Consider the following 57,671-nt stretch of genomic DNA (forward strand, 5'->3'; position numbering starts at 1 on the left):
GTGACTGTAGACCTATTATATATATAAAATTTACATAATTCAACAGTTTATTTCCAATATTTGAATAATTCACTAAATTCTTTATATTTACTTAATATAAATCCCAGTTTCCTTGTAAATAACGAACGATTGTTGTCGAAAAACTGTAGAATGTTTCCATGTTCAATGATATAATTTTCAAATATACCTATAATTTTCTCCACAAGTAAACAAATTTTGCAGAGGAGTCGGTCGGATTGGAACAAATTTCATCCCTGTCGTTTAGAAAGAAACTACAAATTGGTTGTTTTGCACTAATTGGCTTAAATTTGCTTTTCTTAATGATTGTAACTTTCGCCTCGGACTGGAACCGCTTACTTGGAATTATTTTCCTAATTATCGTTCTAGCTGGAAGCTTGCCATTCATCAATTGGTTTGAAGCACAACTTACGGAGCCTATTGCGGATATCTCCCGTATTGCCCTCAACATCTCCAAAGGTGACTTCTCTCAAAAGGTTGCGATTACAACGGATGATTCACTTGGTCAATTGGGACAATCCTTTAACAAAATGATTGACAAGCTCCGCGATATTTTACGGGATACAGGTTCTATTTCGAAGCAAGTTTTCCAGACAAGCCGTGATATCTATGTTAAAAACGAAAGCTTCCGTACAGTCCTAGAACAAGTGAGTATTTCGGCCCATGAGCTAGCAGCTGGTGCAGGACAAATCTCCGAGGAGATTTCAGGCGTTTCCATCACCTCCAAAGATATTGAAGTGAAAATCGTGAATTATGCCGGATCTGCCAATGAAATGAAAAACCGTTCGGATCAAATGATGACGCTCGTTGAAAAAGGACGCACCTCGGTTGAAAGCCAAGGCGTAGGTATGAAACGAAATGTTGAAGTAACTAGACAAGTATCGGATACGATTGACATGCTGGCTCGTCAAGCCGCTGGTATATCGACCGTTACTCGCTCCATTTCCGAGATTGCTGAGCAAACAAACCTGTTGTCCCTCAACGCATCCATTGAAGCAGCTAGAGCTGGTGAGCATGGACGGGGCTTTGCGATCGTAGCGCAAGAAGTACGTAAGCTTGCTGAAGAATCCACATCCCTTACACGTGAAGTATTCGGCTTCGTCAAAAGCATTGAGCAAGGCATTCAGGATGCGATTCGCAGCATTCAAGTCAATGAGGACGTCGTTAAAAAACAAACGGTCTTAATCGATCAAACGGAGATTGTATTTGCTGAGATTGTCGGCAGCGTTGGTTTCATTTCCGAGGAGATTACACGCTTCGCAAAAGAAAGCGAAAGCATGCTTCAAAGCTCAAATCAAATAGCTGCGGCCATGGAAAATATTTCAGCGATTACAGAAGAGTCCGCGGCTGGTACGCAAGAAGTGTCCGCTTCCATGAATGAGCAAATTGCAACTGTACAAGGCATCGTTACGCAAGCAGAAGAAATGACGCGTGTTGTAACACAGTTGCAGCAGACGATTCAAATATTTAAGCTTTAAATGAAATAGAAACAGCCCCTCTTCACTTACCTCAGGGGGGCTGTTTGTTTGTGCGATGAGCGCGAGCGTGGCGTGGCCTGGAAGGCGGCGTTGGTCCGCCCTTCCACCCATCCTACACGCGAACTTTAGCTTCCGTTAACTCCATGAACTGTTTCACGTCTTGCGCTGCCATGTCAACGGCACTTTGCCAGAAATCCGGCTCCGTGAGATCCACACCCAGATGTTTCTGTGCGAGTTCTTCTACGTTCATGCTGCCCGTATCTCTAAGCAGAGAGATGTACTTGTCTTCGAAGGTAGCACCCTCTTGTACCGCTCTTGCATAAATGCCTGCACTAAACATGTAGCCGAAGGTATACGGGAAATTGTAGAAAGGAACGTCAGTCGCATAGAAATGCAGCTTTGCGGCCCAGAAATGCGGATGATAGCTGCTTAAGGCATCCTTGTAAGCAAGCTTTTGCGCATCGACCATGAGCTCATTTAGACGCTCCACACTGACTAAGCCTTGACTGCGTTCTGCGTAGAAGTTCGTCTCAAAAATAAATCGCGCATGAATGTTCATGAAGAAAGCGATTGCCCGCTGAATTTTATCCTCGAGCAAAACAATGCGCTCCTCATCTGTCGACGCACTCTTCACAACGGCATCCGCTACGATCATCTCAGCAAAGGTAGATGCTGTTTCAGCCACATTCATCGCATACTCCTGCGCGAGAGCCGGCATATCCGTCATTACATGCTGGTGATAACCATGCCCTAGCTCATGAGCAAGCGTAGAGACGTTATTCAGCGTCCCGCCGTACGTCATGAAGATACGTGTCTCACCCGCTAGCGGGAATGAGGTACAGAAGCCTCCAGGGCGCTTACCGGGGCGATCCTCTGCTTCGATCCAGCGTTTCTCGAAGGCTTCCTCGGAGAAGGCAGCAAGCTTCGGACTAAATCGCTTGAATTGATCAATGATCAGACTCGCGCCCTCGTCGTAGGAGATCTTCTTGGATGAATCGCCGAGCGGCGCATCCACGTCAACCCATGCCAGCTTCTCAACGCCAAGCAGCTTTGCTTTTCGATTCAGATATTCCACGAAAAGACCTTTATTACGATCAATGACATCCCACATCACGTTCAATGTCTTTTCTTCCATCCGATTGATCGCAAGTGGTTCTTTATGTATGCTTTTCCAGCCTCGAGCCTTATAAACCTGAAGCCGGAAGCCAGCCAAGTGATTTAATGCTTCTGCACAGTATTCTTCTTTATCTGTCCATGCTTTTTCCCATTTATCAAATAGATCTAGCCGTTCTTCACGATTCTCTGTATGCAGCTTATTAAAAGCTTGACCTGCGGATAATTCAACCTGCTTACCATCGACCTCAACAGCCATGCTGAATTGACCTACGGTCGAATTGTACAAATCGCTCCACCCATGATAGCCATCTACGGCCAAATCATTAATTAATGCCTCTTGCTCTGGCGGCAGCTTTTCCTTAGCAAACGAGCGACGTTCATCCAACGAAAAGGCGATAGCCTGATAAGGTTCTTGCTGCAGAATCGCTGCCCAAACCTGATCTGGAATCCCTGTCAGAATTTGATCAAAATGTGTGAGAGAAGATAAATGCTCGGCATATAAGCTTTTGACTTGACCACTTAGCACAGGCGCTTTTTTATCCTTCTGATTGTCCGCTTGCAAACAACCCACGAATGAATCGGCCTCGTGAATATGCATCACATTATGCTGAAGCAATTCAATCAAATGTGCCAGCGCTGAGGTATCCTCTACACTTTGCGGGGAAGCCGTACTGCGTACTTGCTCTTGAAAAGATGCAATGGATTCCTGAAGCTTCTTCAGGTGTGCAGCGAATGCAGGAGAATCACTTCCTCCAGGGAAAAATGTTTCAAGATTCCATGTTTGATTAAGAGGTAATGTTAACAATGCGATCACCTTTCCTTTCCACTTTTAATTAAATCATATCCTGCAGCCAATCGCCAACTATCCGCATCTTCCTCATTGCTTCTATGTAAAAAGTGTGATTCAATTATGTATAGTTTCCTTCGGACTAAATCGGAACAGGATGGGTGATTTCTTAATAATGAAACCGTTGCAAATATCTCCTGAAACAGCTGTTAAGTTAGCTGAGCAGCTTAAAGTACCTTTAGAACATCTCATGCATATGCCACAACATATTCTCCTGCAAAAATTAGCAGAGCTCGCGAAAAATTCCACTTCGGAAACCAGCGAACCAGAATCGAAGTAGACCTTGATACCTTTTGCTAACACTTGGCCTTATGACATCATCATGAAGGACATTTACGTGGCCCAATGTCCATTCTGTCTAAGCCCTAATGTCTTGCTGCCGCTCAAAATTCATGAACTTACTTCCATACATGAAGGTAAAAAGAAGCTGCTCGTCTTCCCATGTTGTCATAGCAAGCTGACACTTGTTGATACGGATCGGGACTATTTACTAGCGGACACCGCGGTACGAAACAAAGACAATTCGTAGTTCATTGCAAGGAGCAAACTAACCTTTATGAAGGAGTACCTCATTCCTTTGACAAGCGCATGTACCTTAGTAACCTTAAATTATTTAGCTTTGAAAGTTCACAGCAAGATGTTGATCGATTCGCACGAACATCTATTTGCATCGTTGCTGACAGGTCTAGCCAGCATCATCATGATGCTGGTTCCACTGCCGGAGACATTTGGTTTAATTGATCTTCGCTCGTTACCCATCTTCATGGCCGGATTGCGATATGGATTGCCTGTTGCTCTCTTCTCAACCCTATTGCCTGCTAGCTTAGGTCTCATCTCACATGAAAGTTCAGCCTGGTTCATCATCGCACAAGACCTCATTGCCCCAGCCTTCATTAGCTCCTTTTTCCATAATAAAGAATTTCGTAATGGCTTCTTGGACATTCCTATTCGACTTGCCCTTCAAATATGTGCTTTCGTATTCATGCTGCGTCTAGTCACGCATAGCTTCCTCACAAGCAGCTTTTCTTGGTCGTATACGCTTGATCAATTGTTTATGTTTGCGCTAACATCTGCCACCCTCTTCATGATCATCCTTATGGTGAATGACGAGAACAACAATTGGCGATTGCAACGAAAGCTTGAGCTGCAAGCTAATCAAGATGGTTTAACCAAGCTGCCTAATTTACGAAGCTTTATGCCAATCGCCCTCAGTGCACTACATAAGCGGACAGTAACCATCATGATGATTGATCTCGACAATTTTAAGCTATACAACGATCGATTCGGACATTTAGAAGGCGATCAACTTCTCCAAGAAATAAGCTCTGTTCTGCGTCAACTAATACATGAGCAAGATTATCTAGCCAGGTACGGGGGTGAAGAGTTTATTCTGCTCTGTACAGAGACTGACCCTACCCGAGTCCTTAGCTACGGCCAAACCTTATGTACCTCGATTGCGGAATTATTTCTTCATAAAAAGAACGGTCTGGAAGCAGCACCTATCTCCATTTCGATCGGGATCTCTACGGCCGAATCCTCGCACACGGATCTTAGAACACTTATTTCGGAAGCCGATCACGCACTCTATCAGTCCAAGCATACTGGCAAAAACCGCCCCACTCTGTATAGGCAACCGCAAGTAAATGAACAAAAAATGAACGCTTGACCCTTCGGTTATATGCCGAATCATGGTTAGCGTTCATTTTATTTGGTTGCTTATCCTGTTATTTATGTAGCTTGTTTCATCTCATCTGGCAATTCTAAGCGCATAGCCAGCATATCCTCACGCGTTGTAGTCCATTGCTCACGACTAGCTCTAATCATCCCTGCATCCATAATCTTACGATCATTGATGATTCGTGAAAACCATTTAATAGCATCAGGGAAACGTTTTAATCTCCGGTTCAGCTCGCCCATTAGATACATAAGCTTCGCGTTATTCAAATCCATGCCTTCCGTTTCAAATACGCTCACATACGCATCCAACGCGAATGAAAGAAAGCGTTCTTCCTGCTCCCTATCCTCTTTGATTCGGTAAAGCCAAGCCAAGTGATGCAATAGACCGGCAACCACACGCGACTTCTCATTTTTGATCTGTGCACTCAGAAGTGCCAGTTTAAAGCTCTGAAGTGAATCTTCCCACGTTCTTTCCCGGCAATAATCGCGCATCGACCAGTTCTGTGCAACTTTATCCTGGAAAACTGCTCGCTCCGCCGAGGTCCATTTATCCGAAAAGTTCTCCGTATGTGCATATCCGCAAAATGGACAAATCCGTACCACGTAGAAATCGGGATTAATATCCTTGTAGTGAATGCAAAAATCCGTATCTGATTTACTTGCTTTTTTGAAGCTTGGTCGAACTTTCTTTGATTTGAACTCATTGGTACAGAAGGTGCATGTCACTGTTATATCATATAAGGGTTCGACCACTTGAAATCCCGCCTTTTTCCCTAGTTAATGTGGGAGGAAGAATGAACTATTCTTCTTCAGGTGTGTTTATGAAATGATAGGCAGAACCTTTAAGCCGTTCTATTAGGAAAGCCTTTAAATCGTCGGGCAAGCCCACATCCGCCATCGCTTCTGTCATACAAGCTAACCAAGCATCGGCATGTTCTTTTGTGATCGGAAATGGCATATGCCTAGCTCGCATCATGGGATGACCATGGCGATCTGAGTACAAGGTTGGCCCGCCAAAAAATTGGGTCAAAAACAGCGTTTGTTTCTCAATAACCGGTCCTATATTAGCGGGAAAGAGCGGCGCAAGTAACGGATGCTGCTGTACTTTCGGATAAAAAGCCTCTACCAAACGACTTACCGTCTCCGCCCCCCCCATTAACTCAAATAATGTTCTGTTCCTGCTCTCTGACATACAATTAAACCTCGCAATTCGTTTTCAATAGTTCTCTAAATCCTCATCCCCTGCGTGCATGAGCGTTTCTCGAATGACAAACACAAACATACAGACAACCAATCCGGCAATGACACCTGTCATTTGAATCACTCCCGATGTATAGGATTTAAGTTTTACTAGTTCTATTTTACCATAAAAACAAGGACTGAACAGTACCATGGACCAAAATAAACGGATACACAGGCCTACTCGGACGTGGACGGCATGTATGTCCAAGCTTATTCATATAGTTGAATATGAGGAGGTATCCATCGTCAATGGCCAAACCAAACTTCACCCCTGCATTTCTCATGTCGTTCGTGATTATTGCCATTATTGTATGCTTAGTTCTGTTCCCGCATGTCGGGTTTCAATCCGCTATCCGCGGTGTTTCCATTTGGTGGGATGTCCTCTTTCCAGCCTTATTTCCATTCTTCGTCATCTCCGAAATTTTGCTCGGCTTCGGCATTGTTCATTTCTTCGGTACGCTGCTTGATCCCATGATGCGCCCCGTCTTTCGTATTCCCGGTATCGGCGGATTCGTCATGGCTATGGGCTTTGCAGCCGGCTATCCAGTAGCGGCCAAGCTAACTGCGCAGCTCTGGGAACAGAAGCTGGTGAATCGTGAGGAAGGCGAACGACTTGTCGCCTTTACAACAAGCTCGGATCCGATATTTCTGATCGGAGCTGTTTCCATCGGCTTTTTCCACGATGCCTCATTAGCGTTTATTTTAGCCATTGCCCATTATGGAGGCTCGTTCATAATTGGCCTCATCATGCGATTTCACGGCAGGAAGGCCTTACCTACCCCTCAGCCACTAAAGGAAAGGGGACCTATATGGAAACAGGCCTTTGAGACTATGCATAACGCGAGAATACAGGATGGAAGACCTTTAGGAACTTTGTTAAGTCAATCGATTCTCCACTCTATCCGGTTAATTTTCGTTGTAGGTGGACTTGTTGTCTTCTTCTCCGTCGTTCTGGAGGTGCTCACTTCTGCCCAGGTCATGAATGTGTTCTATATGCTGATCACTTCGCTGTTAACCATCACAGGATTACCGCATGAGCTCTCACAAGCCGTCATGAATGGGATATTCGAGGTCACACTCGGCGCTAAAGCAGCAGGGGGTGCCCCCGCCGATCTGGCCCTCTCCAGTAAAGTCGCCATTGGCGCCTTCATCCTTTCTTGGGCAGGCATGTCCGTCCATGCTCAAATTGTCAGCTTATTAAGCCATACGAATATGCGGTATCTCCCTTTTCTTTTTGCCCGCCTTCTTCATGGATTTCTCTCTGCTGCTATTGTTCTCCTGATTTGGGAGCCTATGCAGCGATTTCGAAGTCCACAGGCCGTATTTTCGCCACTCTATGATGCAACATCACCCATTACGAGCTATTTAAAGCTCATTTTCCCGATAAGTGCGATGGTCTTTATTGGTGCTTTTGCTGTCATCATAGGTCTCTTCCTCGCATATTCCTTACTTAAACTGGTGTATGAAAAGGTTGGTGGAACAAGATAATATGGGTAACTACGATCATGTTTATAAAGGGAGAGAATATTCAGATATGATAGCAGCCGTCCCCCAAGAGGCGAAAGGTTTACCTCCAACGATTGAACGTCTAAACGAGTTAGCCTTTAATTTATGGTTCAGTTGGAACCATGATGCTTTGCAGCTTTTTGAAAGTATGGACCCCGATCGTTGGAAAACGCTTGGTCATAATCCTGTTCGACTGATTCATGAGCTAGATGCAGATCAACTGGGAGCTCTAGGTCAGAACCATGATTTTGTAGAGCGCTATCAACGTGTCTTGGCTAGATTCGATACGTATATGAATGAGCCTGCATGGTACCAAAATAATTATGCCGATGAAGACTATGTGCAAATTGCTTATTTCTCCGCTGAGTTTGGTTTTCATGAATCGCTCCCGATTTATTCAGGCGGGCTTGGTATACTAGCTGGTGATCATATCAAATCATCCAGTGACCTTGGCATACCGCTTGCAGGCGTTGGCCTCCTCTATAAAAAAGGCTATTTCACTCAAAAAATTGATGCTAGCGGCAGTCAGCAAAGTGAACTGTTCACCTATGATTTTAAGCAATTACCGATTCGTCCTGTTTTGCAAAATGACCAACAGCTCACCGTCTCACTAGATATCTCCGGTCGAAGCATCATGCTTTTAGTTTGGGCTGCACGTGTAGGACGAAACTTGGTCTTTTTACTGGATACGGATCATGAAGCCAATAATGACTCCGATAAAGCGCTGACCGCACAGCTATACGGGGGCAATCAAGATATGCGGATTGCCCAGGAAATGGTTCTAGGGATCGGCGGTGTCAAGGCACTCCGAGCACTCGGCATTTACCCGAATGTGTATCATATCAATGAAGGTCACGCTGCATTCCTTACCTTGGAGCGATTGAAGGAACTGCTTCACTTAGGCCTTCCTTTTCACGTTGCGGTAGAGACCGTCCGCTCTGCCACTGTATTTACGACCCATACGCCTGTTCCAGCGGGGCATGATACCTTCTCTGTCGGGATGGTGGAACACTATCTCGGCCACTTGTTTAGCGAGCTTCCTAAGCATAAACAAAGCATCATCTCGTTAGGACTTGATCATAAGTCCGGTCAATTCAATATGACACATTTGGCGATGAATACGGCTGGACTTCGCAATGGTGTCAGCAAATTGCATGGTCAGGTTTCACGCGAAATGTTCAAAGAATTTCATGGACATATCAATGCGAGCGAGGTGCCTATCGGCTCCATCACGAACGGGGTTCACTTGGATACATGGACAGCGCCTGCGTGGAAAGAGCTTTTCGACCGCTTCCTTCCTGGCACATGGCGTGCAGAGCAATCCAACGAGCATCAATGGGCGCAAATCGAGGTCATTCCCGATGAATCCATTTGGAAGGTACATCAACAATTGAAGGAAGATTTAGTGCGTTATGCTCGCAAAAGTCTCATGGACCAGCGAAAACGAAATGAGGAATCCGAGGAACGGATCGAAGAGGTTCGTCACTATTTAAATCCTAAAGCCCTTACAATTGGCTTCGCGAGACGCTTCGCCACCTACAAACGGGCGAATCTTATTTTCAATGATTTGTATAGGCTCAAGAAATTAATTAATGATCCCGAAAGACCGGTGCAATTTATTTTTGCAGGTAAGGCCCACCCTGCTGATTACCCTGGTCAAGATCTCATTCGTGAAATTTACCGCATCTCTCAGTTGAAAGAATTTCTCGGTAAAATCGTTATTCTCGAGAATTATGATATCAACATGGCTCGCTATCTTGTTCAAGGCGTCGACGTATGGTTAAATAATCCGCGCAGACCCCTTGAGGCTAGCGGAACCAGCGGCCAGAAAGCAGCCATGAATGGCGTCCTTAATTTCAGCGTGCTCGACGGCTGGTGGGAAGAAGGCTACAACGGCATGAATGGTTGGGCTATCGGATCCACAGGAGCCGCGGACTGGGCCGCACAGGAAAAAGAAAATACGAAAGCGATTTATCACCTTTTGGAGAATGAGATTATCCCCCTCTACTACAATCAAGGTGAGGTCCCTCATCAATGGATTAAACGCATGAAGCGGTCGGTTCAATCGCTCAGCCCGGTCTATAATACACACCGAATGGTGCAGGACTATACGAATCTTTCGTATGTACCAACCGCTAAGCGTGCTCGTCTTTTCGTAGCTGATCAGTACGATGTGGCTACCAAAGTTGCCGATTACAAGCAATTCATCCGCAGTAATTGGCATCAGGTCCGAATCATGAATATTGATGACCACGCTAATAAAACCACTTCTGACGTCCCATTAGATGAGATTTTACCCGGGGCGAAAGTGATTACGGCGCAAATTCAGTTCGGGCCCATTTGGCCGCAGGATACGGCAGTAGAAGTCATTTATTATGCAGAAAATGGCGAAACATGGGAGCAGAGAATCATCCTCATGGCTCCGATCGGGGAACTCATTGACCAATCTCAGAGCTTCCAAGCTACGATTCCATCACATCTTGTTCATGGGCCTCACTTCTCAATTCGTGTGCGCCCTATATCAACCAATTTCGCTCACTCATTTGAACTCTCTCTTGTTACGAGCACCTTGTCTTAACAATAATATCAGTTAACCTTCGATAAAGCCCCGTTTGGGGCTTTTCTTATTGACCTATATAAATTATGATGAGAAGAGAATTACAGGATGTTACAGTCAGATGTGAATGTAAATCTAACGACTTGGTGATGCTATGGATTGGAATAAGGTACTAGAATTGGCTTCCTTTTCGCCAAATCAGGATTGTCATATTATCATTGTTGGTGAATGTAAAGATGGACAGCCTTTCTGTTTTGAAGATAACTTTGCCATCGACAAAATAAGTGAAGATTCGATAACGGTGTGTCTAGAGCAATTGGGCTTATACCCCTTCGACAAGCTCGAACATGTTTCATTCGTTGAATTCTCTTTCAAAGATGGCGCCATTTTATATTACGCATATGTCGATTTGATTCAGCTTGAACTCAAAAAGACAATCTGTTACCTGACCTTATCGATTCCAGAGGAAGTTCTACAGCATCAAAACAGACGGTATCCTCGCGCAAAGCTTTCATTACGAACACCGATCACACTACGTGTCGCTGGCATACGAAGCTTATCTGCACAGAAGGGTGTCGCTTTTACCGGACAACTCCTCGATATCAGTGCAGGCGGATTATCATTTGTCACGTCTAACCGACTATTCTTTCCTTTGATTTTAGAATTCAGCTTCATCCTCCCTAATTTCTCGCAACCTATTACGGTCTATGGTGAAATTGTAAGGGTTACGCATTTCAGTAACGATAGCTATCGGATTGCTGCAGAATTCCGGCATACGCCTGAATCCATTCTTCAAGAAATCGATTCATATTGCTCTAATTATTAGGAGGAACCCGATTGAAATATAACGTCATTGAACGAGGCGATGACATCTCCAAGGGGCTGACCGAACGGTTCCACGCTCTCGCCGCTAAGCAAGGTATGCCAAGGGATGAAGAACATCCCGATATCGTCCTGTCGATTGGCGGAGATGGCACGATGCTCCAAGCTTTTCATAAATATGTCGACAAGTTAGATCACATTGCGTTCGTGGGGATCCATACGGGTCATCTCGGTTTTTTTGCGGATTGGAAACCTGACGAGTTAGATCATCTAGCATCACTCATGTTCAATGTAGCAACACCAGAGGAGCTGCAAGTGGTGCGATACCCCGTTGTCGAGATCGAAATTACGACGGACAAGGGTGTTGAAACGCATCTGGCACTTAATGAGTTTACGATTCGAGGCATCGAAGTTTCACTAGTTGCAAGACTTCACGTTAACGATGAAATGTTCGAAATGTTCCGCGGTGACGGCATTTGCATCTCTTCTCCCGCAGGCAGTACCGCTTACAATAAGAGCTTGGGTGGTGCCATGGTGCATCCATCGCTAGAGGCTATTCAAATTGCGGAGATCGCGTCGATTAACAATCGTGTATACCGTACACTTGGCTCATCCATGATTTTGCCGAAGCATCACCACTGTGACATTTATCCGAAAGCACAGCAGAATATGCTGCTGTCGTTGGATCACTTATATATGCAACGTGCAGATGTCGTCTCCATTCGCTGCCGTGTAGCTTCCAACGTGAAAGTGAAATTTGCCCGGTTCCGTCCTTTCCCTTTCTGGAATCGTGTTCGTGAGGCATTCGTTGGCCTTGAAGTTAAATAACAACGAATGTTGCAACCTGCATGACAAAACGCCATCTGCTCTCCACGATTGTTGGAGTTCAGATGGCGTTTTTATTGGCTAATGCTGATTATACGGAAGTTGAACTAATAACTTCGGTTGGTATTTGCTGTTTAGGTGCGTTTACCTTTTCGATAATAAAATACGCACAGCCGAAGTTGCAATACTCATTCAAGTAATCTTGAAGCGCAGCGATGGAGGATTCTTTGGTCGCCTTCGGGTGGATTTCTTTAAAAAACCCTCTTAGTCGTAATTGACTATATCCCCAATCGCCCACAATATAATCGTACCGTTCTAACACTTCGCTGAAGCGTTCCTTGAACACTTCGAAATTCCAACCATTTTTATGATCGGTAACAAGCTCGTATGTTTTATTTGCAATATGAATCATGGTGGTAGGAAGCTCTCCTTTCTATGATCCGTTCAATGAATGTTAGACGCTGGATGCCGCTTTCACCTGTTCGTGCGCATGATAGGAGCTGCGCACCAAGGGGCCCGACTCCACGTGCTTAAAGCCGCGTTTCATGCCTTCTTCCTTCAGCATAGCAAACTGTTCAGGTGTGTAATACTTCGATACCGCTAAATGCGTCGTAGACGGCTGCAGATATTGACCAATCGTCATAATGTCACAATCCACTTCACGCAGGTCTTCCATCGTTTGGAGCAACTCGTCCCATTCTTCCCCTACGCCAATCATGACACTGGATTTCGTTGGAATGTTCGGTGCTATCCGTTTGGAACGCTGCAACAGCTCGAGTGACCGACGATATTTCGCCTTGGAACGGACACGATCTGACATCCGCTCAACCGTTTCCATATTGTGATTGAGAATATCAGGCTTTGCCTCAAGAACGGTAGCTAGTGACTCTTCTCGACCTAGGAAGTCAGGAATAAGTACCTCAACTGTGCACATCGGCAGCTTGCGCCGAATCGCTTTGATCGTCTCAGCAAAAATCATGGCACCGCCATCCGTCAGATCATCACGTGCTACGGAAGTAACAACACAATGACGAAGACCCATCTGCAGCGCTGCATCTGCAACGCGTTCCGGCTCTTCCAGATCAAGCTCCGTAGGGAGACCTGTTTTGACTGCACAAAAACGACATGCACGCGTACAAATATCGCCTAATATCATAAAAGTCGCTGTCCGATTCGCCCAGCATTCATGAATGTTCGGACATTTGGCTTCTTCACAAACCGTATGCAAGGTTTTGGAGCGCATCATAGATTTTATTTCTTTAAAATTCTCATCGGTTTTAAGATTGATCTTTAACCAATCTGGTTTTCTCTCTAAAACTTTTCTAGGCACTGTATTTCCCGCCTTTTTATTTGGTTTCTCAATGATGTTATTATAACATGAATGACTGACAAAACAATCCACTTTGGGGGTCAGTTGTGATACACTTGTTTAGATGGACCAAAACAGCTCAGCTTACGACATAAAGGCTGTATGGGAGGATAGAAACATGAGCATACAAGAAGTAACGCGCGAGAAAGATCGCAAGCTTGGTGAAATTTTAAGAAACATGGGCCGTGTCATCGTCGCCTTCTCCGGAGGGGTTGATAGTACATTCGTCCTCAAACGTGCACAGCAAGAGCTTGGTGACCAAGTGCTTGCCGTAACCGCAGCATCTGAAACATTTCCCACGAGGGAGTTCGATGCCGCAGCACAACTTGCCGAACAATTTGGCGTTCGCTTGCACAAGACAGAGGTGAAGGAATTGGAGAACGCGAATTTCGTAGCCAATAATCCTGACCGTTGTTACCACTGCAAGACGGGGCTTTATTCCCATTTACAAGATATCGCGAAAGAACTCGGGTATCCGTTTCTATTGGATGGTTCGAATGTCGACGATCTAGGCGACTATAGACCAGGTCTCCAAGCTAAGAATGAGCAAGGCGTCCGCAGTACACTGCAAGAAGCCGGTTTAACCAAAGACGAGATCCGAGCGCTTTCCAAAGAGCTAGGTCTGAGTACATGGAACAAGCCTTCCTTTGCGTGTTTGTCCTCTCGTATCCCTTATGGGACACAAATTGAGAAGTGGAAGATTGACCAATTGGACGAAGGTGAATACTTCCTGTCCCAGCTTGGTCTATATCAGGTACGTGTGCGTCACCACGAGAAGATTGCTCGTATTGAAGTGATGCCGGATGAAATTCATAAGGTCGTAGAACATCGTGATGCGATTTATGAGAAATTCAGCAAGCTTGGCTTTACATATGTCACGTTAGACTTGCAAGGCTACCGCACGGGCAGTATGAATGAAGTACTGTCTCAGGAAACGAAAGATAAGGTGAAAGAAGCATCCTTATGATGGACTTAGAGAAGATCTTAAAACTCGTCCAGGCAGGCGATCTGGACATCGACGAAGCCAAAAAGCAAATCATCAAGGAAGGCGGCGCAGGTCCCGCCAACCTTGATCTTGGATTTGCGCAGCTCGACATCGATCGCGAGAAGCGTACAGGCTTCCCCGAGGTCATTTTCGGGGAAGGCAAGACGCCCGAGCAGATCGAGGTCATTTTCCGGCGGCTGATGGAGCACACCGACCGCGTGCTTGCCACGCGCGTCGACGCGGCCAAAGCCGCTCATGTTGTTGCCAACGTGGCAGGTGTCACCTACCACGAAACCGCACGGGCGCTTACTTGGTTTAAGCGCCCGCTGCTTAAAGTCCACGACGGCTACATTGCCGTCGTGTGTGCAGGCACCTCCGACCTCCCCGTGGCGGAGGAGGCAGCCCTTACAGTAGAATGCCTAGGCAGCCACGTTGAACGCGTGTACGACGTGGGTGTCGCTGGCATTCATCGGCTCTTCCGCCGGCTCGAGCTCATTCGCGGTGCTAACGCGATTGTGGTAGTGGCCGGCATGGAGGGCGCGCTCGCCAGCGTCATGGGCGGGCTTGTGTCTAAACCCATCGTCGCTGTGCCGACGAGTATTGGGTATGGTGCGAACCTTGCTGGCATCGCACCGCTGTTGTCCATGCTGAATAGCTGCTCCCCAGGCATTTCCGTTGTCAACATTGACAATGGCTTTGGCGCAGGCTACTATGCTGGACTCATTAACAAAAATATGTCGAAACGAGCGTGAAATACGACCATGCGCATTTTATATTTGGACTGCTTTTCTGGCATTAGCGGCGATATGACATTAGGCGCTCTGGTAGATGCGGGAGCAGATCGAGCTTATATTGAGGATGAGCTTTCCAAAATCAAACTAGAGCCTTACTCCTTAGAGTGGAAGCGCGTTGTGAAACGCGGGATATCCGCTCTAAAGCTGGATGTCATACTCGACCCCGAGCATCCTCCTAAGGATCACAGGCATTACTCAGAAATCGTCAAAGTCATTCAAAAAGCAGAATTCAATGAGCGAGTTACGGCACTTAGCTTAGCTATTTTCGAAAAAATTGCGATTGCTGAGGCTAAGATTCACGGGACTCCTATTGAAAAAGTACATTTCCATGAAGTCGGTGCCATTGATTCAATTGTTGACATCGTTGGCGTCGCGTTAGCTATCGACTCCTTGCAAATCGAGCGTATTTTTGCTTCTCCAGTACCATTAGGATCTGGAACGATACATATCGATCATGGCATTTATCCAGTACCCGCTCCTGCTACACTCGAAATGATGCGAGGTCTACCTATTGCTTCAACTCATTATAGCCTGGAGATGACAACTCCAACTGGTGCCGGTATTATTTCGGGGATTGTCGATGAATTCTCCAAAAGCTTCCCACCGATGGTTGTTGACAGTATTGGTTATGGAGCAGGAACTAGAGACTTGCCTAAGCAGCCCAATGTACTGCGCGTTGTCGTCGGAAAAATTGACCCTTTTATCGGAAAATGGCAAGTAAGTCATGAGCATCTTGCGCATGAGCATAGTCATGAACATACACACACTCACGATGATCATCACCACCATCATGACCATACACACAGTCACGATCACGATCATCACCATGGTCACTCTCATTCTCACACGCATCATGGGGTTGCCACACCTGGCACTCCTCAATAAGGATAAACATAATAAACGCCCTTCCATTATTCTGGAAGAGCGTTTATTTGTCTTTTCTGTTGCATAAATAACAACCTAACTTCCTCATAGACCATCTTTAGAGGAACTTCATGCATCCTTGCCACTTGTTCGCATTCCTTAAATTCAGGTGCATATTGCACTAATTTTCCAGCATGATAACCAACCTTTACCGTTAAAGGCCCCCAACGTGTCTCCACGTGCTCAAATTCTCTTGCCAATCGATGACAAGAAGCATGCAGATAACGAATCCCAAGTGTCGTTGATTCAGTAAAAATAATCTCCTCAATGGAGGAGAGTTGTTCCTCGTCCACAAGCACATTCAACATGATACCAGGACGTCCTCGCTTCATAATAATGGGGACTACATACACATCGTTCGCTCCTGCGTCAAAAAGTTTATCCATGATATAAGTCATCCATTCCGGATTCATATCATCCAAATTAGCCTGGACTAACAGCATGCGATCGTCAACGTGTTCTTCCCTATGGTTAAAAGTCACAATTTCCACCTCTTATTGGCATCATAGCAAATATCCCTCCACAACGAAAGATCGAAGGATAAACAAGATAACATCCGTACATCCTAAGAACTAACATTTCAGGAAGGATGATAGAGATGCAAAGCAGAGCATTTTGGTCAAAGGTTCTCGCCCTTAGCCTCCTCCTATCAACAGTCACACCTACATCTTTTTTCAATCGAGATGTATCACATGCTATGGCAAATGACCAAATTACTCCAACAGTAGGTCCCCAAGCCACAAAACATACACAAGCGGAACGAAAGGAGCTTTTCGATAAGATAGGCTTACTCTCGGGCATCCCTTGGACGTACCTGGCTGCTGTAGATCAATATGAGAAAACCATGAACACCGTCAAAAAAAGAACTGTTCAACAAGGCATTACGAATATTTATTTCTCGGAGTTAGTTTGGGGGGGTATGCTCAACCCAGATCCACAAGACACGAATCTAAAAAGTGTCGCCTTTTTTCATGGACTCGGCAGAGATGGATCGGGGGATGGGATTGCTGACCGCACCAATGATTTGGATGTACTAGCAGCAATGGCTGCCATCTTAGGCAAGAACGGAACTAAAGTTGATAATTTACAAATTAACCTTTGGAATTATTACCACAATGCACGAAGTGTAGATCGCATTCGACAATTCGCAGCTATTTATGAGTCATTGGGTACATTAGAAGCCAATGACCATGCATTTCCACTCCCTGCTACGGCCGATTACTCCTATCGCAGCACCTGGGGAGATAGTCGCGGCTGGGGTGGGCACAGAACCCATGAAGGTACCGATCTTTTCGCTCACTATGGCGTTCCTGTAAGAAGTACTTGCTATGGTATTGTTGAAATTAAAGGTTGGAATCCCTACGGTGGCTGGAGAATTGGCATTCGTGATCTAAACAACATTTATCACTATTACGCCCACCTATCAGGCTTTCAAAAAACGCTCAAAATAAACGACATTGTCAAACCCGGGCAAACCATTGGTTGGGTTGGCAGCTCTGGCTATGGGAAGCCAGGTACATCTGGCAAATTTCCACCTCATCTTCACTTTGGGCTTTATCGAGATAATGGCTCAACAGAGTGGAGCTACGATCCCTATCCATCCTTACGTAGATGGGAGCGAGAAGATCGGAATAAGAAGAAATAAACCCACCTTTCCTGGTGGGTTTTACCTTATCATAGCTTATGGTTTCGTAACACTATTCTGATGAGTAGAATTCGTAGCCCCTGTATTCGGTATCGTTGGTAAAGTTATACTTGGCGGACTGCCATCCTTCGAACTCCCCACGGGATTGCCCTTATTATCATAGTAGTAAGTTGGAACATCACCCACAACAAGTGAGTAGGAAATTGGAATTTCCGTTTCAACAATTTCCGTTTCAGAATCGAATGGGATAATAACAGAGACTTCTGCAATAATGTGTACATAAACTTCAAACATAACCATATTAATACCAACATTTTGCGTACGTGTATTCAAATCCACCTTTACACTTCCAACTGGCAGCAATCTGATCGGGATATCTGGACCAAAAGAAGCGAGAATAGCACTATTCATAGCTTGACCGATGGGAATATGATCCGAAATACTTTCTAAACTATTTAACTCACCCTGGACGGTTTTAATGGCTTCCGAAGTAATCCTCATGTGTTCGTTATAATTCAACATGAAGCCTGTGATTTTATTGTTTTTATCCATTTTCCAATCAATTAGTTGCTCCGCATTCGTTCCTCCTGCAACATGATCGGCAATTGCACTATTAATCGCTTGTGTTGCAATCTGTTTAACTCTAACCTTGGCCAAATTCATCAATGGCGGCCTAAGATTTCGTTCTACAAAAATAAAAAATTGGATGCAAAACAAGACAAAGATGAGCAGACCAATCCACAGTACCTTTTTACGGCTTGTTTTCACAGTTGGTCTGCTTCTCCATCGTCGCCTCTGCAGCATTCTGTTCCCCCTTTCACCGTGCCTAAATCCAGCTCTTGCGCCACAATTCACTAGTACTACCTTATGCGGACATGATATGAAAAAGACGATCGATTCCTTTGCCGACTATCCTACCTATCCCCCTCTTTCCCTATCCACACTCCTTACACCCCTTACACGCCTATTGCCCCTCACTCCCCCTACCTCCCCCCCCCTCCTTACCAACCTACACTCATCCTATCTTACCTAACCTCTTCTTTCCCTAGCCGCCTCCTTTCACCCTTACGACCACTGTCATTTCCACATACCCACCCCCCTATAACTACCCGACTTACTTCCACTTCCGCAACCCTATCACCACTATCCCCTTCGCTCAGGTAAAAAAGACAATTTCTACACCCAATTAATTGAAAACAGATCATATGTTTGGTATAATAAAATAAGAACAAATGTTTCTATCTCATTCATTTTCTGGGGGATCACTACATGGATATTTCAATCATGTCATACGAGCAATTTCATACGTATTTTTCCTCTGAAGATATTTGCATCGACTTTCTTTTTCAAACGAAATGGCCACAAGGCTTTCACTGCCCACGTTGTGAGCATCGTCATGCCTATATAACTACAACTCGACGTTTACCCTTATATGAATGCTCGCACTGTCGTCACCAAGTGTCATTACTTTCAGGGACGATTATGGAAGGCTCCAGAACTGAGCTTCGTAAGTGGTTGTTGGCGATTTTTCTGATTTCACGTACTCATATTGGTACAACTGCAATGGAGCTTTCACGGCTTATTAAAGTTACATACAAAACAGCCTGGCTAATTTTACATAAAATTCGCGCATCCATTCTTCAGGCAGATAGCCATAGTCCGCTGACAGGTTCAGTTCAAATTAACTCTGCTATCTATGGAAAACCCTTCAATCCAACTGTCCACAAGCATCCTCAAGAACATCTCCTACTCGTTGGCTCCTCACATGATGATTCCGGTGTACACACGTATATCAAAATTAAGCACGTTGTACCCTCACACCCTAGAAACAAACATATAACGAAAGTCGACACCTCCACCTTCCAGCAGCAACATATCGAGCCTACAGTGAGTGAAATTCGCATGGTTACAGGCTTTTATACGCCAAAACGTCAACGCCCCTTACTCGAAATTGTTAAACAAGCGAGCACGTGGATTAATTCAACCTTCCACGGTATCGGAGCCCGTCATCTTCAAAGCTATTTAGACGAATTCTGCTATCGGATTAATCTAACCGCATCGAATATATCTATCTTTGATCATTTGATAAAAAGATGTATATCTAATTCTAATTTGGCCACCTCTCATTTCTAAGCTAAGTACTCTTCTTTCAACTTTCTACTCCTTTAAATCAATCACTTAAGTTCGCTTTCCTATTCCACTTGGATAGTGGTCATTGGTGGAAGCTCTCACCCTCTGAACTAAGGAGATAGCGGTCATTAGTGGATACTCTCACCTTCCTGAGCTAAGGGGATAGTAGTCATAGGTGGTTGTGAAAGTTAGAGTACTCTGTTGGTCATACCCTATCCGTTAGAATTAGTAGTGATTAGCGTCTATTCGAGAGGGCCACTAATGATGTGACTTAGTGAGGGGGACTCTAGTGATGGGAACTGTGCGAACGGAGTTGAGGCTATTGGAAACTTTGTTTACTGTTCGAAATTGTCTATTTTGATTGGATACTTTTTCGATTTGACATGGGCATATATGCAAAAACTTTCGTCCCCATCACGTGGATGGTTCTGAAAGTTTTTGTATTTGAATCTATGTAATTATTAGTGTGTGGATGGAACAAGAGAGCTGTGCCACCAAGTCCGCTTGGGGTGCTGCTGCCTGAATCAAACTCTAGTCGTCCCTTGATGATGAGAGCGAATTTTCCTTTTGTTAACCCTTCAAAAGCTCACCAAGCTCATCCCAAGACGTGATCCGCGGCAAATCCAGATGTCGATTATAGGATCTGTCTTTCACACAAATACGAACTGGTAAGTGCGACAAGGTATCCAGAACCTTCGGTTTATCATCAAAATAATAATCCAGCTCTAGCGCCTCTATGATATGTACTTTCTCAGAATCACTCATCCCACAGAAGAAGTGCCCCTCTGCCACTGGGAACCCATTGTCCAGAAGCCATTGTCGCGTACGCTCAGTATGCTCCTTAGCCCTAGCGGTGATGTAGTATACCTCATGACCCTGCTCCACCAACTGGTTCAAAACTTCACGCGCATGAGGGAAGGTCGCACAGTCCGAATAATAAATCTCATCGCGAAGGCTGTGCCACAGCTTTCCACCCTCCTCTTTAGATAATCCAAAAGCACTGTGGATTTCCATCGTAGGCAGAGCTTGAAATACCTCTAGGCCAATATTCTGCTGCAGCTTCTGATTGTAAATGTGAAACGCATGCTCTCTCAGATTAATGAGGGTATCATCAATATCAAATCCAAGCTTCACCGTCTACCCCTCCATTCACCTAGCCTCTATTCTTTTAATTTTATCCCAAAAAGACTTACAAATACCGAGGCCTGTCCTCTAGAAATAATACATCCGCGCAAATCCTCAATGCTTACACCTAAACTGGTAAACTCACACGAGCTTAAGTCGATCCCCTCCAGCTTGGCACCTGTAAATTGCGCTTGGTCCAGCTGGCAGCCTTCAAGTTGTAGCTTCTGCAACGTGGCTTCATAAAAGTCAGAACTGGTCAAGGAACAAGATTGAAATGAGATCTGTTTAAGATTAGCCATCCGGAATGTCGCGAAGTCACCCAAGCAATCTTGAAAGAGGATGTTTCGCAATGTTGCCCCCGAAAGATCCATACCGATGATTTTACAATTCCGAAATTCAGTTCTGTGAATCGTCGCTTCCGTAAAGTCGACATTAGACAAATCACATCGGTCAAAAATAACATCTGTCAGCTCAATTTCTTTCATCGAGATACGTGTAAAGGTCACATTGCGAAAAATAATTTTATCAAACGCGACCTTATAGGCCGATTGATTATCGATCACGCAGTCACTAATAATGCCAGTATGGAAGCTATCCTCAGGCTCAAATTTCCCCTCTTGCAGGGAAATAACAGGCAATTCTTTAGGCATTTTGGGTGCATCTAATTTAGGATTACTCATAAAAAGCTCCTTTATAATTGAGTTACAGGCAAAAAAATAAGCCTTATCGGCTTACCGCTAAAAAATGATAACAGAAGATGTTACACTATGCAGCATGAAGAATAAGGATCCCCATTTTCTTTTGATATAATTCCGGCCACGGAAAAGCCTAGTTTTAATCGTAGAAACAGGTAAATTCACTTCTCGGCTGATGTCTTCTAAGGACATATCCAAATAATATTTATACACAATAAGGTCTTTATATTTATCGGGTAGATCTTGAATCATTTGTTCGACCTGGCTGTACGTTTCCTGCTCAATGAGTTGAAGCTCAGGTGTCTTCTCATGACTTACCAATTTCTCAATCAAAGGGCGTTCATCTTGGGATGGAAACGCACTCGTATCCATAGAGAGCTCTTTTTTCTTCTTCCGCATCAAATCAATGGTGACATTTTTGCCAATGCTAAAGATCCAGCTGGAGAAGTTTTTGGTAGCGTCAAATCGATGAGAATTCAAATGTGCCCGCAAAAAAGTCTCCTGAACAACGTCTTCGGAATCCGATTTATTACGAAGCATGCGAAAAGCTAAACGATAAATTCTGTCCTTATACAGCTCCAGAAGTCGATTAAACGCTTTCGCATCTCCTTGACTCCACATTGTTGCAAGTTGACTATCACTTAATTGCAGCATGTTAAATCTCCTTCACTTGTGAAACTACCTATCTCCTATTCTACCAAATCAAAGCAAAAAAAAGAAACCTTTTCAGGCTTCAAAGATGACTATTTATCGATAAAATTGGACACATATTCCGCTTTCTCTGCACTGGCTATCACAATTAACGTTACAATAATTCCGAATAGGATAATCCCGCCTACGATCATAATGCGCACCCACTTTGACTGATTGATACGAATGATCATCTATTATCAAAGATATGATGCGCGGCACTGATTATTCACTAAGATTCATAATAACATATTGCTCCAGATGACTCGCCAATATCCCGAAGGTAGGCTTCTGGACGTCAACCTTTTCACCAAGAACCGCTTTCACCCCTAAATATGGAAAATTAACACCTGACAGGCAGCTAACTTGTAGACCGCCCGACATTCTAGGATTAATCTCCAGCAGCTTCGGGACACCCTGACTATATTTGATTTGAATATTATAGTTAAAAGGAATACGGTACGTGGCAGCTACTTGATTAGCAAGCTCGATCAGCTCTGGAACCTCCTCTAATAGCCGCAAGCGTCCATCCGCTTTACGACGTGGAACAGCGGCAAGCAGCTCGCCGGATGCGGAAGCCAAACAATCGATGCTGTATTCGTAGCCATTAAGTAATTCCATAACCATGACATCGTCAAAACGTTCCACAGTCGATAAGTTCTGGTACACTTGCTCTTTGGTGAGATACGGCATTACCGGTCCAAACATATCATTGAGGGCATTCCGCTTATTGCTGACAATCCGAAATCCATTGCCGCCTTCGCCATTAGTTGGCTTCATACAGATCCCGTGACCGGCCGCTGTAAGCGCCTCATGAGCTTGTAGAAACTGCTCCGCCGTATTTACCACATGATAATCGGGAATCGCGACGATACCCTTAGGTCGTATGTTTTCGTAAAACTTTTGTTTTTCCATGATGCTTTCTAGGAGCTCTAGATCGCGGCAAACCGTCACTTTTGTACCTATTTTTTCAAACTCATCAATATGCTTGGCGATGGCGTACATTTGCAACCTAGGGATAAATACATCGATACCATGCTGCTTGCAAAAGCTCAGCGCGAACTCTACATAGTCATCGGCGGCGAGAACTGGCTCGGTATCCGCAAAATCTGCCGATCTCAGCGCCATGTGGGAACGATCTGTATGCGTAGCATACATTTTGAACTGAACCCCATCCTCATTGTTACGAATGCTGTTCATGTAATGATAAGCGACAGAAAACCAACGGTTAAACCATACTTTTTTCATGAGGGCTCCTTTACGAGCAACTTTTTGTGCTCTATCTGTGTGGAATGTACAAATGAAGTGATATCATCCGCTGCGAAAATACCGGATTCTTCGGTGAATCTATAGTTCCCGGACTGTCCCATTTGCTCTTGGCGGAATAACTCTCCATGACCTGGAGCAATGGCATAATCTGCGATGTCTAACAAGCTCTGATCCAGAAGTGAATCTCCGGAAGCGATGACTTTCCGTCCGCCAAGAACCTGGCTCAGGTGGGCGACCGCTGCACCTTTGCTCACAGCCTCAGGGACGATGTACACCTTTCTTCCTTGCACAGAGGTACGCCAGCCCTTCCCTTTCAGTTGTGTGCTGAGATCGGCTATTTCCTGCAGCGGCATACGGTCGCGATCGACGATGTGGGAGTAGAATAACTCATCGCAAAAGCTCGAGCTAATCACCCAATCCTGACCGAGCACGCCATGCATAACAGGCAGCATATCCTCGACAGCGGCACTTGTCTCGCTAACGCGTGTCCTTACATGATCTCGCCATTCCGTATTCACCTTTCCATTAATCAGCATATTTCCCCCATTACTAGTCACCGCATATTGGGGTTTCAGGATTTGACTGATGAGATGGATTCGCTCATATTGTGCAATGGTTCTGGTTGTCACAGGTATGAAAATAAGTTCATTCATCAGCTCTTGCAGGCGTTGATACGTATTCGAAGACATATAGGATCTTACCTTGCCATCAATAAGCTCGGCGATCATGATTCGATCCCCCAAATGCTCTGCACGATCTGTCGGCTGGGAATAGATTAAGGTCTGATCTAAATCACTTGCATAAATCATTCGGCATCCCCTTTCACGGATTGTATGAGGCCGCAACATGAATAGGTGAGACCGGGATACACTTCAACGGGTACCCCACGTGCCTCAGCTAAAAGCAGGATATGCCGAATATGCGGATTATCCATGCGGTCTACCAAGATCCGCCACGGCACTCTCCTGAGCAGTACGCGAGTTGTTTCTCCTACTCCTGGCTTAATCAGATTGATATCTGCCATCTGATAGGTCGTCTGAATCGCTTGAATATCTCGCAAGCCATACCAGGAAATCTCAGGTGGATGGGTCTTAATTTGTTGAGCAATCGCCTGAGCTCCCTTGGTCACCTCACTGAAATAAGGCACAATCGTATTGATGAAATGCGTTGACTGATCTTGATCTAGCCATTCGCTGTAATATTTCGAGCCATGAAAATCATGGGGTCCAATCAGATCGTCGCGCAGCACCGTACGGCTCATTAAACCAGAGACCGTCGAGTTCAAGCATGCGCTTGGAATGAGAAAGTCCTCGCGGGTTCCGAACATATCCGTGCAATGGCCCGGATCGGCGAGCACCGCTAGATCATCGTCCAGGATGATCCCGTATTCTCTTGCCATTTTGTCACAAGCTTGGGTAAGCACCTTACGTATGGCGCCCTTGCCTGTCCATCCATCAATGAATTGCAGCCTTGCATCAGGATGCTTCTGCAGCATATACAAGAGCGCGTTCTCATCAATCCCCTTGCCACGAATAATCGAGATGCTATAATGCGGTAAATTCAGCTGATGGATATCTTCCAGGTATCGCTTAATCAAAATACCGACAGGCGTACCCGCTCTAGCTAAGGAAACGAGAACGGTATTCGGCCCTTTCTTATCTCGGATAATCTCGGCTACGGCCCCCACAGATACGGCTACTTTCTCTGCAGACTGCTCTAGGGTTTCTTGATAAAGAGTCAAATAATCCGAGGATGGCAGATGCTCTTGCGGAAGCATTTCCGAATAGTGGGTGCCGGATTGGATGGCCCTTTCTCTGGCATCTAATGCGACTTCCAACTGTACATCGCTGATATCCTTCAGTAGAAATGTCACATCAGCTGGCGAATAGCTGCCCATCGGTTGGGGCGCAGCTATTGGTCTGGCTCGCCAAGCTTCCATACCTTAGCCTCCTTCCAAGCGACTGTCTGAGGTGAAAAGAAGACGATATGCAAGGTGTGCAGCCCCCTTGTTTGGAGGATGCGCAAGATTGGCTCCATCGATGAGGGGGAGGCTTCTCTTTCCATAAAAAGAAAAAGCTCCTGGTACATGCCGTACGGGATATTGTAGAAAAAGTGCACGACATGTTCATCCTCTGGTGAAGGAAAAGCATGTCCATCTTTCACCGCGTAGTCACCGTGTTCAATGATATGAATAGGACTGCGTGTTGTGGATTGATAAGACACTCCTGCACCCATCTCAGCAGCAATACGCATGGGGATATACATAAACTCCCCAGTACCCACACAGAGTGTCTTGATCCCCGTACGCATACGTTTGAGTCGCTCTGCCGTTTGCGTGATGGAACGATCCAATTGTCTGTTATTGGGTGGTGTAAGACCGAATCTTCCACTATGCTGCAAATAGGGACGGTTGCCTGCAAATGGGGCGTGTGAGAATAGCTGATTCACATAGGCGATTTGCAGGAGTCCAGTTCGCTCCTCTTGCAAGGGGCTAGGTGCTTGGAGGGATAAGCTCTCGCTTGAGCCAAATACCGTCGTCTTCCCTCGAATCAGTGAAATGACATGAATCGTGATGTTTAACTCCTGCTCTAATTGAGCAAATTGCAAGATGTCTTCCTCTTTACGCCAATCGAGCAACGCTAGCACGTAGTAGACTTTCTTTGGGTATTTTCCCTGCAGGTCACGAATAATATTGAGTGAGGTTTTGCCTGTCGTAATCTCGTCATCAACGAGAACGAGAATTTCGGGCTGTGCAAGCATGGCAGGGTCGTCCGAATAGCCATAGTGTGCCATGGCATGCGAATGCTCCTCTTCGAACTGAAGGATGGTCGGTGATTCTTCAATCACTTCACGTGTCGTATGTAAATAATGACTTCCCTGCCCAAAAGCCTCATATACCGCATGACCAATGGCCGTCGCTGTTTCAGCAAATCCAATGAAAGCGATGGGCTGCTGCAAATCTATACGCTCAGACATGATCGCCTTATAGGCCGATTCTGCTTTCTCCGGATATACGAGCCCCGCAATAGCTAGCTGTACCTTCTCTTCGTACTTCGTTCCCTGTAAAGCCTGCTCCAGTAACAACGCAAGTGTTGTTCCACTTAACAGTGAAGTGTATGGATTCACTGGGATATGTTTGCCGAGCACCTTGCTCACGAACAAAAAGGATCGTTTCTTATTAATTCTCGCCGCCATTGCGAATAACGCATCCAGCGGGATGCCATGGGGATTGGAGGTCACGGTGACGTGAAGCTCCAGATCGCCAGCGATTTTATACGTACGCTCGGTTAGGCCCAATGAATAGTCCATCAAAGGATTGTTGTTCATGCAGCACCCCATATATTTGTGATCGTAAAAGAATACGTTTCGCCCAATTGAAATGGGGTTTGAATTCATTCATCTTATTGCCGTAGGCGCTCTTCATCACCCCGAGGTCGCCATGATGGTTCATCAGAATACTCGTGGCATCGGTATATTCTTCATGCGTGACCGCATAGAGCGATTGAACCGGCTTAATGTGCGTGGGATGAATAATGGTTTTGCCGATCATGCCATTTTCCTTATCCAGCATCACTTCGTGAATGAGCCCTTTCGTAGGGAAATATTCCCACACAGGTCCAGAGATCACGTTGCAAGCCTCCATACGACCAAAAATATTAATAATATCCGCGACACAATCCCGAATGGGTGCGATGTCGTAAATGGTTCGGTCCGGACTTCTGCGGAGCCCAAATAAGCTTGAGAAATCTGTAGCGCCAATCCGTACGTTTAATACCAAGTCCTTAAAATTCGTTATAATTTCGTTAATCGCCAGTAAAGTAGAAGTGCGGCTTTCTTTATAAATAATCGAGGCAGATTCCAGAATCGGTAATCCGTACAAGGTTGGTGCCGTTTCCGATTTCTCATCATTGTAATTTTCTAGTACTTGAAAATAATCCTCGCCATTGTCTACAGTAAATTTCGGGAATACGATACCCGTTAGAAGGGCGGCATTCTCCTCCAACCTCTCCAGCACATAGTTCAACTGATTCACGCTTCTCACGCGAACGAATATCAATGGCAGATTGTCTGAGCTTAAAATACCAACATCCATCCAATGGGCAATCTGGTTCATTTGCCCAATAAGTGATTCCTCCGCAGCATGTACTTCGTTATCACCAACTGCATCTTCTAGATCAAGGACAACGGACACTAGGCCTTCGATTTTACCAAAGGCTATATCTTCTGCGAACGTACGACGTGTCGCTGGCATGTACAAGGCAGCGCCAACGGAATGAGCTAAAATGTCTTTGTGCGAATGATTATGGAAGGAATTCGGCGGTAAGTAAAACAAAGCTTTCTCTTCATCCGCTGTTAAATAATTGAAATATCGCATGCCGATTCCTCCCTCTTATTAAACAATCCCTCCATAAAGGAGGGATTGTCCATTCGTTATTCTTATGATTCTTTTACAGATCCTGACTTGTCCTTTTTGCGGAGCATACTAAGAATAATGGTTCCTCCGAACAAAGCAATAATGACGGAGAAGAAGATCACATGTGAAACGTGGAAACCGAATGCGCCAGCAATCATTTTGAGACCGATAACAATAATCAAAATAAACGCTGTTTTTTCCAATTCCGGAATCTTGTCAATGAGTTTCAAGAAGACTTGCGCCACGCCTCTCATCATCAGAACGCCCAAGATACCACCCAAGAACAATACCCATACCTTATCACTTACACCGAATGCAGCAAGAACGCTATCGACACTAAATGCAATATCCATGATTTCTACGGCAAGCACCGTACGCCAGAAGGAAAGACCTTTATTCTTGACTTCCCCGCTTCCATCGTCATGTTTCTTCATAAAGAGATTACTATAAGCAATCCAGAGCAGATACGCCCCACCGGCTACTTTAATCCAGGTAATCTTGACTAAGAACGTACCTATGCCAATCGCGATAAACCTAAATACGTAAGCACCTAGCAAACCGTAGAATAAGGCTCTCTTCTGCTGTTCCTTCGGTAAGTGTTTCACCATCACAGCAAGTACGAGCGCATTATCTGCAGATAATAATCCCTCTAGAAGCACGAGTGTACCAATAATACCCCAGTTTACGGGATCTGTGAGTGTTGCTGAGAGTACGTCCCAACTAAAAAAGTTCATGAAATTATCAACAAAGCTTTGGAAAAATTCTGACATTAAGGTGGACCCCCTGTGTTATTAGCTATTCGTAATTATGTAATCTAGCCCCATCTATATCATTCTCCGATATCACGTTTTCGTTTCCTCGGATCATTGATTTCCAATCCATAACGCAACAAAGCTGGTCAAGTGAACACCGTTTCTCGAGTCGAATTGATTCAGAAGAGTAGGGAAGGTGGTGCTCAGAAAGCACMACCTTATTTATTTAGATTTCAATCTTAAGAAGTTTGCAAACCATAATCGCGTGCTAACCCTGCTAGACCGTCTTTATATCCACTGCCGATTGCACTAAATTTCCACTCGCCGCTATGACGATAAAGTTCGCCAATCACAACACCTGTTTCAACGGAGAAATCCTCGCCAAGGTCGAAACGAATTAATTCGGCACCAGATCCTTCGTTAAGTACACGTACGTAAGCGTTGGAAACTTGTCCAAAATTTTGCGATCTTGCTTCTGCATCATGAATCGTAATACAGAAAGCAATTTTCTCAGTTTCAGCCGGCACTGTACTAAGATCAACGCTGATGACTTCATCGTCGCCATCGCCTGCGCCCGTACGATTGTCACCTTTGTGCTCGATAGAACCGTTCGAGTTTTTACGATTGTTGTAGAAAATAAAATCAGATTCGTTGGCAACTTTACCAGCAGCGTTCGCTGCAAAAATGGAAGCATCCAAATCGAAATCCTTGCCGCCATCATATTTGTTCGTATCCCAACCTAAGCCAACGATAACTTTCGTCAAGCCTGGGTTTGTTTTCGTCAAATCGACTTTCTGACCTTTAGATAATGAAATTGACATATGAAAAATCCTCTCTTTATATAAGATTTGGCTGTGCCATTACTGATATCTTTTGACCAATTGTCCAATGGTTGTATCTGTGCTGCCTTCACCGATTGCGCTAAATTTCCATTCGCCGCTGTGGCGGTAAATTTCACCAACAATGAGGGAGGACATGCCTGAATAGTTGTCGGTTAGATTGAACTTCACCAACTCTTGTTGATTCGCACCATTCAACACACGAATATAAGCGGATTGAATGAGCCCGAAATCTTGCTTTCTATTCACACAGTCATAAATATTAACAACGAAAACAATTTTGCTCACATCAGCAGGAACTTGTCCTAAATTAACGGAAACTGTCTCATCGTCGCCATCGCCATCGCCCGTACGGTTATCACCAGAGTGAACGACCGAGCCATCAGGACTTTGTAGATTGGCAAAATAAACCACATGCTTCTGGTTCGTTATTCTTCCCTTTTCATCCAATAAAATAACGGATGCGTCGCAATCAATTTCGACTGCCGATTTCTTCGAACCGAAGAATCCCTTCTTCTCTACAACAGCAGGATCCCAACCTAACCCAACCACAACTTTAGAAAGACCTGCGTTACCTTTTGTTAAATCGATCTTTTGACCTTTGACTAAACTAATTGTCAACGAGGTCACCTCCCTTCGATTACCTGTTTTAGTGAACTCCCTTATCTGATACGCATGAAATTCAATCACGTTTCACTTTCCTGGGTAAATTATTTGTGAATTCGACTTCTACAGTCAAAATCCCCCAGATTTCAAAAGAAAAGCAGCCACAGAGTGATCCTAGGCTGCACCTTCATCTATTATAACATTTTACAACTTGTGGTATTCAAATAATTTCCAATAGGAATTTTCAGTCAAGGCCTTCTGGCGCTCAACCTATGATCAGCTTTTCTTCCGGATACCGGATGAGAGGTTTCTTTTTCCCATTGGTAAATAAGGAATAGAACAGAAACAGACCGATGCGTCCGATGAACATGAGCACGATGAGTGAGATTTTACTAACGCTGCTAAGATCAGCGGTGATACCCGTAGATAAACCGCACGTTCCGAATGCCGAAGCGACCTCGAACAGGATAGCGGACACTCCCCAGCGGTTCGGCTCTGCCAGCAGCAGCATGAACACCCCTGCAAGAAGCAGTGCAATACCAGTGAGAAAAAACACAAAGCTTTTGAGCGAGTCCTCTTGGCTAATCATCCGACCATAGACCTTCGGCTCCTTCTCACCGCGAGCATAAGCAACAAGAGCCAGGACAATAACGGCTACGGTCGTTGTTCGAACGCCGCCTCCCATACTAGATGGGCTTGCCCCAATAAACATCAGTATGGATACAAGCAGTAAGCTTGCCTCTGTAATTGTGGACATATCAATGGTTGTCAGCCCTGCGCTGCGAGATGTGACGGATGTGAAGAGTGCGCTAAGTATTTTCCCATGCCAGCTCATCCCTGCCAAAGCATGTGTCCGCTCCGTTAACCAAAAGCCGATCGCGCCGAACAGCAATAACGCAGATGTCGTAACGAGTGTCAGCTTGGTAAACAGGGAGAATCGGAAATTCGTATGTCCGCCCCACAAGTACTCTCGCAGTTCTGCCAATACTGGAAATCCGATACCGCCTAAAACAATCAATACGATTGTAAACACCTGTACGAAATAATCCTCCGAATAATCAAGTAAAGAGTTGCCGAACAGATCAAAACCAGCATTCGTAAACGCCGAAATGGTATGAAACATACCATAGTACAAGGCGCTCCAAATCGACCCGTATTCGCCAGCGAAATAAAAATACAAGCCAAACACCACTGTGCTAATCGCCTCTAGGATCAGTGTAAAGCCCAGTACCATCTGCATTAACTGAACCAACCCAGATAGATTGTGGCGATTCTGGTCAATCATAATCATCTTACGCTGCAGCAATCCAATCTCTTGTCCGAACAACAGCCAATAAAAGCTGCCTAGTGTCATTACGCCGATGCCGCCGAATTGAAAAGCAATGATCAGTACGCCAATTCCGAAGCCGCTTAGCGTATCTTTGATGCCCACAGTCGTCAGACCCGTCACACTGACAGCACTAGCTGATGTAAAAAGGGCGTCCACAAAAGAAATTGTGGCGCCTTCTTTTAAGCTAATAGGTAATTTAAGAAGAACGGCAATGAGAACTATACCGATCAAATATGCGATAACAATATGTCTTGAGGCAGGCATTTTCTGTAATTTTCTTAGCATGTTGTTTTACCTTCAACAGAGAGTAATAGGATTAGACATGTTTATATTGTCCTTTGAAATGTTTTCCCATCCAAAGGCAAACATCCCATAAATCTGCAACTGGTTGGTTCGTAAACGGCAAGGTGTGCAAATAGCCCGGAGGACCAAATTCTGGGGTAAAAGTAATTGCCGCTCGGCCTTGCTGCTGGTGCGCTTGGACAATACTATCCCACCAGCTCAAATGCCGCTGCAATTCGTGTGCGTACTCCGGTGCTCGTGGATCTGGTACCTGCGGACCCTGTGCGTAACCTACGCGGCCGTGAATATGCTGTACACGTGAGAACGATTTACGCAGATTCTCCTCTTGTTGCTCCAAGGTAGTCTCCGTTACACAGCACCAATGGCTGTAATCAGCTGTTAGTTTGATCTCAGGCACGGCATCCAGCAGTCTTCCGGTTTCCCATGGATTGTACAACGATCTGCCGCGATGAGTCTCATGGCCAATCGCAATCCCATATCTCTTCTCAATTACAGCCGCTTCACGAAAGAATTCGACTTGCTCTTCAAAAGGCATCGAATCCTTAGCACTATGTGACGTAATGCTAATGGGACGAAATGAAACCGCACGCGCCACTTGCTCACCAAAGGAAGCGACATGGTCAGGTCCCGCGGTAAATACCATGGCAATATAGTCTAATTGATGCGCTTCCAACAGCTTACGGAACTGATCTTCCTCCGCAAGCGTAGGCATTGGCGCTTCAATTCCGACATAGCCCGCTGCAGCAATTCGCTCAAACTGGGACTCTAGAGAACCTTCCATGCCCCATAACGCTTTAAATAATTTGATTTCCATCTGTAGTAGCCTCCTCATCTTAATCCATCAATGAGTCAAGCTTAAAGCATCTGGTATTATTTGACTAGTGTAAATTTTTAACCTTTTTCGGTTATAGACCCGTCATTCGGTCACAGCCGCTGCAGCGTAGCGGAAGGTAATGGTTTTGGTGCCTGCCGTATTCTGATTCACATAGAAATCGATAGTCCTCTTACTGTATTTGACCCAACCGCACGAGTCGCATGTCGACATGGACATCATACGATGCCGTTTTGTACATCTCATGCCATGAATCGCTCGTTAGATTGGAGTGATACACCCGACTTCGGAAGACTTCTCCAAATCCGATTGGATCCGAATCTAGTGCAGTTAATTTCTTTAACAAAGCTTGTATATGTTCTTCAGACTTATCATTCATTTGCTTTTGCAGGGCTTGAATGACACTGGCTTGGCCGAGATCAAGCTGCGCAGAACTTTCCGTAAGCATGCCCTTCAATTTGATATTCACCTGAAATTTAAGCGGGTCTCGGCTGATCAACTTTTTGGTGCTATCACTAGCTATATTCTCCACCACAACTCGTACGGTCTTATCTTTGACATTCTTCACGATATCTCCCAACTGATTCGTATCTAAGAACAGTTCTACGCTACCCGCTTTATATCGGTCCCGTATCGTCTTGAGGAAGAAAGCTTCCCTTGGGTCTACTGTACCTACCATTTTATCACCACTGAATACGGCCACATCTTTTAGCTCTACCGTATCGCCTTTTCGTTGTAGAAGCGGTACCATGGGATCTGCCGTAGAATATAAGGCTGAGAGGAATTCATGAAGTGTGCCTGAAACCATCTGTTCATCCATAATATTCTGGTGGATGTTGTCTACAATAAAGGTTCCAACATCCGGGAACTGCGTATATTTATGCATTAATAGATCTTCTGCATTGTCTTTACTGACAGCCATATAAACCGTACTGGCAATGGAAGCATCTCGAAATAAGGTGTCTACCAATGGTAGAAGTCCAGCCTGGGCAAGTTTATAATCATAAATAGCGACCCGAAGTTGACCTGAAACGACTTTCTTACTCGATTTACGGTTAGCGGCAACACGAGCTCCTTTACTGGCTAGTCCCTCAGAAGTGATCGTCATGACAGAGGATTTGGCATTCGGATCGATCTGATGGATCACGTAGGTAGCCTTAATTTTATCGCCTTCCCCTTGGTCATACCCGGCTGCAATCGTCATTCCTAATTTCTCCAACACATTTGTCTCCAAATGTAAGCTGCTTACCAAAATGAATACAAGCATTACGAGGAAAATGATATTGAATCTTTTCACGCGATCACCTCTGACTGACTCCTTTTCTTTTGCCTCCAGAAATGAAATTGAACAATTCCGAAGAGCACCACCGGATACACGTAAACGATATAGACCGCCCACTTTGCAAAAAGATTATTCATATAATCAATCTGAGTCCGTGAGTCAACAAAAGAACAAGCGATCCAGGCAACTCCCATGAATAGATACAACCAATATTTTTGTTTCCATGCAAAAGTGCGTTTGAGTCCCTTCGTCGCCGCCCAGCTATACATGAGCAGATTTGGCACGATCACTAACAACCATAAGCTAACGCCTATATATTCAAACCGTTCCAAAAACGGAAATTTGATAATTTTCAGCATCGTAAACGTAGCCCAATCCGTCTTCAAAAGCTCGCCTCCACTGAAGAAAACAATAGAAACAAACATCACTGCTGTGTACACCAAGGTTACACTCATTAAACCAATTTGGGTAAACCGTTGGACTTTGGACTTATCTTTGGCATACGCGTAAATAAAATAAAGAATTTCGAACCCTGTCATTGTGAATGACATCGAAAGAACACCTTTACTCAGATGCTTCAGATCTGCTTCCAATAGGGGTAGTACCCCCGTCCAATCCGCATATATCAAAGGAAAGTAAAGTAAGAAAATAAGCCAAACCGTAAGAGTCACAAACATGAAACAAGCGCCTACAATCGTTCGCAAGCCCCCATTAACACCATAAAAAACAACACTTGTAATCAATAACGCAAGCACCCATTGTGGGGCATTTGGAAATAACCAGACCTGAATCATTTCGATATAATTGCGCATCACAATGATGGTTGCGATTAAGAAATAAACCATGTAGACCAGATTCGCGACATTGCCGATCATTTTTCCATAGACCAGTAAATGAATGTCATAGAGGTCCTTACTTTCGAATTTCGCCAATGTTTTAATCATCAACCAGACCACGAGCTGTGTAAGTAAGCCAGCAATCAGGACAACAATCCACGCATCATGGCCTGCAATACCAAACACAATTCTTTGGTAACCGGGAAGACCTACCCCCACCTGAGTGTCATGGATAATAAACATGAGTAGAAAGCTGCTATACATATACGTTTGTTGTGTTTTACTCATCGATATCCTTGTTTCCCTTCAGGTTGTTCTCCCCCATGTTAGCGAATACCGATCGTTTCGGGACCGCTTTGTAAGGGAGCCTGATAAGGCCGTCTCGTTTGTTTTTATCTTCAATTGTATAAGGAGGGTAGAAATAAGGTTGCCCCAGACTGGATTGCCTTAGTAAATGCAAAATTAAAAAAGCGATGCTTACAGTGATACCTAAACCGCCAATTATACCTGCTGATAGAATAATTGGAAATCGAATAATCCGGATCGTATTCGCCATGGCAAACACCGGGGTTGTGAACGAGGATAAGGCGCTTAGAGCAACGATGATGATTAAAATATTGCTGGTGAAGCCTGCTTGTACTGCTGCCTGCCCTATGACAATACCGCCAACAATCCCCATGGTTTGACCTACTTTGGATGGTAGTCTTGCACCTGCTTCACTTAATAACTGAATGATCATTTCCAGCATCAGCGCTTCTACAAGTGGAGGAAAAGGTACTCTGGCACGGGATTGGGCAAGTGGGACCAGAAATGCCTGTGGAATGATTTCGTAATGGTACGTAAGAGCAGCAACATAGATGGCCGTAGCGAAAAGGGAAATAGCAATACCCACAATTCGCAGTCCTCGCAAAAACAACCCTGTAACCCATCTATAATAATAATCTTCAATAGACTTAAAAAAATCTAAAAACGTGGATGGACAGATAATAACTTGTGGGCTGCCGTTTACAACAATAACAACCTTTCCTTCCAGCAGGGGAAATATGGCCCGATCTACTCTTTCTGTCGTAATCATTTGCGGAAAAGCGGAACTGGGGTTATCCTCCATCCATTGCGCTAAAATCGTTGCATCTAATAGCGCTTCCAGATCCAACGCTTGTATGCAATTATAAATATGTGTAACCATTTCTAAATCGGCTCGGTTATTCAAGTAAACGAGACGTATGTTGGTTTTGGTGTTTTCACCCATATTCATTGCTATTTCGCTTAAATCAGGATTAGGTAAATATTGATGGATCAGCGCTAAATTGGTTTCCAAATTTTCCGTAAAAGCGATTTGCGGACCTAAGATTTGACTTTCATTTTCCGGCTTAGTCAACGCTCGTTCTCTTCGCTTCGTCGTGTTAGCGAGAATACCATACGGATATCCGCTTATGTGAATATAAGTCCAACCTTGTAAAATATGTTGCTGCATGTGATACCAATTATCGTCCAACAGCAGCTGACCTATTGGAAGCAAATCCACAAGCTTCTCAGGTGAAGGCAAATCTTCGATTTCAATTAATCGATTGAGGATTTCTTGAATAAGTAGTTCTGAATCCGCTAAATGGCTTAGATAAAAGACACCATACGTAACTTTATGGGTCAGTTCTCTACAAACTAAATCAGGAAACATGCGAAACGATTCTTGGAATTGTATCTTCGTTTGAGCCAAATCAGCAACGAAATTATATGACGATGTCTCCTTCGCGATTGGCTTTTGGAACTTGGGTTTAGATTTGAACAACATATTTTTTATGGAAAACATGGTCATACTCACCATTATCCTGACATTTCGATAGTATGACTATCATGCGCGGAATCGATGCAGATTATGTAAATGAATGGGTATATAAAAGAGACTGAAATCACCCATTCTTCCTAGGTGCTTCCAGTCTCTCCAAGCTCATATAACGAATTCTATAAATTCCGGTGAACGCAGTCGCCCGCTTTGGGTCCAGCTCCTCGTCTTAATTCTGGCCATGATCCGAGGTTCCATATAAGCAAAATTCTTGTCTTCCTTGAATACTAAGCGTCTCTTCACACGTTCTATGGCTTGTATATGGTTTGGTGATACGCCAGATTCAATGATTCCTACTGGTAGCTTAGATCCATCTGCTGCATCAATAGAGGCCAGAAAAGCAAAATTGCTTTTTCTATAACCTGAAATATACACATCTGCATAAGTCCAATTAATCACTTTTTGCCATTGAATCGACCGTTTGTTTATGGCGTAGTTGGAATTTTCTTTTATGGATTTAATAATAATGCCCTCAAGACCACGCTCGCGGACCTGCTCAAAATAATCAACAGCATTTCCCTCAAACATGTTAACCTTTTTATAATTCTCATTTTCAGTGAAAGCCTGATCCAATAGCTCTTTACGCTTTAGTAAGCTTAAGCCCGTGACGTCTATTCCTTTGTATCGCAAAATGTCAAAAGCACAAAAAACCACAGGTTTCTTATTCTTCTTAGATAAAAACCTCGCGGACATCGCTTCAAAGTCAGGTTTCCCTTGATCATCCATGACAACTAATTCACCATCAAGTATGGTTCCTTCAGGCACAGGACATCTTAGTAACTCAGGGAATTTATGCGTAACCAGGTCATTGTGTTTCGTGTACACATATAGTTTATCCATGTTGGAAACAATACAACGTAAACCATCTAATTTGAGTTCGGCTATATGATTCTTGCTGTAAAATGGCTTATTATTTTTGGCATTGTACAGCATCATAGGAGAAATGAACATTTGATATCACCCTGTTCTAAATGATACTTCACTATGATGCTTCTGCCTAATGGAAACTGTTTCCCCGTGTTACGACATAATGGTGGAGCAACCCTTATTAGGCAATCGTTTAACTTGGCAACTCAACAGATACCTCGCGACGGGCTGCCGCTGACCGCAGCACTCCGTCAATAATCGCTTGCTGGATGAGAATTTGTTCACCAGGTATCGGAGCTGGTCGACCGTCCCGAATCGCTTCGGCAAAATCATGTACCTTCTGATCGAACAGATTCAATTTATGCTCGACGAGCGGAATCGACGTTGATGTATGACCTCCGAATTCATCATGGAATAGCGTGATGGATCCAACTGCTCCATCCCACACACCTGACCATGGTCCAACACCAGCAGGCGTAACTTTAAGACCCGCATCTGTACCAAGAAACATCGTTGCGCCAAGTGTATCCATGTGCATCGCCCACGATATTTTGAACTGCAGCACAAGATCATTCTCGAAGCGCACCATCGCTACACCGAAATCTTCGACTTCGAACTTGCTTGCTTCTGGATGATACAGTGCGTTTGTACCAAAATGGTTAGAAGTGAATGCAGACACTGTTAACGGTCGAGGGTATCCAAGCGTGTTCAGCGCCATGTCCAGTGAGTAACAACCAATATCGGCCATCGCTCCGGCTCCTGCAAGCTTTTGACTGATGAATGTACCTCCAGGCATACCTCGGCGGCGTCCGCCCCCCGTCTCCACATAGTACACGTTACCGAGTCGTCCCGATTGCACAATCGTTTGCAACAGCTTCATATTCGGATCATAGCGCGGCTGGAAACCTAGCGTTAGCATTTTCCCGCTCTCCTTCGCCGACTGCGTCATGTCAATCCCTTCCTGAAGCGTGATGGACATCGGTTTTTCAAGCAGCACATGCTTGCCTGAGCGCAAAGAATCAACCGTAGTCACGTGATGAGAGACGTTCGGCGTGCAAATACTGACCCCATCCAAATCCATGCGCAATAACTCAGTATGGCTGTCAAAAGAAGCCGCTTCCGCTAAGCCCTCCGCCTGCGCAAATGCGAACGCCTTGCCCGGAATAACGTCCGCCACACCAACGATCTCAACGTAGGGTAGTTTTTTGTACGCAGATATGTGCGCCCTAGCAATGCCCCCAGTTCCGATGATCCCAATACGAAGCTTGTTGCTCATTGTCGTCCATCCTTCTTCCTATGAAAGGTTATGATATCAAAATTGCCAGTCATTGCTATTCAGATTGAGAATAGCATATCGACTGGCAATTTTTTAGTTCATATTCATGCCAAAGGAAGTGTAATTTCGCGACATTAACACGTTAAATTCCATTAATTGCGATGGTTGTCTTTATCTGCTTTGTGCTCCTTTAGTAACACTTCGATGTTTTGAAGTTCAAAATCGATTCATTTATTGATTCGTTTTCCAGTACATAAAATCACCATTAATCGAAGATTATATAACAGTTGTTTAGTTCAAATACATTATCTTGGAGGTTCGAAAATTGGCACAACAAATTGATCCAAACCAGTTGAAGAAAGCAGAAGCAGCAACAACAATTGCTAAAAGTCTTATTAGTCAAGCTATTGAACAATCAGCAGCTAATCCCACACTTTGTGAAGAAGCTCTTAAGCAAGCATCAAATGAAATAGCACAAGCACAAACAATGATTAGTCAAGCTCAATCGACACTACAAGCTACTTCTCAATAATCTGTGTGAAATAAGATGATTATTTAAACAATTTAGGTTTTCATACCTACTTAACAGAGTGTTTTTTCTAACCTTTAATTTGAACCTAATAAAAAAAGACTGGTGGAACAATGTTCCTTCAGTCTTTTTTTTTAGTTCCAGTAATTAATATTTCCTCCACTACTAATGGACTGCCGAAATGCGGTGATCCTAAAATTATTTCAACATTGTCAACGACTGCTCCGTGCTCTACACACCCCGTAACCTTTACATTAAAACCACCATGACCATCCTTTCTTACACCAGATATTTCATAGAATCTAGCTCCAGTGTTTCCAAACTTCAAAAGTACAATTCGAATAACATTGCCTCTTTCATCAAATCTATGTTTCCAAGGGGGGCAACATATGGATCATATGGGCTTATTTTCTTTAATTCTCCATCGCTAGGAGGAGCTGCTACCACCGATTTATTAAATATTAGCATGAAAACAATAAATACGATCAGAAATACATAAGCCTCTAGTCTAAATGTATATTTAAATCCCTTCCAAAACATAGGAAATATCCTCCTTTTCAAGGTATTTTCCCCGAAAGTTCCTCAACTATCCCGTCAATTACTTCAATGAAAATAGGGAGCAACTGCCCGTGGCGGTCTGCTCCCTGTTTTTGCTTAACTATTGGTTGCGTTAGCATAGTCTCTCGTTAACGAAATGATAATCTCTGGGTATAATCCCGAATTTGGTTACACCATCCGCTGCCGCGCAGCCTCAAACAACAAAACCGTCGCCGCCATCGCGACGTTCAGCGATTCCGCCTTGCCCTGCATCGGAATAATAACCTTCACATCCGACTGCGCAGCAACCTCCGGCGACACGCCTTTGGCCTCGTTGCCTAGAATCAGCCACGTCGGCTGCCGCAGGTCCGTGTCGTAGCACGAGCCCTGCGCCTGCAGGCTCGTCGTCACGAGCTGCACGCCGCGCTCACGCGCTCGCGGCAACAGTTCCTCCAAATCTGCCTCCACAATCGGCAGATGATACATCGATCCCATCGTCGATCGGATCGTCTTGGGATTATACAGGTCGACGGTGCCGCGACCTAATACGACCGCTTTGGCCCCGACGGCATCCGCGCTGCGGATGATCGTGCCCAGGTTGCCTGGGTCCTGGACGCCGTCCAGCACCACAACCAGATCATGCTCGCCGGCGAGCAGCGTCTCCGCACTAAGCTGTGGCCGCGCCACAATCGCCACGACGCCTTGCGGAGTCTGCGCATCAGAGCATTTGGCGAGCACCGCTGTGCTGACGCCAACCCATTCAACGACGCGGTCGCCAGCGAGCGCGTTAAGCTCCATAGGCATTCCTTTTTCCGCTAGAAAAAGAATAACCTCCACGTGCGCTTCAGCCTTCAATGCTTCCTCAATCAAATGATAGCCTTCTATGATATATTTGCCCTGCTTCTCCCTGCCGCGCCGCTCTAAGAGCAGAGCCCAATCTTTCACTCTCGTATTTTGAACTGACATGATTTCTATATATGAATTCCTCATGAATTTACCTACTCCGCAAAAGTGACTTCAAAGGTTTGAAGACTCGAATTTTTACCCACAACAACTAAAATATCATCTTGTTTAATTGGCTCTTCCGCACTCGGCGGGATGATCATCTGCTCATTCTGCTTTATGGCAATCACATTGCAGCCAAATTTAGCGCGCACATCAAGCTCACGCAGGCTTTTACCAATCATCTGTTTCGATGCTTTCATTTCTAGGATACTATAATCGGCCGACAGCTCAATATAATCGATAATATTCGATGAAATCATATGATGCGCTACACGTTGTCCCATATCTCGCTCCGGGTAGACGATTTTATCCGCGCCAATTTTCTTGAGTACCTTGCCGTGAAGGTCATTCACCGCTTTTACAATCGTCGTTTCTATGCCCATTTCTTTGAGAATCAATGTAGTTAGAATACTCGCTTGAATATCTTCCCCAATTGCCACGACGACTACGTCAAAATTTCTAATTCCTAATGCCCTCATTGCTTCCTCATCAGTTGAATCCGCTTGAACGGCATGTGTGACATAGGCGGAAACCTCTTGCACTGTTTCTTCGCTCCGATCAATGGCTAGAACCTCGAACCCTGATTGTGATAACGTCTTAGCGACAGCTGAACCGAATCTTCCCATCCCAATAATCGCAAATTGTTTTCTCACCGCTCACGTTCCTCCATATTCCCAAGAATTCATCCCATCATCCCATTATATCATACTTGAACCTGTATACTCACTTCTCCACAATCGAACAACGACCGCGCATTGGCGAAGTGTGGGAAGGATGAAGCCATCTTCATCTGTACATATTAATAGCGAGAATGAAATGGAAGCGAGGTCCTCGAATGAATATCACCTTAAGACAAGCCATCCACCAGCGGGTTAATAACAAGTCAAGTGAAGAGCTGAAGGAAGTTATTGAAGAGTCCATCGGCGGAGAAGAGAAAGTTTTACCTGGACTAGGTGTGCTTTTTGAAATCATATGGCAGCATTCAGAAGCTAGTACACAGGATACGCTCGTCGAAACACTCAAGGCACATCTTCAGTGAAATCCAACCGTTAAATATCGACCATCGCTTTTTAAAAATGTAAAAAATCCCCCTCGCGAACAAATCACGAGGAGGATTCTATTTATAGTACCGTCAACGGATTCATCGCTGCCGGCTTTTCGCAGCTGCTACGCATTACATAATGCTGTCCGGAATCGGACGCATCATGGAAGCCATGCATCGCTTCTAGCACATGGTAGGCTAGCTCGCCGTTCGCGCGATGAGCGGAGCTATCCCCCGTAATCAACGCCTGTGCCATTGCCGCAACACCGAGTCCGCGATACTGATCTGTGTATCCGTGTGAAAGTGGGATCGGCTCATAATCAGAGCCGCCTTTGCGAATAAGAACCTTCCCACCGAATGTATTCGGGTCAGGCACACGCAAGGAGCCGTGGCTGCCGTAGATTTCAATGTTTGGCAACTGTGTGCCGCCAATTATATCAAAGCTTGTCACGAGTGTTGCGATCGCTCCACTATGGAAATCTAGTACGCCTGCAATGTGTGTTGGCGTATCTACTGTAATTTTTTGCCCGCGCTTCTTCTCGCTCGTAATCGTTCTCTCCGGGAAGCTAACCGCAGTTGAACCCGTTACACGGCGTATCGGACCCAACAATGCCACTAGGGCAGTTAAGTAGTAAGGACCCATGTCGAACATCGGACCGCCGCCTTTGGCATAATAAAACTCCGGATCTGGATGCCAACCTTCGTGTCCTTTGCTCATCATGAATGCTGTAGCGGCAATCGGTGTGCCAATCCAACCATCTTCGATCAGCTTCAAAGCTGTTTGTAGTCCTCCACCAAGGAACGTATCTGGCGCACTGCCAATCAGCAGCCCTTTGCGTTTAGCTACTTCTAAAATCTGTTGGCCTTCTTCACGCGTAACAGCAAGCGGCTTCTCCACATATGCGTGTTTACCCGCTTCTAGAATTTGAATACATACCTGCGCATGTACAGCTGGAATCGTCAAGTTAATCACGATGTCTACTTGAGGATCACTTAGTAATTGTTCCACGGTATACGCATGAGGAATTGCAAACTCTTCCGCGCGCGCCTGTGCTCTAGTCAAGTCAATATCTGCACAAGCAACTAATTCCAAATGTGCAAATGTCGGAATATTTTTCATATAAGCCGCACTTATATTTCCACAACCAATAATACCAACCTTCATTTTGTTCATCGCATTATTTCCCCCTTATGATTAACGTGTCGCCCATAGCAACCCGCGTCGCATCAATTCTAATGTTTCCGGCATACGAACAATGTTAGCCTGATGGCCAAGTGAGTTATAATATACTTTGCCTGCGCCATAGGTTTTGGTCCACACAACTGGCATTTCCACATCGTCAAAGTCTGTCACCGCATGCACCTTATTTGCTGGATCGACATGCATATAATATTTCTCAGATACAACAACGAAATCACCGATGCCCGTAGTCAATGGCTGCTCTTTGTCTTTCATACGAACCGTATAGGTAACACCATCATTCCCTGGATGTGCCACCCATTGGCCGCCCACCATGTACTGATATTCCACATCATTTCTGAAGGAATCGGCCATCCCGCCATGACAACCTGCAATCCCTGTTCCGCCTACTTTGACCGCGTTGATTAAAGGCGTTAGCTGCTCTTTTTCGATCTTCCCCATTGTCCACACAGGCACAATAAGATCTATGCTCGTCAAACGCTCCTCATCACGGAAGCTGTCCAGCGTATCCGAAACCTCGACACCATAGCCCTCTTCACGCAGCAAACCTGCAAAAATCCCCGCAACCTCCTCGGGTTGATGACCATCCCAGCCACCCCATACAATCAATGCTTGTTTCTGACTCATCGCAAACTTGCTCCTCTCTATTGACCCTTTATACTTCGCTAATGCTCACCCAACGGCGCTGCGCGATCGATTGATCCACGGCTTCCAGCACCTCTTGACACTTCACGCCATCCACGAAATTTGGAACCGGCTGACGATCCTCAGAGAGCGCTGTCATCAACTCCACCACTTCATGTACAAATGTATGTTCATACCCGATGGTATGTCCTGCCGGCCACCAAGCATCCATATAAGCATGTGAGGCATCCGTTGCTAGCACGCGTCTAAAGCCCTGAACATCCTCTTCATCACTTGTAAAATACACCTGTAATTCATTCAATCGCTCGAAATCGAATTTCACACTGCCTTTACTACCATTAATTTCAAAAGAATTCGTACACCGGTGCCCAGGTGCAAACCGTGTAGCCTCGAAGCTGCCTAATGCGCCGTTCGCAAATCGCGCCATGAACAAAGTCGCATCGTCTACGGTAACCGGTCCATGCGGCGCATCTTTACTGCCTTTGGCACTAAGCCCTGTCATGGAAGTTGGAAGCGGACGCTCCTTCACGAACGTTTCACTCATCCCGATAACCTCCGTCATGTCACCCACAAGGAAGTGCGCCAGATCGATGAGATGCGCGCCCAAATCACCGTGCGAGCCAGAGCCTGCGATCTCCTTCTGCAAGCGCCATACCAACGGGAACGTCGGATCTACGATCCAGTCCTGCAGGAACCAAGCACGGAAGTGATAGATCTGGCCGAGTCGGCCGCTCGCCACAAGCTTCTTCGCCAGCTGTACCGCTGGTGCAAACCGATAGTTGAAGCCTACCATGTGCTTCACGCCAGCCTCTTCAGCCGCATCGAGCATCTCCCTTGCATCAGCAAGGGTCAGCGCCAGCGGCTTCTCACAGAAGAGATGCTTGCCGGCCTTCGCCGCCGCCAAAGCAATTTCCTTGTGCGCATCACTTGGCGCATTGATATCGACCACGTCGATATCGGGATGCGTGACCAGCTCGCGCCAATCTGTCACATACCCATCCCAGCCGAATTGCTCCGTTGCCTGACGAACACCGTTCTCGTCGCGACCGCAGATGAGCTTCATCTTCGGAATCGCCGTCTGTGGGAAGAACATAGGTAAATCTTTATAAGCATGACTATGCGCTTTTCCCATAAATTTATAGCCAATCATCCCGATATTAAATGTTTTCTTCACCGAACTCACGCCTCCCCAAAGTCATATACATCTACACTCACTAATCACGCCTTACGCCACACCTCGAAGACTGCCTAACCTTCACTTCCGTCGGCAGCTTAACTTGCAGCTGAGTCTCATTACTTCCCTGCCCAACACTTGCAAGCACTGCGCGTGCCGCCTGCTTACCCATTTCAAAGAATGGCACTTTAATGCTGCTGAGCGGCGGATCACTTAGCTTCGCAGCATCCGAGTCATCGCAACCAATGACTGCGAAGTCTCGCCCAGCTACCCAACCGCGTTCGCGCAGTCCTTGCATCAATCCAATGGCCATACGATCATTAGCCGCAAATATAGCTTCTACCTGATCCCGAATCTCCCACACCTTTGCCGCTGATTCATAGCCGCTAGTACGGCTGTAGTTCCCCTCAAACTGCAGCTCAGGATCAACCTTTAAGCCTGCTTCCAGCATTGCCTTTTGATAGCCATGAAGTCTATCCAAGGAATTTGAATACTGCGGGGATCCGTTGAGAAATGCAATCTTACGATAGCCTTCACCCAGCAAATGGCGTACCGCTTGATAGCTTCCCTCCACATGATCCGCATCTACTTCCAGGAAGGATAACCCCTCAAACCGTTGATTCACCAAGCAAAATGGATGTCCCTGCCCCTGCAATTGCAGCAAAGAGCTTCGCTGGGACTCGGTATCTCGTGCACCCAGAATCACACAAGCATCCACCTTTTGCGAGCGGTATAACCGTCCATAATCCAACTCATCGTCCGGTGTAAGCAGGGACAACAACATGTCATAGCCTTGCTCCCTCACCTGCTCGCCAATTCCGCTCAGAATCTCCGCAAAATAATACGCGGAAAACAGATGCACTTTCGGCATATACGGAAGCACAACTCCGAGATTACCGCTTCTTCTTCGAGCGAAGCTTTGCGCAATCGCATTAGGGTGGTATCCAAGCACTTTCGCCGCTTCAAGTACACGTTCTTTAGTTGCAGGCTTCATCGGACCAAGTCCATTGAACACACGAGATACGGTCGCTTCTGATACCTTGGCTAGCTCAGCAACCTCTTTTCTCGTTACCATGTTGACAGGCTCCCTTCCGCTCATTCCCACCTTTTATGTACACGCGTACATTTTCTCATTCAGAAGCTATTTCTGTCAATACATATTCCGATATTTCCGTTTTACCCGATTTCCGCTAATATTCGACATTTTCATCAATTTTTCATTAAAAATCAAGAAAATAAAGTCCAATTTTTGTCATAAAAGCAAACTCTTAATATTGTTTATCTCCCCTTCGCACTTTATGATCATCATCCACCTCGGCCATGCCCTCAATATTCAAGTGGTCGCCGAAGGTGTTGAGGATATCGGACAGTTTGATATTCTGAAAGAAACAACCTGTACAATGATTCAGGGGTTCTTGCTAAGTCCCCCTATTTCCGCCTATGACATCGAACAAAACTTCCATATGTACGACAACAGACCGGTTATGATTTCATAACCGGCCGTATGCTTTGGCGTATCTTCTCATTTTTGCAAAAATGCGCTTATCACTTAATCTCTGAAAAATATAAGGATCCGGACTTGTGTTCACCTCAAGAACCCAGGGATGCAGATCCTTATCTAAGGCTACATCGACCCCGATCTCTTTTACCCCTCTATACCGCGCGTTAATCGCCTTCGCCACCTGGATTCCCATCACATGCAGCTGCTTAACATACTCTTTCCTCTCCGTAGGCGGCAAATACTTCTGTAGCAACGTATCCACCGATTTCAGCGTACCTCCATTATGAAAATTCGTCACAATCTTCGAGGGATGTGCCACGCGACCGATAACCCCAGTGGTCTCCCATTTGCGAGCAGGCGTCTGCTGAACCATGACACGGAGATCAAAACGATTCCCCTTATAGGTCAACAAATGTATCCCTTTCTGTACCAAATAGCGACGCTTCCTTGTTAGTTTAAGGAGAGAGGCGTACATGTCAGCGAAGGCTTTGAACCTTTTGATCGTGACACCGGATTGGTAAGAATAGGACCGTTCTTCGTCCTCCCCCGTTAACTCGATACGGATCACACCGTTCCCGAACATCCCTACATTGGGTTTGACATAGACCATTTTATATTGATCGAGCATTTCTTGTAAGGTTGCTGACGTCATACGTTTGGTGCTTGGCACATACTTGCGAAGTGATTCATCCGACACGACGGCCATGGTTTTTCCGATTTTGCTGCTTACATATCTTGCTCTATTCAAGCCTAACGCTTTCTTGGTGATCTTCTTTATACGCTTAATTGTACGCATCTTTATACGCTTCTTCATACCTAGCCTCCAGCTTCGAATTCACCCCATCCTAGTGTATGAAGGCAACTGGCGGTTGGCGACTATAATAAACAAGAAGAGGCTGCCCCTGAATCACAGAATCAGGAGAGCCTCTTTTTCATGTTTTTATTAAGGCGCACTCGTTAAGAACTGTGCACTTGGGTTTTTATCAATGGAAGAACRCAGCGCATATTCACTCTCGAATAAGCCAACGTAATTTCCTTTCTTATCTTTTACCAATTGCGAGTTGATTCGGAATTTAGCCGGATCGATTTTATCATCGATGATCCAACGTGCGAACTGGTAGTTCTGTCGTTGCAAGAGAATATCTACGCCATATTCCGATTTCATCCGATGCTCCAGTACTTCGAATTGAAGTTGACCAACGACACCAAGAATCATGTCCTCGAACCCAATTGTGGTGAAGACTTGGATCATCCCTTCCTCGGTTAATTGATCGATCCCTTTCAGGAACTGCTTTTGCTTCAAAGCATTTTTGATCGATACTTTGCTGAATAGCTCCGGAGAGAAGGTTGGTAACTCATCGAAGATGACTTCTTCCCCTTCGCTTAAGGAATCGCCAATCCGGAATATACCTGGATCGAACAGACCGATGATATCCCCTGGGAAGGCCTCTTCCACGATATCACGATCTTGCGCTAGGAACTGCTGCGGCTGCGCGAGCTTAATGTCCTTGCCAAGCCTTACATGCTTCACGGACATGCCACGTTCGAACTTACCGGAGACGATACGCAGGAAAGCTACGCGGTCACGGTGAGCAGGGTTCATGTTCGCTTGAATTTTGAATACATAACCAGAGAATTTCTCTCTCGTTGGCTCGATCACACCAACTGTGCTTGTGCGCGGCTCTGGTTGTGGCGCTAGTTGCAGGAAGTTCTCAAGGAACGTCTGCACACCGAAGTTGTTGACCGCACTACCAAAGAAAACAGGTGTAAGCTCACCCTTCATGACTTTTTCCATATCAAAAGGATCCCCAGCAACATCCAGCAGCTCAATATCTCCGCACAATTGTTTGTGGAGGAATTCGCCTGCGATTTGCTTCACTAATGGATCTTCTACCCCATCCACCTTACGGACTTCAATATCCTTATGATCATCGCCTTGATAAAGCTCCAATTGCGATTTCCCACGGTCGTAAACACCACAGAATTGCTTCCCTGACCCAATTGGCCAGTTCATCGGATAAGAACGAATGCCAAGTACTTCTTCGAGTTCTTCTAGCAACTCGAAAGGATCACGGCCCTCACGGTCCAATTTGTTAATGAATGTGAAAATGGGAATCCCACGCATACGACATACTTGGAACAGCTTCTTCGTCTGGGTCTCGACCCCTTTGGCAACGTCGATCAACATGACCGCGCTATCCGCGGCTGTCAGTGTACGATACGTGTCCTCACTGAAATCTTGGTGACCAGGCGTATCCAGAATGTTGACGCGGTGACCTTCGTAATCGAACTGCATAACGCTTGACGTTACAGAGATACCACGTTGTTTCTCGATCTCCATCCAGTCAGACGTAGCATGTTTACTCGCTTTACGGCCTTTAACCGTTCCTGCTAGGCGAATGGCGCCCCCGAACAGGAGCAGTTTCTCTGTTAGTGTTGTTTTCCCGGCATCCGGGTGAGAAATAATCGCGAACGTCCGTCGTTTAGCGATTTCAGTTTCGAGAAGTTTAGTGAGTTGCGTTTTCATGTATTCGTTTATTCCCTTCTTCTTTTACATATTGACTACTTTGGAATCAAGCGTGTGCTTTCTCTAAGGGAACACTCCAGTTCGCTTCTTCAATGAACGTGCGAGTGCTGAATTCCCTGCCGCGCACAACCACTTTATCCGCAAATACTTGCACATAAATGCCCTGTGCTTTATCCTGTGCAGTTTGCTGGTACGCCCTATTCAGCGTTCTCCCTACAGAGGCATTATGGAAATAATGGAAGGTCTCCTGAATATAGTGCGGAGTCCCATTCTGGAAATCCTGATGACGATGACCGCAGAAGACGAAAACATTTTTGTAAGGCTTCAATGTTTCGCGGAACTGAATCGCCCGAATGAGCTGATGACTAGCACCATTGGTGCCAACTGGCGGCAGCGGTTGATGCGTCATTACAAAGAGGGGTCTTCCTGGCTTATATAAATTGCCCGTTCTTTCTTTGAACCAAGCCAATTGTTCATCTGAGTACCATGCACCTTCGCCCACTTCGGGCTTCTCTTGCACGTAAGCTTCTTGCGAAAGCAGAAGTATAGAGTGTCCTTTTGTCGTAAAATCATTATAAAGGGAAGTATAGCCCATGAACTTCTTGAACTGCTCTCTACTTATGGCATCACTCTTGCCATTCGGGACTTTATCCTGATCCCAGCTATTCGCTTTATTAATCCAAATCGTGTAATAATCATGATTCCCCATATTCCCATGAATAGGAGGAAGCTTATAATCATTCATTATGGCACGCAATGCCTTATAATCAACCTCAGTCCCTGTATCAGTCAAATCACCAGTCAACATAATCGCATCGACTGGTCCATCGAATTGGGTGACATCATCCAGCGCAAGTCTCAACTTCTTATTGGGAAGTGAATCACCCGAAGTCACATGAAGATCGCTTAGGATAAAAAAAGACATCAGCGGACCAAGAGGCAGCGGTTCCTCCGAGGGTTCTGGGCTAGCTTGAGGCGGCTCGGCAGTTGCCATCGGTAGGGCAGCGGTCTGAGCCTCAGGGATGAATTTTTTCTTAACCAACAGACTAAACCAAGCACTTAATCCTACTAAAACAGCCCCAATGGCGAGCAACCATCGCACAAAAGCTCTCCGTGACATCGATGCACCTCTAGTGTATAAAATGAAAAAATGGCCATATGCACTAGTATACCACAAATTGTGTCATATACGTCGTCCAGACAAGGAGACATCAAGCGATTTCTTGCTGATCTTGTCTCTACACGAAAAAAACCAACAGGCCAAATCGCCTGTTGGATGAGCTACATACTGTTTAAGCTAATACGGTTGTTTTCTGAACGGCTTCCCAATCGACTTCCCCTTCATTTTGACCGTTAATCGGCCACCACTTGAAACCATCTTCGCTCAGAAGCTTCGACGCTTCTTCAGGACCCCATGAGCCAGCAGGGTAATGTTTGAGGTCTTCCGTCTGTTCGTTCCATGCAGCCGCAATGCGGTCCACATAGGACCAAGCAAGCGCAACTTCATCCCAACGTGTAAAGTAGGTGGAATCTCCGCGAGCTGCATCATACAGCAAACGCTCGTAAGCCTCTGGCGTGTTGATGCCGATTTGACAGCTCTGGCAGAAGTCCATGGCAACAGGCACGATCACACCTTCTGAACCAGGTTGCTTCGCGTTCATTTTCAAGTAAATGCCTTCCATCGGATTCACACGGAATACGAGTAGGTTAGGCTCTAACTCATGCTTTTTAGCTAGGTAGACATTGCTCGGAATGTTCTTGAATTCCACAACGACCTCGGTCGTTTTGACCGGTAGTCTTTTACCCGTACGAATATAGAATGGCACACCTGCCCAGCGGAAATTATCTACGTGAACACGAGCTGCAAAATACGTTTCTGTCGTCGATTGCGGATTCACAGAATCCTCTTCACGGTAAGCTGGCAGCGCCTTGCCTTTAGCAGAGCCGCTAGCATATTGACCGCGAATCACATTCGCACGTACATCATCTCCGTCTTCGAATAAACGAAGGGAGCGCAGCACTTTCACCTTCTCATCACGGATATCCTCCGGATGTAGACGGCTAGGCGGTTCCATCGCCATCATCATGAGCATTTGCAGCATATGATTTTGGCCCATATCGCGAAGCGCTCCTGAGTGGTCATAGTACCCACCGCGCTCTTCAACACCAACCGTCTCACTCAACGTGATCTGGATGTTCGCTATGTATTTATTGTTCCAAAGCGGCTCAAAGAAGGCGTTCGCGAAACGAACGAATTCGATGTTTTGAACCATTTCTTTACCAAGGTAGTGATCGATACGGTAAATATCCTTCTCTTCGAACACTTGACGAAGTTGTCCATTCAAACGCTCAGCCGATGGCAAATCGTAGCCGAATGGTTTTTCAATAACTAGACGATGCCAGCCCTGTGTATTCAGCAAGCCGCCTTCACTTAAATTGTACGACACATTACCGAACAGCTCAGGTGCTAGCGCCAAATAGAAGAGACGGTTACCGCCCGTTTGATACTTCTCATCCAACTTCGCTGTGAGATTATTCAGTTCATGGAAGCCGGCAACATTATTAATGTCAAGTGACATGTATTCGAATCTCTGGGCAAACTTCTCCCATTCTGCAGCATCCGTATTTTTGTAACGAGCGAAATCTTGAATCGAATTTTTCACGTCTTCGCGGAATTGCTCGTTCGTCCGCGGTCTGCGAGCCAGACCGACTACCGCAAAATTATCACCCAATTTGCCTTCCCGATAAAGACTGTAAAAGGCTGGAAACAGTTTTCTTTTAGCTAAATCACCCGTTGCTCCGAAAATATAAAACACAGCTCCACTCATCTATGCATCATTCTTTCTCTATTAGAATTAGTTAATATGCTTAGCATACCTAAAATTGTCATCCTATTCAACTTATATGGTCACTTTATGTCATAACATTTTCTTATGAGAAACTAGACATTCGTCTATACCGTTACCTACCACATGGCATAGGCTAACAATACATACCAATACGGAGGTGCCTCCTAGCCATGCAACCCATTCACCCGATCACCGAAAAAAACTGCAGGAGTCTTGTCGGAAAGCCCGTTCTTGTCTACTTAACGAATGGCTCTGACATTTATGGGATCGTCAGTCGCGTTGAGAAAAACAAGCTCATCTTGAATGATACTGGGCAGGCTAAACTCAAATCGACTTCCAAAAGCACGAAACCAACGCTTACGAAGAAGGGGAAAAAGAAACTAGCCCAACCGGATACACCGCCTCAAATGACAGCGGAAAATCAGTTCAATTCCTTCAGCTTCATCCGCTTTGGCGGGCCCGCACAAGCACCTACACCTAGACCCACTGGCCCCGTGGATATTCAAATTGATTATATTGCCGCCATGTTTAGTGATTGAGGAGAACGAATGAGAAAATAAGGCTGTAGATGCTCAATTCATCAACAGCCCTTTTCTCACCGTTTTATCTTTTTACTCATGCGATAGCAGCTAAGCTCAGAAACATAAGTATCAATTTCATACCCTCTTTTGCTATAAAATCGAATCGCTTTCGGGTTGCTGTCATCAACGAAGAGCTCAACCGAATGACACCGTTCACTGCGCCCGTAGTCTTCCGCCGCCTTCATAAGTGTGTGCCCAATGCCTTTCCCTTGCTCACGCGGATCAACGGCAAGCATATCAATGAAGAGCACACTGGATTTGCGCATAACCGAAATGAAGCCGTAGGGCCGTTTGTACCCTTTGGCGATGACTAAAGTTCTATTTGCGTTTAGTCGCTTACGTATCTCAGAAAAAGTCACTGAATTACCTGTACTTGAGTCATACATTCGGGAAAAAGGAACTAATTGTTCAACAACTAATCGATATATAGCAGCGTCGTCAATGGTAGCCAAACGTTTGCGTATCACATGGCACCGCCTCCACAAGAAGCAATAATGCTATCTTATGTTGGTAATCCTGTAATTGACCCCACAAGTACCAATTTACCCCAGTCTACGCAAGTGATATACTTAGCGTATATGAAACGAGGTGATCTTCATGATCAATGCTTACCCATCCGTCATGGCTGTAAACAGGTATCAAACCCACAAGGATTATTACCGTGTAGGGGCTGTAAGTGCGGTTTCCGGAGGAAAGTCGAATACGATTCGGCGAATGCTGGATTTGCCATATGAGCAACTCTCCTACAAACAGTACGCACAGACGGCTGCCAAAGACGTGGCAGGCTTCGTTCAATCTACGCAAAGTCTCAAGCAATCGGCTCAAACGCTCGTTAACACGAGTCAACCCAACATCACCCAGAATATTCAAAAATTTATTTATACATATAATGAATTGCAAGATCAGCTAGAAGACTCACCTGACTACGTAAGTCATGCCCTGCTTCAAGGCCTAGAGGGTGCCGCTGATCCCAATTCACTGCATGATCTTGGCATCACCAAGCAGGATGATGGGAAGTTGATCCTCCAAGCTGATGTCCTTGAGGGGCAGCTTAAACAGCCTAACGGCATTGATCACAAAAGCTTACTGAATCTCACCAGCTTCGCAAGCTCGTTAGTGAGCAATATTGATCACTTGCAACAGCTGCCTTCGGCTTCGTTGTTTCAATTATCATCGTCACCGCTTAATCCTTATGGTCAGTATCAATCGCAGCTTGGGGCGTATTTGCCGGTTCCCATGCGCGGCTTGTTGCTGGATGCGAAGATGTGAAGTTAAAGACAAGTGAAAAGAGGCTGTCCCCCCAAGTAGAATCATCTACTGGCGAGACAGCCTCTTTCGATTTAAAATAGCTTTTTACCTAACACATGGTCAGTAGGAATAAAGCCAATTACGCGACTATCCATACTATTGTTTCGATTATCCCCCATCACGAAAATATGATCGGCTGGAACGGTCCACTTTTTGTTCCCGTTCGCTCTCATTTCCTCGTTGATATAAGACTCGTTCAGAAGCTCGCCGTTGCGGTACATCTGATTATCCTTAAGCTCAAGTTCATCCCCTGGCTTACCAATCACCCTTTTGATCCACACATGCTTATCATCGCCTCGGACAAATAAGCTGAGCAATGGGCTGTCCATCAAATCATTTTTAAAAGTCCGCTTCATCTCAACCCTAGAGTCGATAATGACAATGTCTTCATAATTGGGTTCATAATGAAAGGTATGCGAAAGCTTTGATACATACACACGCTGACTATCATGTAACGTAGGATCCATGGAATGTCCGCTGACTCTCGTCGATTGAAACACAAAAACACCTAGAAATACGACTAATACAAAGGAAATCGCAATGGAACCAAACCAGCTCCACATCTGTCTGACTATATTCAAGCTTATCGCTCCCTAGTGTTATTCCGCCAGTCCGTGCTTGAAGGCATAAATCGCCGCTTGTGTGCGATCTTCTACGCCTAGCTTGGACAGAACGTTAGTGACGTGGAATTTCACCGTCTTCACACCGATGAATAAATCATCGGCCAGTTCTTGATTGGATTTGCCTTTCGCGATCAAGCGAAGCACTTCCATCTCGCGGTCCGTTAACTCTTCATGAGGCTCTGCTACCGGCTTCGGTTGACGAAAGCGATTCATGATTTTTGAAGCAACCTGCGACTCCAGAATCGACTGCCCTTTAGCCGCGGCTCTAATCGCTTGCGCGATTTCAGATGCTCGCGAGGTTTTCAACAAATAGCTGAAGGCACCCGCTTCGATAACTGGATACATTTTCTCATCATCTAGGAAACTCGTCAATACAATGACCTTGCATTCCGGGTACAATTGCAGTAATTTTCTAGTCGTTTCAATTCCGTCCATGCCTTCCATGACCAGGTCCATCAGAACCACATCAGGGCGATATTCTTGGGCTAGCCGAATGCCATCGTGCCCATTGCTCGCTTCGCCAACAACCTCAATGCCATCTTCTGTCCCTAGAACAGCCGCAAGTCCGATTCTAACCATTTCATGATCATCGACAAGTAGTACTTTGATTAAGGTGTCGTCCATTCGCTTCTCCCTCTCTATGTACAGTGCTAATTCTCGATCAATTGAGGATCACTTGCTAGAATAGGCACTCGAATCTCAATGCGTGTTCCTCGGTCAGGTGCCGTAATGATATCGACCGAACCGCCGATTTCGTTCACGCGTTCCTTCATAGATACAATGCCATAGGAAGTCAGCTTCTTCGCATCAAGCTCGAATCCAACGCCGTCATCGCGAATGACCAATCGAATGCCATCCGAGCGATGGAGCAGTTTCACTTCAAGCTTATTCGCCTTAGAGTGACGCAGCGCATTCGAAAGCGCTTCTTGTACGATTCGGAATAGATGATCCTCGATCCCTTTGTTCAAACGGATTTCCTCATCCATATCCCAACTAATGGCCATTGGCACCTTAGCTGCCAGCTCCTTCAAGAGTTCAACAAGTCCCTCGGACAATCGTTTTCCTTCGAGATGGATCGGTCGTAGATGCAGCAATAAGGCTCTCATTTCGGATTGAGCGACAGAAGCCATCTCTTCAATAAGATGAATTTGCCGCTTTGCTTTCTCAAAATCCTTATCCAACGTACGTCCTACAGCTGTTGCTGTCATCGAGATCGCGAACAACTGCTGACTTACCGCATCATGCAGCTCGCGCGCCAAACGCTGGCGCTCTTCAATGACCGCGGTTAACTTGGCTTTCTCGGTAAGCTCAGCATTACTATTCGACAGCCGTTGGAGCGAAGTCACCTGCTCTTCCCATCGCTTCATAATACGGCCGAGTTGTTCGCCCAAACGTCCGATTTCATCATCATCCCCGTTTTGGAAGCCTTCTCGGGCAAATGTACCTTTTTCTAATAAAATCATCGTCTCCATCATCGGCTCTAGTCTACGTGTAACCTTCGAGCTGTTCCAGTAACCGAACACCGCACCAATCACACCCAGGATCAACAAGGCCATGAACGAGAATTTGACACCCTGCTGCCAGCTGGTAAAGGGTTCGATCAAATGTCTTGAATTCAAGAAATATAGCATAGCACCGAAAACAGCGAAGCTAAATAGGATGGCTTCCCCCATGCTGCGCCATATCATATTCGTTAATCGTCTTTTGTAGCCGTCCACTTGGTGATGTGCCCCCTCCAGCCGTTACAATACTTTAACTTTGATATCTCCTACGATGAAAGAGAGCACGAGTTTCACCCGATGGTCGCAATGTTGATAATTCTCTGATTGCCACACCACTTTGTTCATCACACCTGCCTCACGTTGTTCGGCTACATGAAGCTGACCGAACATGACAGAAGCTGTAACGGAAACGCCAATATCGTCGGGTATCTTTATATCAATATCTCCTACAACACCTTGTAGGATGACTGTTGTTTCCTTTTGTTCTAGAATGGCCAACGAGAGATCCATGTACGTTTCTCCCACCAAGTACCACGTCGAGGTATTTCGTAGAATCCAAGGCTCTCGGCCAAGGCGAACGCTATCGACGATCTTTTGCTTTTGTGTATACGAATCATCCTTATGAACCTGCTTGGATCGAATGAAGAAAAAACCTAATGAAATCAACACAACCGAAATGGCAATTGTCAGATGGTCACCAAATAATATGACAGCACCGATCCCCATCAGCACATATCCTTTGCGCTCTTTGCGTGAACGAACCCGATGAATGCCCAGTAAAATTAGGATTACGGCCAGAATGGGAAAAAAGCCTATGGTATGATCCAGAAGCAAAAAAACACCGGCTCCAATCAGCACAAGCGCTGTATTCCGGCTGCGATTATTTTTCGTTTCCTCTCCCATCGATGCACCTCCTCTGGCTGCCAATTCTCCTTCGTTCATACGATTCCTAGCATACCACAAGAATGGACGACCTCCAAGATGCAAATCCTTATAGGGCAAGGCTTTGCTTACGTGGAGGTCACGTTCCATCGCTATTTTCTGTCGCGCGGGTCTCGCTCCTCGCGAGCGCGCTGTTCCTTCTGCCACTCGTGCTGCAGCCTGCTGCGCAGCGCCCGCAGTTCATGCTGAAGGTTGCCTCCGGCTTCCTTCAGTGTCTCCTTCGATAGGCGGCCCGCCACGCGGAGCCCCTGCAGCGCCTCCCGGCCGAGCTCGCGGCCGGTGATCTCCAGCTCGCGCCATGTGTCGCGAGCCTCGATGCTATGCAGCCCACCGCGAGGCTGCCCAGCATCGGCTGCGTGCCCCGCACGCAGCCCGCGCAGTTCCTCTGCGAGCGCCAGGCACAAGTCCTGGCTGCTCGCGTACTGCGCGCGGTAGTGCTCGCTAGCGGCTTCCTCGCGCAGCTTCTCTTGCAGCGCAAGCCGCGCGAGATCCTCTTCGCCAGCGCGCATCGCCAGCTCGGCTTGCTCGCCGCGCAGCTTCGCCATATCTTCTGCTCGCGCGATGTGACCGCGCAGCGCAATCGTTGCCTGCAGCGCTACATCATAGCGCTCCTCAAGCTTGGCGATGGTACCATCATCATAGGTACCTGGATTCGTTTTCCCGATCGTCTCCTGCCAGACGGTTTCTGCCATTTTGCCAATACGATCAAATATATTAGTAGGATCAATTTCCCGATTCTTATTGTTCATGTCAATCGCCCCTCACCCTTCATCATACTCCTATCGTAGCTCAATTCCAGCAAGTCTAAAACCGA

62 protein-coding genes are annotated in these 57,671 nt (G+C 45.6%); 18 read left to right on the forward strand and 44 right to left on the reverse strand.

From position 1 onward, the window contains the following. Nucleotides 1-236: 236 nt before the first annotated feature. Nucleotides 237-1,496 (forward strand): methyl-accepting chemotaxis protein, encoded by a 1,260-nt coding sequence (locus AC1DVJ_RS10190; RefSeq protein WP_477590421.1) that lies wholly within the window; start codon nt 237-239, stop codon nt 1,494-1,496. Nucleotides 1,497-1,608: 112 nt separating this feature from the next. On the opposite strand, the gene AC1DVJ_RS10195 is transcribed toward AC1DVJ_RS10190, so the two are convergent. Beyond that, the gene (locus AC1DVJ_RS10195; protein ID WP_477590423.1) at nt 1,609-3,426 is read right to left on the reverse strand and encodes a M3 family oligoendopeptidase; all 1,818 of its coding nucleotides are present in this window, start codon (nt 3,424-3,426) and stop codon (nt 1,609-1,611) included. A 148-nt stretch (nt 3,427-3,574) separates the two neighbouring features. Between AC1DVJ_RS10195 and AC1DVJ_RS10200 the strand changes: the two genes are divergently transcribed. From AC1DVJ_RS10200 to AC1DVJ_RS10210, 3 genes are read left to right on the forward strand one after another with little or no spacing between them, the layout of a single operon-like run. Beyond that, nucleotides 3,575-3,739, forward strand: coding sequence for a YycC family protein (locus tag AC1DVJ_RS10200; RefSeq protein ID WP_477590425.1), 165 nt, complete (start codon nt 3,575-3,577; stop codon nt 3,737-3,739). Between the two features lie 3 nt (nt 3,740-3,742). Then, the gene (locus AC1DVJ_RS10205; RefSeq protein ID WP_477590426.1) at nt 3,743-3,988 is read left to right on the forward strand and encodes a hypothetical protein; all 246 of its coding nucleotides are present in this window, start codon (nt 3,743-3,745) and stop codon (nt 3,986-3,988) included. A gap of 27 nt (nt 3,989-4,015) precedes the next feature. Further along, nucleotides 4,016-5,125: a GGDEF domain-containing protein gene (locus tag AC1DVJ_RS10210; RefSeq protein ID WP_477590428.1), complete on the forward strand. Its 1,110-nt coding sequence runs from the start codon at nt 4,016-4,018 to the stop codon at nt 5,123-5,125. Nucleotides 5,126-5,187: 62 nt separating this feature from the next. Here the strand turns inward: AC1DVJ_RS10210 and AC1DVJ_RS10215 are convergent, their stop codons facing one another. Next, entirely contained in the window at nt 5,188-5,889 is a 702-nt protein-coding gene (locus AC1DVJ_RS10215) for a DUF2225 domain-containing protein (protein ID WP_477590430.1), read from the reverse strand. A 46-nt stretch (nt 5,890-5,935) separates the two neighbouring features. Next, nucleotides 5,936-6,328, reverse strand: a complete 393-nt coding sequence (locus AC1DVJ_RS10220) for a globin domain-containing protein (RefSeq protein ID WP_477590431.1) — start codon at nt 6,326-6,328, stop codon at nt 5,936-5,938. A gap of 299 nt (nt 6,329-6,627) precedes the next feature. Here AC1DVJ_RS10220 and ylbJ point away from each other — a divergent pair, with 299 nt between their 5' ends. The 4 genes from ylbJ (at nt 6,628) to AC1DVJ_RS10240 (ending at nt 12,091) form a co-directional block, all read left to right on the forward strand. Further along, the gene (gene ylbJ, locus AC1DVJ_RS10225) at nt 6,628-7,866 is read left to right on the forward strand and encodes a sporulation integral membrane protein YlbJ (RefSeq protein WP_477590433.1); all 1,239 of its coding nucleotides are present in this window, start codon (nt 6,628-6,630) and stop codon (nt 7,864-7,866) included. A gap of 46 nt (nt 7,867-7,912) precedes the next feature. Beyond that, nucleotides 7,913-10,462 (forward strand): alpha-glucan family phosphorylase, encoded by a 2,550-nt coding sequence (gene glgP, locus AC1DVJ_RS10230; RefSeq protein WP_477590434.1) that lies wholly within the window; start codon nt 7,913-7,915, stop codon nt 10,460-10,462. A 133-nt stretch (nt 10,463-10,595) separates the two neighbouring features. Further along, on the forward strand, nt 10,596-11,267 hold the full coding sequence (locus tag AC1DVJ_RS10235; RefSeq protein ID WP_477590435.1) for a flagellar brake protein: 672 nt from the start codon (nt 10,596-10,598) through the stop codon (nt 11,265-11,267). 11 nt (nt 11,268-11,278) lie between these two features. Then, nucleotides 11,279-12,091, forward strand: coding sequence for an NAD kinase (locus AC1DVJ_RS10240; protein WP_477590437.1), 813 nt, complete (start codon nt 11,279-11,281; stop codon nt 12,089-12,091). An 88-nt stretch (nt 12,092-12,179) separates the two neighbouring features. Here the strand turns inward: AC1DVJ_RS10240 and AC1DVJ_RS10245 are convergent, their stop codons facing one another. Both AC1DVJ_RS10245 and lipA read right to left on the reverse strand, forming a co-directional pair. Beyond that, nucleotides 12,180-12,500, reverse strand: a complete 321-nt coding sequence (locus AC1DVJ_RS10245) for a YutD family protein (RefSeq protein ID WP_477590438.1) — start codon at nt 12,498-12,500, stop codon at nt 12,180-12,182. A 42-nt stretch (nt 12,501-12,542) separates the two neighbouring features. Next, a complete protein-coding gene (lipA, locus tag AC1DVJ_RS10250; protein ID WP_477590439.1) occupies nt 12,543-13,490 on the reverse strand; it encodes a lipoyl synthase in 948 nt (315 codons plus the stop codon). Nucleotides 13,491-13,575: 85 nt separating this feature from the next. Between lipA and larE the strand changes: the two genes are divergently transcribed. From larE to larC, 3 genes are read left to right on the forward strand one after another with little or no spacing between them, the layout of a single operon-like run. Next, on the forward strand, nt 13,576-14,424 hold the full coding sequence (gene larE, locus AC1DVJ_RS10255) for an ATP-dependent sacrificial sulfur transferase LarE (protein ID WP_477590440.1): 849 nt from the start codon (nt 13,576-13,578) through the stop codon (nt 14,422-14,424). Continuing rightward, nucleotides 14,421-15,194 (forward strand): nickel pincer cofactor biosynthesis protein LarB, encoded by a 774-nt coding sequence (gene larB, locus AC1DVJ_RS10260; protein WP_477590442.1) that lies wholly within the window; start codon nt 14,421-14,423, stop codon nt 15,192-15,194. Before larE ends, larB begins: the two co-directional genes overlap by 4 nt. Nucleotides 15,195-15,203: 9 nt before the next feature. Further along, nucleotides 15,204-16,121 carry a nickel pincer cofactor biosynthesis protein LarC gene (gene larC / locus AC1DVJ_RS10265; RefSeq protein WP_477590445.1) on the forward strand — a complete coding sequence of 306 codons (918 nt, stop codon included), beginning with the start codon at nt 15,204-15,206 and terminating at the stop codon, nt 16,119-16,121. Between the two features lie 26 nt (nt 16,122-16,147). Here the strand turns inward: larC and larC2 are convergent, their stop codons facing one another. Next, nucleotides 16,148-16,642 carry a nickel pincer cofactor biosynthesis protein LarC2 gene (gene larC2 / locus AC1DVJ_RS10270; RefSeq protein WP_477590447.1) on the reverse strand — a complete coding sequence of 165 codons (495 nt, stop codon included), beginning with the start codon at nt 16,640-16,642 and terminating at the stop codon, nt 16,148-16,150. 215 nt (nt 16,643-16,857) lie between these two features. Between larC2 and AC1DVJ_RS10275 the strand changes: the two genes are divergently transcribed. Next, a complete protein-coding gene (locus AC1DVJ_RS10275; protein WP_477590448.1) occupies nt 16,858-17,805 on the forward strand; it encodes a M23 family metallopeptidase in 948 nt (315 codons plus the stop codon). A 36-nt stretch (nt 17,806-17,841) separates the two neighbouring features. On the opposite strand, the gene yunB is transcribed toward AC1DVJ_RS10275, so the two are convergent. Continuing rightward, nucleotides 17,842-18,609: a sporulation protein YunB gene (yunB, locus tag AC1DVJ_RS10280; protein ID WP_477590450.1), complete on the reverse strand. Its 768-nt coding sequence runs from the start codon at nt 18,607-18,609 to the stop codon at nt 17,842-17,844. A gap of 465 nt (nt 18,610-19,074) precedes the next feature. Between yunB and AC1DVJ_RS10285 the strand changes: the two genes are divergently transcribed. Further along, a complete protein-coding gene (locus tag AC1DVJ_RS10285; RefSeq protein ID WP_477590452.1) occupies nt 19,075-19,938 on the forward strand; it encodes an IS1595 family transposase in 864 nt (287 codons plus the stop codon). Between the two features lie 567 nt (nt 19,939-20,505). Here the strand turns inward: AC1DVJ_RS10285 and AC1DVJ_RS10290 are convergent. The 19 genes from AC1DVJ_RS10290 to AC1DVJ_RS10380 form a co-directional block, all read right to left on the reverse strand. Next, nucleotides 20,506-21,069 (reverse strand): 5' nucleotidase, NT5C type, encoded by a 564-nt coding sequence (locus AC1DVJ_RS10290; protein WP_477590454.1) that lies wholly within the window; start codon nt 21,067-21,069, stop codon nt 20,506-20,508. A gap of 26 nt (nt 21,070-21,095) precedes the next feature. After that, a complete protein-coding gene (locus AC1DVJ_RS10295) occupies nt 21,096-21,740 on the reverse strand; it encodes a pentapeptide repeat-containing protein (protein WP_477590456.1) in 645 nt (214 codons plus the stop codon). Nucleotides 21,741-21,797: 57 nt separating this feature from the next. Next, nucleotides 21,798-22,409, reverse strand: a complete 612-nt coding sequence (locus tag AC1DVJ_RS10300) for a sigma-70 family RNA polymerase sigma factor (RefSeq protein WP_477590458.1) — start codon at nt 22,407-22,409, stop codon at nt 21,798-21,800. 89 nt (nt 22,410-22,498) lie between these two features. Further along, nucleotides 22,499-22,639, reverse strand: coding sequence for a hypothetical protein (locus AC1DVJ_RS10305; protein ID WP_477590460.1), 141 nt, complete (start codon nt 22,637-22,639; stop codon nt 22,499-22,501). A gap of 31 nt (nt 22,640-22,670) precedes the next feature. Continuing rightward, a complete protein-coding gene (locus tag AC1DVJ_RS10310; RefSeq protein WP_477590462.1) occupies nt 22,671-23,693 on the reverse strand; it encodes an ATP-grasp domain-containing protein in 1,023 nt (340 codons plus the stop codon). Next, nucleotides 23,690-24,523 (reverse strand): HAD family hydrolase, encoded by an 834-nt coding sequence (locus AC1DVJ_RS10315; protein ID WP_477590464.1) that lies wholly within the window; start codon nt 24,521-24,523, stop codon nt 23,690-23,692. Before AC1DVJ_RS10315 ends, AC1DVJ_RS10310 begins: the two co-directional genes overlap by 4 nt. Further along, nucleotides 24,520-25,653: a cysteine protease StiP family protein gene (locus tag AC1DVJ_RS10320; protein ID WP_477590466.1), complete on the reverse strand. Its 1,134-nt coding sequence runs from the start codon at nt 25,651-25,653 to the stop codon at nt 24,520-24,522. The genes AC1DVJ_RS10315 and AC1DVJ_RS10320 overlap by 4 nt, the downstream gene beginning before the upstream one ends. Next, a complete protein-coding gene (locus AC1DVJ_RS10325; protein WP_477590467.1) occupies nt 25,626-27,041 on the reverse strand; it encodes a phosphoribosyltransferase family protein in 1,416 nt (471 codons plus the stop codon). The genes AC1DVJ_RS10320 and AC1DVJ_RS10325 overlap by 28 nt, the downstream gene beginning before the upstream one ends. Further along, a complete protein-coding gene (locus tag AC1DVJ_RS10330; protein ID WP_477590469.1) occupies nt 26,986-28,089 on the reverse strand; it encodes an HpcH/HpaI aldolase/citrate lyase family protein in 1,104 nt (367 codons plus the stop codon). Before AC1DVJ_RS10330 ends, AC1DVJ_RS10325 begins: the two co-directional genes overlap by 56 nt. A gap of 62 nt (nt 28,090-28,151) precedes the next feature. Then, complete coding sequence (locus AC1DVJ_RS10335) at nt 28,152-28,898, reverse strand: TerC family protein (RefSeq protein WP_477590471.1); 747 nt, start codon at nt 28,896-28,898, stop codon at nt 28,152-28,154. 221 nt (nt 28,899-29,119) lie between these two features. Further along, nucleotides 29,120-29,701 (reverse strand): TerD family protein, encoded by a 582-nt coding sequence (locus AC1DVJ_RS10340; RefSeq protein WP_477590473.1) that lies wholly within the window; start codon nt 29,699-29,701, stop codon nt 29,120-29,122. A 39-nt stretch (nt 29,702-29,740) separates the two neighbouring features. After that, the gene (locus AC1DVJ_RS10345; protein ID WP_477590475.1) at nt 29,741-30,340 is read right to left on the reverse strand and encodes a TerD family protein; all 600 of its coding nucleotides are present in this window, start codon (nt 30,338-30,340) and stop codon (nt 29,741-29,743) included. A gap of 250 nt (nt 30,341-30,590) precedes the next feature. Continuing rightward, nucleotides 30,591-31,940, reverse strand: coding sequence for a TrkH family potassium uptake protein (locus tag AC1DVJ_RS10350; RefSeq protein WP_477590476.1), 1,350 nt, complete (start codon nt 31,938-31,940; stop codon nt 30,591-30,593). A 31-nt stretch (nt 31,941-31,971) separates the two neighbouring features. After that, complete coding sequence (locus AC1DVJ_RS10355) at nt 31,972-32,772, reverse strand: sugar phosphate isomerase/epimerase family protein (RefSeq protein ID WP_477590478.1); 801 nt, start codon at nt 32,770-32,772, stop codon at nt 31,972-31,974. Between the two features lie 190 nt (nt 32,773-32,962). After that, nucleotides 32,963-34,087 (reverse strand): Ger(x)C family spore germination protein, encoded by a 1,125-nt coding sequence (locus AC1DVJ_RS10360; protein WP_477590480.1) that lies wholly within the window; start codon nt 34,085-34,087, stop codon nt 32,963-32,965. Continuing rightward, nucleotides 34,084-35,196: a GerAB/ArcD/ProY family transporter gene (locus tag AC1DVJ_RS10365; protein WP_477590481.1), complete on the reverse strand. Its 1,113-nt coding sequence runs from the start codon at nt 35,194-35,196 to the stop codon at nt 34,084-34,086. Before AC1DVJ_RS10365 ends, AC1DVJ_RS10360 begins: the two co-directional genes overlap by 4 nt. Beyond that, a complete protein-coding gene (locus tag AC1DVJ_RS10370) occupies nt 35,189-36,715 on the reverse strand; it encodes a spore germination protein (RefSeq protein WP_477590483.1) in 1,527 nt (508 codons plus the stop codon). The genes AC1DVJ_RS10365 and AC1DVJ_RS10370 overlap by 8 nt, the downstream gene beginning before the upstream one ends. Nucleotides 36,716-36,853: 138 nt before the next feature. Further along, entirely contained in the window at nt 36,854-37,699 is an 846-nt protein-coding gene (locus tag AC1DVJ_RS10375; protein WP_477590484.1) for an ATP-dependent DNA ligase, read from the reverse strand. Nucleotides 37,700-37,808: 109 nt separating this feature from the next. Next, a complete protein-coding gene (locus AC1DVJ_RS10380) occupies nt 37,809-38,891 on the reverse strand; it encodes a Gfo/Idh/MocA family protein (protein WP_477590485.1) in 1,083 nt (360 codons plus the stop codon). Nucleotides 38,892-39,216: 325 nt separating this feature from the next. Between AC1DVJ_RS10380 and AC1DVJ_RS10385 the strand changes: the two genes are divergently transcribed. After that, nucleotides 39,217-39,423 (forward strand): hypothetical protein, encoded by a 207-nt coding sequence (locus AC1DVJ_RS10385; RefSeq protein WP_477590487.1) that lies wholly within the window; start codon nt 39,217-39,219, stop codon nt 39,421-39,423. Nucleotides 39,424-39,541: 118 nt separating this feature from the next. Here the strand turns inward: AC1DVJ_RS10385 and AC1DVJ_RS10390 are convergent, their stop codons facing one another. The 4 genes from AC1DVJ_RS10390 to AC1DVJ_RS10405 form a co-directional block, all read right to left on the reverse strand. Next, the gene (locus AC1DVJ_RS10390) at nt 39,542-39,748 is read right to left on the reverse strand and encodes a hypothetical protein (protein WP_477590488.1); all 207 of its coding nucleotides are present in this window, start codon (nt 39,746-39,748) and stop codon (nt 39,542-39,544) included. Next, nucleotides 39,745-39,960, reverse strand: a complete 216-nt coding sequence (locus AC1DVJ_RS10395) for a hypothetical protein (protein WP_477590490.1) — start codon at nt 39,958-39,960, stop codon at nt 39,745-39,747. The genes AC1DVJ_RS10390 and AC1DVJ_RS10395 overlap by 4 nt, the downstream gene beginning before the upstream one ends. 186 nt (nt 39,961-40,146) lie before the next feature. Further along, on the reverse strand, nt 40,147-40,947 hold the full coding sequence (locus AC1DVJ_RS10400) for a TrmH family RNA methyltransferase (RefSeq protein ID WP_477590492.1): 801 nt from the start codon (nt 40,945-40,947) through the stop codon (nt 40,147-40,149). A gap of 8 nt (nt 40,948-40,955) precedes the next feature. Continuing rightward, complete coding sequence (locus tag AC1DVJ_RS10405) at nt 40,956-41,615, reverse strand: potassium channel family protein (RefSeq protein ID WP_477590493.1); 660 nt, start codon at nt 41,613-41,615, stop codon at nt 40,956-40,958. A 182-nt stretch (nt 41,616-41,797) separates the two neighbouring features. Between AC1DVJ_RS10405 and sspI the strand changes: the two genes are divergently transcribed. Next, on the forward strand, nt 41,798-42,001 hold the full coding sequence (sspI, locus tag AC1DVJ_RS10410) for a small acid-soluble spore protein SspI (RefSeq protein ID WP_477590495.1): 204 nt from the start codon (nt 41,798-41,800) through the stop codon (nt 41,999-42,001). An 82-nt stretch (nt 42,002-42,083) separates the two neighbouring features. Here the strand turns inward: sspI and AC1DVJ_RS10415 are convergent, their stop codons facing one another. The 4 genes from AC1DVJ_RS10415 to AC1DVJ_RS10430 form a co-directional block, all read right to left on the reverse strand. After that, a complete protein-coding gene (locus tag AC1DVJ_RS10415; RefSeq protein WP_477590497.1) occupies nt 42,084-43,178 on the reverse strand; it encodes a Gfo/Idh/MocA family protein in 1,095 nt (364 codons plus the stop codon). 21 nt (nt 43,179-43,199) lie between these two features. Further along, nucleotides 43,200-43,832 (reverse strand): ThuA domain-containing protein, encoded by a 633-nt coding sequence (locus AC1DVJ_RS10420; protein WP_477590498.1) that lies wholly within the window; start codon nt 43,830-43,832, stop codon nt 43,200-43,202. A gap of 28 nt (nt 43,833-43,860) precedes the next feature. After that, a complete protein-coding gene (locus tag AC1DVJ_RS10425; protein WP_477590552.1) occupies nt 43,861-45,000 on the reverse strand; it encodes a Gfo/Idh/MocA family protein in 1,140 nt (379 codons plus the stop codon). 64 nt (nt 45,001-45,064) lie between these two features. Next, nucleotides 45,065-46,099, reverse strand: coding sequence for a LacI family DNA-binding transcriptional regulator (locus AC1DVJ_RS10430; RefSeq protein WP_477590500.1), 1,035 nt, complete (start codon nt 46,097-46,099; stop codon nt 45,065-45,067). Between the two features lie 223 nt (nt 46,100-46,322). Between AC1DVJ_RS10430 and AC1DVJ_RS10435 the strand changes: the two genes are divergently transcribed. After that, complete coding sequence (locus AC1DVJ_RS10435; RefSeq protein ID WP_477590502.1) at nt 46,323-46,520, forward strand: EAL domain-containing protein; 198 nt, start codon at nt 46,323-46,325, stop codon at nt 46,518-46,520. On the opposite strand, the gene AC1DVJ_RS10440 is transcribed toward AC1DVJ_RS10435, so the two are convergent. The 4 genes from AC1DVJ_RS10440 to zwf form a co-directional block, all read right to left on the reverse strand. Continuing rightward, nucleotides 46,515-47,339: a YheC/YheD family protein gene (locus AC1DVJ_RS10440; RefSeq protein WP_477590504.1), complete on the reverse strand. Its 825-nt coding sequence runs from the start codon at nt 47,337-47,339 to the stop codon at nt 46,515-46,517. The two genes, AC1DVJ_RS10435 and AC1DVJ_RS10440, sit on opposite strands and share 6 nt — an antisense overlap. A 129-nt stretch (nt 47,340-47,468) precedes the next feature. Beyond that, nucleotides 47,469-49,052 carry a peptide chain release factor 3 gene (locus tag AC1DVJ_RS10445; RefSeq protein WP_477590506.1) on the reverse strand — a complete coding sequence of 528 codons (1,584 nt, stop codon included), beginning with the start codon at nt 49,050-49,052 and terminating at the stop codon, nt 47,469-47,471. 46 nt (nt 49,053-49,098) lie between these two features. Next, the gene (locus tag AC1DVJ_RS10450) at nt 49,099-50,172 is read right to left on the reverse strand and encodes a metallophosphoesterase family protein (protein WP_477590508.1); all 1,074 of its coding nucleotides are present in this window, start codon (nt 50,170-50,172) and stop codon (nt 49,099-49,101) included. Nucleotides 50,173-50,344: 172 nt separating this feature from the next. Beyond that, a complete protein-coding gene (gene zwf, locus AC1DVJ_RS10455; RefSeq protein WP_477590509.1) occupies nt 50,345-51,880 on the reverse strand; it encodes a glucose-6-phosphate dehydrogenase in 1,536 nt (511 codons plus the stop codon). Nucleotides 51,881-52,071: 191 nt separating this feature from the next. Here zwf and AC1DVJ_RS10460 point away from each other — a divergent pair, with 191 nt between their 5' ends. Beyond that, the gene (locus AC1DVJ_RS10460) at nt 52,072-52,440 is read left to right on the forward strand and encodes a hypothetical protein (RefSeq protein WP_477590510.1); all 369 of its coding nucleotides are present in this window, start codon (nt 52,072-52,074) and stop codon (nt 52,438-52,440) included. Between the two features lie 56 nt (nt 52,441-52,496). Here the strand turns inward: AC1DVJ_RS10460 and AC1DVJ_RS10465 are convergent, their stop codons facing one another. After that, nucleotides 52,497-52,949, reverse strand: a complete 453-nt coding sequence (locus AC1DVJ_RS10465; RefSeq protein WP_477590511.1) for a GNAT family N-acetyltransferase — start codon at nt 52,947-52,949, stop codon at nt 52,497-52,499. A 154-nt stretch (nt 52,950-53,103) separates the two neighbouring features. Between AC1DVJ_RS10465 and AC1DVJ_RS10470 the strand changes: the two genes are divergently transcribed. Continuing rightward, a complete protein-coding gene (locus tag AC1DVJ_RS10470) occupies nt 53,104-53,751 on the forward strand; it encodes a hypothetical protein (protein WP_477590513.1) in 648 nt (215 codons plus the stop codon). 71 nt (nt 53,752-53,822) lie between these two features. Here the strand turns inward: AC1DVJ_RS10470 and lepB are convergent, their stop codons facing one another. The 5 genes from lepB to AC1DVJ_RS10495 form a co-directional block, all read right to left on the reverse strand. Beyond that, nucleotides 53,823-54,353, reverse strand: a complete 531-nt coding sequence (gene lepB / locus AC1DVJ_RS10475; protein ID WP_477590554.1) for a signal peptidase I — start codon at nt 54,351-54,353, stop codon at nt 53,823-53,825. Nucleotides 54,354-54,389: 36 nt separating this feature from the next. Then, nucleotides 54,390-55,037, reverse strand: coding sequence for a response regulator transcription factor (locus AC1DVJ_RS10480; protein ID WP_477590515.1), 648 nt, complete (start codon nt 55,035-55,037; stop codon nt 54,390-54,392). A gap of 26 nt (nt 55,038-55,063) precedes the next feature. Continuing rightward, entirely contained in the window at nt 55,064-56,131 is a 1,068-nt protein-coding gene (locus tag AC1DVJ_RS10485; RefSeq protein ID WP_477590517.1) for a sensor histidine kinase, read from the reverse strand. Between the two features lie 24 nt (nt 56,132-56,155). Continuing rightward, on the reverse strand, nt 56,156-56,818 hold the full coding sequence (gene liaF, locus AC1DVJ_RS10490) for a cell wall-active antibiotics response protein LiaF (protein WP_477590519.1): 663 nt from the start codon (nt 56,816-56,818) through the stop codon (nt 56,156-56,158). Between the two features lie 131 nt (nt 56,819-56,949). Then, nucleotides 56,950-57,606 carry a PspA/IM30 family protein gene (locus tag AC1DVJ_RS10495; protein WP_477590521.1) on the reverse strand — a complete coding sequence of 219 codons (657 nt, stop codon included), beginning with the start codon at nt 57,604-57,606 and terminating at the stop codon, nt 56,950-56,952. Nucleotides 57,607-57,671 lie beyond the last annotated feature (65 nt).

It is taken from the genome of Paenibacillus sp. P4_A9 (assembly GCF_056402415.1).

Coding starts and splice junctions, on each gene's coding strand:
- AC1DVJ_RS10200 (WP_477590425.1), top strand. CDS start 3,575: ATGAAACCGTTGCAAATATCTCCTGAAACAGCTGTTAAGTTAGCTGAG.
- AC1DVJ_RS10210 (WP_477590428.1), top strand. CDS start 4,016: ATGAAGGAGTACCTCATTCCTTTGACAAGCGCATGTACCTTAGTAACC.
- AC1DVJ_RS10220 (WP_477590431.1), bottom strand. CDS start 6,328: ATGTCAGAGAGCAGGAACAGAACATTATTTGAGTTAATGGGGGGGGCG.
- ylbJ (WP_477590433.1), top strand. CDS start 6,628: ATGGCCAAACCAAACTTCACCCCTGCATTTCTCATGTCGTTCGTGATT.
- glgP (WP_477590434.1), top strand. CDS start 7,913: ATGATAGCAGCCGTCCCCCAAGAGGCGAAAGGTTTACCTCCAACGATT.
- AC1DVJ_RS10235 (WP_477590435.1), top strand. CDS start 10,596: ATGGATTGGAATAAGGTACTAGAATTGGCTTCCTTTTCGCCAAATCAG.
- AC1DVJ_RS10245 (WP_477590438.1), bottom strand. CDS start 12,500: ATGATTCATATTGCAAATAAAACATACGAGCTTGTTACCGATCATAAA.
- larE (WP_477590440.1), top strand. CDS start 13,576: ATGAGCATACAAGAAGTAACGCGCGAGAAAGATCGCAAGCTTGGTGAA.
- larB (WP_477590442.1), top strand. CDS start 14,421: ATGATGGACTTAGAGAAGATCTTAAAACTCGTCCAGGCAGGCGATCTG.
- larC (WP_477590445.1), top strand. CDS start 15,204: ATGCGCATTTTATATTTGGACTGCTTTTCTGGCATTAGCGGCGATATG.
- AC1DVJ_RS10275 (WP_477590448.1), top strand. CDS start 16,858: ATGGCAAATGACCAAATTACTCCAACAGTAGGTCCCCAAGCCACAAAA.
- yunB (WP_477590450.1), bottom strand. CDS start 18,609: ATGCTGCAGAGGCGACGATGGAGAAGCAGACCAACTGTGAAAACAAGC.
- AC1DVJ_RS10285 (WP_477590452.1), top strand. CDS start 19,075: ATGGATATTTCAATCATGTCATACGAGCAATTTCATACGTATTTTTCC.
- AC1DVJ_RS10295 (WP_477590456.1), bottom strand. CDS start 21,740: ATGAGTAATCCTAAATTAGATGCACCCAAAATGCCTAAAGAATTGCCT.
- AC1DVJ_RS10300 (WP_477590458.1), bottom strand. CDS start 22,409: ATGCTGCAATTAAGTGATAGTCAACTTGCAACAATGTGGAGTCAAGGA.
- AC1DVJ_RS10305 (WP_477590460.1), bottom strand. CDS start 22,639: ATGATCATTCGTATCAATCAGTCAAAGTGGGTGCGCATTATGATCGTA.
- AC1DVJ_RS10310 (WP_477590462.1), bottom strand. CDS start 23,693: ATGAAAAAAGTATGGTTTAACCGTTGGTTTTCTGTCGCTTATCATTAC.
- AC1DVJ_RS10315 (WP_477590464.1), bottom strand. CDS start 24,523: ATGATTTATGCAAGTGATTTAGATCAGACCTTAATCTATTCCCAGCCG.
- AC1DVJ_RS10320 (WP_477590466.1), bottom strand. CDS start 25,653: ATGGAAGCTTGGCGAGCCAGACCAATAGCTGCGCCCCAACCGATGGGC.
- AC1DVJ_RS10325 (WP_477590467.1), bottom strand. CDS start 27,041: ATGAACAACAATCCTTTGATGGACTATTCATTGGGCCTAACCGAGCGT.
- AC1DVJ_RS10330 (WP_477590469.1), bottom strand. CDS start 28,089: ATGCGATATTTCAATTATTTAACAGCGGATGAAGAGAAAGCTTTGTTT.
- AC1DVJ_RS10335 (WP_477590471.1), bottom strand. CDS start 28,898: ATGTCAGAATTTTTCCAAAGCTTTGTTGATAATTTCATGAACTTTTTT.
- AC1DVJ_RS10340 (WP_477590473.1), bottom strand. CDS start 29,701: ATGTCAATTTCATTATCTAAAGGTCAGAAAGTCGATTTGACGAAAACA.
- AC1DVJ_RS10350 (WP_477590476.1), bottom strand. CDS start 31,940: ATGCTAAGAAAATTACAGAAAATGCCTGCCTCAAGACATATTGTTATC.
- AC1DVJ_RS10355 (WP_477590478.1), bottom strand. CDS start 32,772: ATGGAAATCAAATTATTTAAAGCGTTATGGGGCATGGAAGGTTCTCTA.
- AC1DVJ_RS10365 (WP_477590481.1), bottom strand. CDS start 35,196: ATGAGTAAAACACAACAAACGTATATGTATAGCAGCTTTCTACTCATG.
- AC1DVJ_RS10370 (WP_477590483.1), bottom strand. CDS start 36,715: ATGTTTTCCATAAAAAATATGTTGTTCAAATCTAAACCCAAGTTCCAA.
- AC1DVJ_RS10375 (WP_477590484.1), bottom strand. CDS start 37,699: ATGTTCATTTCTCCTATGATGCTGTACAATGCCAAAAATAATAAGCCA.
- AC1DVJ_RS10380 (WP_477590485.1), bottom strand. CDS start 38,891: ATGAGCAACAAGCTTCGTATTGGGATCATCGGAACTGGGGGCATTGCT.
- AC1DVJ_RS10395 (WP_477590490.1), bottom strand. CDS start 39,960: ATGTTTTGGAAGGGATTTAAATATACATTTAGACTAGAGGCTTATGTA.
- AC1DVJ_RS10400 (WP_477590492.1), bottom strand. CDS start 40,947: ATGAGGAATTCATATATAGAAATCATGTCAGTTCAAAATACGAGAGTG.
- sspI (WP_477590495.1), top strand. CDS start 41,798: ATGAATATCACCTTAAGACAAGCCATCCACCAGCGGGTTAATAACAAG.
- AC1DVJ_RS10415 (WP_477590497.1), bottom strand. CDS start 43,178: ATGAACAAAATGAAGGTTGGTATTATTGGTTGTGGAAATATAAGTGCG.
- AC1DVJ_RS10420 (WP_477590498.1), bottom strand. CDS start 43,832: ATGAGTCAGAAACAAGCATTGATTGTATGGGGTGGCTGGGATGGTCAT.
- AC1DVJ_RS10425 (WP_477590552.1), bottom strand. CDS start 45,000: ATGATTGGCTATAAATTTATGGGAAAAGCGCATAGTCATGCTTATAAA.
- AC1DVJ_RS10430 (WP_477590500.1), bottom strand. CDS start 46,099: ATGGTAACGAGAAAAGAGGTTGCTGAGCTAGCCAAGGTATCAGAAGCG.
- AC1DVJ_RS10435 (WP_477590502.1), top strand. CDS start 46,323: ATGATCATCATCCACCTCGGCCATGCCCTCAATATTCAAGTGGTCGCC.
- AC1DVJ_RS10440 (WP_477590504.1), bottom strand. CDS start 47,339: ATGAAGAAGCGTATAAAGATGCGTACAATTAAGCGTATAAAGAAGATC.
- AC1DVJ_RS10450 (WP_477590508.1), bottom strand. CDS start 50,172: ATGTCACGGAGAGCTTTTGTGCGATGGTTGCTCGCCATTGGGGCTGTT.
- zwf (WP_477590509.1), bottom strand. CDS start 51,880: ATGAGTGGAGCTGTGTTTTATATTTTCGGAGCAACGGGTGATTTAGCT.
- AC1DVJ_RS10460 (WP_477590510.1), top strand. CDS start 52,072: ATGCAACCCATTCACCCGATCACCGAAAAAAACTGCAGGAGTCTTGTC.
- AC1DVJ_RS10470 (WP_477590513.1), top strand. CDS start 53,104: ATGGCTGTAAACAGGTATCAAACCCACAAGGATTATTACCGTGTAGGG.
- lepB (WP_477590554.1), bottom strand. CDS start 54,353: ATGTGGAGCTGGTTTGGTTCCATTGCGATTTCCTTTGTATTAGTCGTA.
- AC1DVJ_RS10480 (WP_477590515.1), bottom strand. CDS start 55,037: ATGGACGACACCTTAATCAAAGTACTACTTGTCGATGATCATGAAATG.
- liaF (WP_477590519.1), bottom strand. CDS start 56,818: ATGGGAGAGGAAACGAAAAATAATCGCAGCCGGAATACAGCGCTTGTG.
- AC1DVJ_RS10495 (WP_477590521.1), bottom strand. CDS start 57,606: ATGAACAATAAGAATCGGGAAATTGATCCTACTAATATATTTGATCGT.